Origin of the sequence: Paenibacillus terrigena DSM 21567, from assembly GCF_000374845.1 — a bacterium.
GTDB classification, from domain to species: domain Bacteria; phylum Bacillota; class Bacilli; order Paenibacillales; family Paenibacillaceae; genus Paenibacillus_K; species Paenibacillus_K terrigena.
In genome coordinates this window covers 1-57,671 of sequence record NZ_KB895426.1, presented here as the reverse complement: position 1 = coordinate 57,671, position 57,671 = coordinate 1, and the positions used below count along the sequence as shown (strand labels likewise).

Here is a 57,671-nt window from a genome sequence, read left to right as displayed (position 1 = left end):
AACTCATACACTAACATACAAGCATCAAACGTCTATGTATCCGATAGAACAGGAGGAGAGAAGCTCATGGGGGAAGCCTATGTGGGCATATTACTCAATGCCAGTGCGTATCGCGGCATACCGTTAGGCAGGACGCAGAACGAATCATTATCCGCCTACGAAGAGGCCGGTCAAGAATTCGGAATCATCCCGTGTTATTTTCGCCTCTCGGACATTCAGCCGGGGGAACCGTTCACAACCGCTTATGTCAAATCGAAGTATGGGTATATTCGAAAAAGTGTTCCCACGCCCCGTGTCGTGCACAATCGAGCGATCTATCTCAAATCCGATTGTAATCACCAGATTCGATCACTCGTCGAGAGCGGGATTTATCTCTTTAACGAAGAAAATCGTTATGGGAAGCTATACGTTCATGAATTGCTCCAGCATGATCTGATGCTCAAGACACATTTGCCGGAGACCCTTCCGTTCAGCAAAGTGAACCTAGCGCACATGATGGAAAGACACGCCGGACTGATCTTGAAACCCAATAACAGCAGTCTAGGGCGCGGGGTCATGAAGCTCCGGTGCATCCATGGCACTTGGCATGTAACCTACCCGATCACAGGCAGAAGGACCGTCTGGAGAACGGTCAAATGTCATATGGGTGAGCTGCCTGGCGTCATCCAGCGCAAAATTGGAAGAGAACAATATCTCATTCAACAATATATTCCGCTCGCGAAATACCAAGGTCGTCCCTTCGACCTAAGAGTATCCGTGCAGCGAAGCGTGAACGGCGAATGGCAGATCACCGGCATGATCGCACGTATCGCCGCCCACCATCGGTATGTCACCAATCTCGCTAGAGGCGGCACCAGCTTACCTGCGGATAAAGTAATCGCAAGGGCTCTACCAGCCCTTTCCAAAGCGTACCTCATGAGTCACATTAGCTTCCTCTCTATGTATATTGTCAAACGCCTGGAGATGACACTCCCCCATCTCGCTGACGTAGGGCTCGATATGGGCCTAACCCAAGAAGGCGCTCCCATGTTCATCGAATGCAATGGCCGGGATCAGCGCTACAGCTTCCGCGAAGCGGGACTGACGCAGGTCTGGAAGTCAACCTTCCGCAACCCAATCGCGTATGCGAGTCATGTATTGAAGCAATCTCATTAAGATGAAGAGTCCCGCAGGCCTGGTGAAGACTTGCGGGGCTTTTGGTGTTAACTATCTGTCTATTGAAATTACCGTAAAATATATCCTCAACCGGGAACAACGTTTGAGCCCGGAATCCTATCCGATCCTCGCATACGATTCTACCTATCATGGATTCCATGCAACATAAGGGCACGGTTTGCACCCCATTTACTTCCTATCATGGATTCTAGCAGGATAGAGGCCTCCATTTAACTGTTTTTAGCCCAATCACACCAAAGTTAATGCAAAAATACAGGATAGTCCTTAATCGGATACGAATGAATGGAAAGTTACTGCAAATATCCAGTGTAGGCAGCAGAGAGTGACGCTGCGGCATCATCACGCGGCTTTAATTAATTCTTTTCAAAGCTAATTAATAGATCCCCTTTTGTCGTCGCCCATCCTTCATCACCAATCTTTATTTTCTCGAACAAAGTAGGATCCATGACAGTAACCTTAACGCTTTGAGCGTTATCCTTTAACAGCATAACCGTTCGCGATTGTACTGTATTCGCCGCTCCCATAACCGTAAATTCTTCCTCTTCTTTATTCAGTACCTTTGCAATAAAAATATCATTTGGTCTTCTTAAATAGACAAGATATAACCCAACAAGAAGAACTCCAAAAGCTAATAACCCTAGGATTTCGCTCACCAATGACACACCCTCAACGTTATTCATTTATCGTAAATCATAATCTACAGCACATGACTTGAAAATCGTTAATTTCCTCTACCGCATGGCGACAGTCTGTCTCGGCTTATCTCCCACGAACACTCGCCCCGCGATCTTCCGTATTGATTTACACTGCGTTATATGGCAATATAACGGATGAGAAGGAAGGGTGAAAGAAACATGGCCAAATCATTGCTGCGGTTAATGACCGAGCTCTCCTCACGGAAGTGGATCTCACAGTTGACGGGGAAGTTCGCCCATTCCAGCGCAAGCCGGCATCTCATTCCGAGATTTGCGAAAATTTACGGAATATCAATTGAAGATGCGGAGAAAGAATTACATGAATACCGTACGTTGAATCAATTTTTTACAAGACGGCTCAAGCCGGGACTTCGTCCAATCGATCCGAATCCGGATACCCTCGTCAGCCCTGTCGATGCACTGATCACAGGCATCGGTCCGATTGAAAATGGACTGCTGCTGAACGTGAAGGGGCAAGATTACACGATCGAGGAGCTGCTCAATCAATCCCCTTATACGCAAAAGTATAAGCATGGAACTTATTTCGTCCTCTATTTAAGCCCAACTGACTATCACCGCATTCATACACCTATCGCAGGGAACTTGGTTGAATCCGAGCATGTACCGGGGAAAGTCTATCCGGTCAACGATTTTGGACTCCATCACATGAAGCGGGTGCTTAGCCGGAATGAAAGGCTAATTACATACATACGTCATCACTTTGGTGAAGTGGTTGTTGTGAAGGTCGGCGCGATGAATGTCAGCAGCATTCAATACGTGAACCCGCTGCCTAAATCGTTGGAGAAAGGGCAGGATCTCGCCTATTTTGAATTTGGATCCACCGTCGTCCTGCTCACAGAGAACGGCACCTTCACCCCGCGAAGCGATCTAGCGCTCGGCTCCACAGTCAAGATGGGCGAAGCACTCGGCACAATCCATCCGAAAGCCTAATCTGGACGTGAGTGTGCGATTTGCCCTTTTCAAAATATTGGCAACTATGTTAGAATAACGTTATGTGAAAGGGCAGCACTGCCCGAAGCTATACCAATTATTGCATAATCATGCAAAAAACGCCCTACATCCTTGGCGGGATGGAGAGCGTTCATAAAGGCCGTAAGTGTTGGCGCACCTGCGGCCTTGACAATAGATCGCCTTCACAGGCGGCCGGCTGCATAGCATCGTATCCGAAGACCTCCCTTATCCGCGAAGATAAATCAAGGGAGGTCTACTTCTTTTTCATGTACGAAAGTAAAGTAATGAGAAATAGCCCAAATGAGAGCATTAATGTTAATGCATCCTTTACTTCCATAGTAACACCCCCTCCGTCCTCCGACTTGTTAGGAATGCAACCGATCACCTTAGTCTATTGTGTTATGATTATAACATATTTTTCCAAAATAGGAACATGCATTGTGTGAAATCCTTCTTTATTCCTAAAATTTCTAACGAATCTCCGAAGGACTTTTTCCAGTATACTGCTTAAATTGTCGACTAAAGAAGAAAATGTCCCGATAACCGAGCGCATCCGCGACTTCAGTCACATTCATCCCTGCATGGTGCAGCAAATGCTCCGCCCGTTCGATCCGCGTCCGAATAATGTAAGACTGGACGGAAGCGCCAATCAGCTCCTTGAATTTAATGGAAAAGTATCGCGGCGACAGCTGCGCCCGCTTCGCTAAATCTTCCACGCGATGCTGCACGCTCGGATGCTGACGAATATAGTTCGCGATCTCATGGATCACTTCGGTGATCTGGTTGCTCACTTTCTTCTCCACCGGTACCTCCTGCTCTTCCCGAAGCAAATGAATCATCATCTGCTTGAGCATCAGCTTCGCCTCAACATCGGCAGCGAACGTCTGCACGAGGAACAAGCGAACATAACGAGATAATAAATATTCAAAATCAAGTGTATCCTGGATCACTCGATAACGAGCGGGAATAAGATTTAAGGCTTCTTCAATATCAAAGTGAATGTACGTAAGGACAAGCGGTTTCTGTGGATTATGCGTCGCACTCGTGTGATCCCCAGGACGAAATAAGAAGCAGCTACCCTTGCCCACTTGGTACGGCTCATCGTTCAGAATCAATTCGCCTTCGCCGCTCCATACATAGAACAGATCGAAGTTCTCCAGCGGCTTTTCCCGCTTGGCCCACTTCCAGTTCGGTTCACATACGATTTTGGCAAAAGCTGGTTTTAATACAAATGATGAAGGTGATACATCAATCATCGGATTCCCTCCTACTGATCTACGAAAGCTTTCTTACGACAAGTGAAGTTCAAAAAGTCGGCTTTTCAGCACCGAGAAGGTTGCGAGAAACCGAAGAAAGAGGAACGCAGTTTAGGCAAAACCTAAATGAGTACCGGACTTCGAGGTTGAACGCAAGATTCGATGTCGAATTCGCTACTTGAAATGCATCGTGATCAAAAGTTGACTTTTTGAACATCCTCTACAAATCTTCATTGCTCTGTTTCTTTGTGTGTGTGTGTCTATCTTCCCATGCTGTCTTCATCCGCAGAATGCCCTGAAGAAGCTCTTCCTCTTGTAAATGCGCAAATCCAAAACAAGCAGCATTCCGCGTACTTGGCAAATAGAGATACCTCCCGCCGTCTGTCCAGCCAACACCATGCGCTGCTGCGGAGCATCGGAAGGCCTCATAATCCTTCGCCGTTCCTTTCCACGACGCATAGACATGCATCCCGGCATCACAAGGTAATACATTAAACAAATGACCGACATGTTCCTGCATCATTCGATAAAAAAATGCATATTTCCTGCTATATATTCGACGCATGCGACGCAAATGGCGTTCATAATGCCCATTCTGAATAAAGGCTGCTAGCGCGCGCTGCTCGATCATCGAAATAGGACTTGGCTCGTAGATTTCCTTCGCACGCCGCATCGGTTCAACGAGGCACATCGGCAATACCGCATACCCGATCCGAAGCCCTGTGTACATCGTCTTCGAGAAGGTTCCCACATAGACAACACGGCCTTCAAGATCCAACGACTTGAGGGGCTCAATTGGCCTGCCGCCATACCTGATCTCACTATCATAATCGTCCTCGATAATGACGCCATTCCGCCTTGCTGCCCATGCGAGCAGCTGCTGTCGGCGTTCTAGACTGAGCACAGCACCCGTTGGGAACTGTCTGCTCGGCGTGACGAAGACTAGCTTCTCCTCCCAGTCTTGCACCAAAATCCCTTGTTCATCCACCGCATTCGGTTTCACGATGCCTCCAGCCGCTTCGATCGCCCGCTTCATCCCCATGTAACCCGGATTTTCGACGATCACGCGGTCCCCCGGATCGATGAGCAGCTGCGTAAGCAATGCGATCGCATGCATCGAACCGTTGAAAATGACGACTTGCTTCGCATCGGCTTGAATCCCGCGCATCCGACGTAGATGGAGCGCGATCGCCTCGCGTAACGGGACATGACCTAACGTATCCGGATGTTCCGTATCCATTCGGGCGGACTCAAGCTGCCGAATTTCTTGATAGAGCACATGGTTCCAGGCGTCTGTGGGAAAAGCATCTACCACCATCTTGCCCATCTCTAGGCTAATGTACGGCTGCTTCAGTGACTCCGGCCAATTTTCACGTGGCAACGGCATCCCCTGTGTGGCCCGTCTCCCCCATGCGGAGAGCGCAATGTGCTGACTGCTCTCCGGATCTGTTCCCTGCGGCTCCTGCAGCTCATAGGTTACATAAGTCCCACTGCCAATCGCAGCAGTTACATATCCCTCAGCCAACAGCATGTCATAGACTTGATTAACCGAACCCCGAGACAGCTGATACAGGTCCGACATTTCCCGCGTCGAAGGCAGCTTCGCGCCATGCGGGATTGTACCTGCAAGAATCGCTGCGCGAAGGGCATGAAATAGGGCCAAATATTTATATCGATACTCCTGCAAATAGGATGCAAATGGCACACCAAAATCCATTTCCGTACCCCCTCGCACTATTCCATCCATCTCACGACAAAATGGTCTATTAAAAATACTCTAAATTGGTTCTTTTTTATTGTCAACTTCCCCGTTATTGTTAGTTGAAAAAGATGAACCAGGGGGAAGAACCATGCGTAGAAAAGAATTTTCGATCCAAGAAGAACAAGAAATTGAATCCTTTTTAGCAGAGATGACCTTCGGATTTCTAGGCACGATTAGTGAGGATGGTTGGCCGCATATAACACCGCTGAATTATGTGTACTTCGAAGGCGATATTTATTTTCATGGCAGTAAAATCGGGGATAAGATGCGGCAGATGAAAAAGGATGCGCGCGTCACCTTCTCGGTAGCCAAAGAGTATGCGATTATCCCGTCCTATTTCACCGAGCCGACTTATGCTTGTCCAGCAACGGCCTTTTTCAAATCGGTTCTGCTTAAAGGTACAGCTTCGATTATGGAAGATCTAGAAGAGAAAGCCCGCGTCTTCACGGCCTTCATGCAGAAATTACAGCCTGAGGGCGGTTACACCCCATTCGATATGTCGGATCCGAAGTATGCTAAACAGGTGGCTGGCGTAGCTATGGTCCGCCTCTCCGTCGAATCGATTACGGCCAAGTTCAAATTCGGACAAAATGCTTCCGAAGCGAAATTCGATCAGATCACAACCGGTCTCGCGGAACGCCAATTGGATCTCGATGAAGAGACCATCGCATTGATGAAAAAATATTGCCCACACCACCAGTGAAAATTCCTATCCTGCAAGTGACGGTTGCCTTCCAAAATGCTATAATATGGGGAATGTGTTTAGGCACGAATAATCATGAAACCTCTGAAACTGATTCTGGAAGGATGACAAAACAAATGAATCCATTAGCCCAGCAATTGAACAACACTCTGCAAGAAGAAACTCCACATGTATACGCGATGTTATCAACTTTAGGGAAGCAGATCTACTTTCCAAAGGAAGGCATTCTGAGCCAATCGGCAGAAGCTGGTAGTAAAGCGAAAAAATATAATGCAACGATCGGAATTGCAACCGAAGGCAAAGGACCAATGCACCTGAGCATCATTCAGGACACATTGTCCGCATATCAACCGAAGGATCTCTATCCTTACGCACCTCCGCAAGGCAAACCTGAGCTGCGTACTGCTTGGCGGAACAAAATGCTTCAAGAAAACCCATCGCTCGAAGGCAAATCCTTCGGTAACCCGATGGTAACAAATGCATTGACACACGGCCTAAGTATCGTAGCAGACTTGTTCGCTGATGCAGGCGATGTGGTAATCTACCCGGATAAAAACTGGGAGAACTACGAGCTGACTTTCGGTATTCGCCGCGGTGCAGAAATCGTGAATTTCCCCCTCTATACAGCAGATTATAAATTCAACAGCGAAGGACTTCGGGAATCGATTCTTGCGCAACAGGACAAAGGCAAAGCCATCGTTGTATTGAACTTCCCGAACAACCCAACGGGCTACACGCCAAACATCGAAGACGGTGACGCGATTATCGCAGCGCTTCAAGCGGGTGCGGAAGCGGGCATTAAGCTTGTTGTCGTAACGGACGATGCATACTTCGGACTCTTCTTCGAAGATTCCTTGCAAGAATCGCTATTCGGTAAATTGGCGGGGTTACACCCGAACATCCTGCCGATCAAAGTCGACGGCGCAACCAAAGAAGAATATGTATGGGGCTTCCGCGTTGGATTCATCACATTCGCATCGGAATCGGCTGCCGCACTTACGGCATTGGAGCAAAAAGCACTTGGTATCATTCGTGCGACGATCTCCAGCTGTTCGCATCCTTCACAGACTTTCGTGCTTCATGCGCTGAATTCGCCAGAGTTCGAAAGCCAGAAGCTTGAGAAATTCAACATCATGAAAGGCCGTGCGAATAAGGTCAAATCGATCCTCGACAGCGGCAAATACGGGGATGTATGGGAATATTATCCGTTCAACTCCGGTTACTTCATGTGCTTGAAGCTGAATACCGTGGATGCCGATCAACTGCGTGTACACTTGCTTGATCAATATCAGATCGGAACGATCGCCCTTGGCGAGACAGATCTTCGTGTAGCGTTCTCCTGTATTGAAGAAGAGTATCTGCAAGATCTATTCGATACGATTTACCAGGGCGTATTGGATTTGCAAGGCTAATATAGCTTAATATGTAGGGTTCGTTGGCGGCTTGTGTGGCGGCTAACGAACCCTACATTGCTTATTGGCGCAAAATACCGTGTTTTGAAATTCTAACGAACTCCAGCGGCGCTATTGTCTTCAATTTCGCCCAATTTCACCTGAATTTGATCAAATAGAGATAACTGAGTTCGTTAGCGTGGAAACATGGCCAATATCTTGAGAATAAGCGCTCTACGGTTCGTTAGAACGCAAGGGACATTGTGCGAGAGTTACTGCTACTGCGAGAAAGTTGATTTCGGTAGCCGCATCTGCAGGCACTCCGCAGCCACGACGACGAGAAAAAAAGAAGCTGCACAGGGGGATACCCCCGGGTAGCTTCTTTTGGCATGTTCCATGATTCACGACTCACTGAAGCTCAGCTTCGACGGTGTCTATCAGTCGGATGAAATGATCGAGTGCAGCGGAACGCCACTTCTTCGGGTGCATCACCCATTGCAGGTAGATGCGTAGGTCGGGGTGGTGGAACGGGATGACCGCAAGACTCCCACGTTGAATTTCTCCCTCCGCAACAACGCGCGGCAAGAGCGCAATCCCAAGACCCTTCATCACGCAATGCTTGACCGCCTCCAAATTGCCCAGCTCGAAGACAGTACGATACCTAATCTTCGTATCTTTCAGTAGCAATTCGAACATACTGCGGTACAGGCAGCTTCCTTCCGTCATAATGAATTCACAATCTTCGAGATCCGCAATCTCGACCTGCGCCCGTGTCGAGAGTGCATGTCCAGGCTCAGCAATAAGTACAAGCGGCTCTTCACGCACAACCTGACATTGCAGAGCAGGATCTGCCGGAATCCGGTCGAGCAACAAGCCAATATCGTAATCCCCTTCTTTCACCTTCGCGAGCAAAACATCTTCACGGTCCGGGAATAAATGAACGGATAGTCCTGGGATTTCCACACGCAGCTGCTGCAAATACGTCGGCATTACATAAGCAGCGAGCGAATCGATCGTTCCGATCGTCAGCGTGCCGCCCATTTGCTGCGAGATTTTCTCCATCGACTCCGCATACAAATCCAGCATCGGCAGGACGAACTTCAAGAGTTCTTCCCCTGGCGGCGTCAATCGCATCTGTCTGCCAGCCCTCTCGAATAACGTAACCCCGTACGCCTGCTCTAGCTTCTGAATTTGTGCCGTAATGCTAGATTGCGCGTAACCCAGTGCTTCAGCAGCACGCGTAAAGCTGCCTCGTCTTGCTACCTCGCGGAATGTCTGAAATGTCGTCATATCCATGGCCTGTCCACCTTCTATCTTAATCATCAATATTTTCGATACCTATGATCACTTATTATAGATAACTCCGATGGAATATTCCATGATAAGGTGGAAGAAACGAATCATCGCATCATCCACTTGAAGGAGGACTCTATTTATGCTTAATGAACACCAACTACACGGCGTCTATGTTCCTGTCGTTACCCCGTTTGACGCGCATGAAGAACTAGATCTCGAATCACTGCATCACCTTGTCTCTTCCATAGCGAAGAGCGGCGTGCATGGCATCGTGCTGAACGGTACGACAGGCGAATCGCCATCGACCTCGAAAGAAGAAATCGAACGCATGATGGCAACCGCACAAAGCGCATTAGCTGACTCCCGCATTCCTATTGTCCTTGGGGCAGGCACCAATGATACCCGTTCGACGGTATCCCGCATCGAACAGGCTGGTAAGCTTGGCGCAGAGGCCGTACTAGTCGTCGTCCCTTACTACAATCGTCCCTCGCAGCAAGGGGTCGTTGAGCATTTCCGCAGAGCGGCGCAGGTAGGCGTACCTGTCATTCTCTATGAAATTCCACACCGTACCGGGCTTAAGCTCGAACATGATACGGTTCGCCGAATCCTCGATATCGATGGCGTGATCGGGATGAAAGACAGCACGCCGAACACCGATCTTGTGACAGCACTTGCGCGAGGCTCCGAGACGAAGCCGATCCTATGCGGCGAAGATACGTTGCTCTACGCTTCCTTATCCGCTGGAGCGAAAGGCATGATGTCCGCATCTGCCAATGTGCATACCGATCGATTCGTCACGTTCTATAATACATTCGTAGCAGGCCAGCATGCCGACGCTGAAGCGCAATTCGACGCACTGTTGCCGTTGGTACGTCTCCTTTTTGCCGAGCCAAATCCCGCACCACTCAAATGGCTGCTTCACGAGCAAGGCATCATCAAGCATGAAAGCTTACGACTGCCGATGCTTCCGATCAGTCCTGAGCTGCGTGAACGGCTCGCGACTTATGTTCAGCAGTTACAAACCTAGACTATGGCGATTTCGGATAGCGTACGACAGGCCACTTTTCCTTGCGGAGCGCGTTCAGTAGTTCGTCTCCCACATCCAAATTATCTCGCACGAGATCACGCGGGGTGAGCGCCATCCATTGATTCAAGGAAATATCGGCGAACCGGTCGCTCTTGAACATTTCGAGGAACCACAGCGTATCTGTCCCAGTATTCTGAATATAATGCCCGTACGCAAACGGCACGTACCCGACATCGCCTGCCCGGTAATCGAAGGTGCGTGCCGCTCCATTTCCACCGAATACGGTCATTCGTCCCTGCCCCGTCAAATAATACTGCCACTCATCATTATTCGGGTGCCAATGCAGCTCACGCATGCCGCCAGGCAGAATCTCCACCAATGCAGCTGCGACCGTCTTCGAGATTGGAAAGTTCGTAGAATCCACAATACGTACACTTCCCCCAGGGGTGATGATCGGTTTCTGTGCCAGCAATTGATGCTTGAAGCTAAGTGGTATTGTTCCATAAGGGGACTGAACTTCCTGGCTATCGATCGAACCTGGCACTTGATCTTGAAAAATATAGACTTGCCCTTTAGGAATATCCTCAAATGCCTTCTCAGGCACACCAAAATTCGCTGCGAGCACATCACGCGGCGTATGTGCGAACCAATCGGATATCGATAATGTATTCAGATCAGAGAAGTGCCCGTCATCAAAGACCAATAGAAATTCGCAACCATCCTCAAGCCCTTGAATCGAATGTGGAAGCCCCGGTGGAAAATACCATAGATCTCCATGACCAACATCCGCAATAAAATTTCGTCCCTCGGCATCCACCGATGTAATCCGCGCTTTGCCCATAATCATGAAGGCCCATTCCGCTTGCTGATGCCAATGGAGTTCCCTTACGCCGCCAGGCGTTAACCGCATATTCACACCCGCGAGCGTCGTTGCGATGGGCAGCTCTCTTACCGTAATTTCCCGCGACCATCCGCCTTGATTGAGCTGCATATGCGTATCCGAGAAAGAGAATCTCATATTCGGAATGAGACCGTTGTCCGTTATTGGCGGGACGAGCATATTCGGATTCTCGCAATCCCGCATCACATCGCGAGGTCCAAGATCGGTAGCGCCCGCACCGTCTTCACGCCGTATTGGCTGGGGAATATCTCCGCTCCTAGCTCCATTTCCCGTTGAAGTTCTCTGACGGTGTTCCATCAGTCACACTCCTCTCGCATTTGACTTTTCACAAGCGACATCATACATCACCAAGTAACCTATGCCCAATCCGCCTCGTCCTATGACTTGAATCTACTAGCAAACTCTGATAACATACTGAACAAGCGTTCAGTATGTTTAATTTTGGGATAATGATCCGTCCTACAAGTGAGGGGATTCTGATGAATAAGAAGCAAATCCAGAGTGAGCAGACCAAGAAGCGGATAGCTGATGCATCTAGGGCTCTTTTCACACTGAAGGGGTACAAAGCCACATCGATTGAAGATATTGTCGAAGCGACAGGAAGCAGCAAAGGGAATATTTATTATCATTTCAAAAGTAAAGAAGGCTTGTTCCTCCACTTGATCGATGAATGGGATCAGGAATGGGAAGTGAAGTGGAAGCAGAAGGAATCACAGTACAAGACGACGACCGAGAAGCTATTCCAGATTGCCGAAGATCTGGTGCTCGATGATCTGAATCACCCGCTGACGAAGGCTGCCGATGAATTCTTCTACACCGAGGAAATTACGCCCGAAGCGGAAGAGAGAATTGCAGAGATGGTTGCGCGCCACTTGTTGTTCTATCAAGATTTACTACAGGATGGCATCCAGCAAGGCGAATTCAAGTCGTTGAACGTGGAATATATGGCCATCATTTTGGAAAGTCTAACCTACGGGCTGAATCAAATGTCCCGGAAATCGACGCTTGAGGAGAAGCTTGGGCTCTATCGAATGGCGATCCAAGTCGTCCTGCACGGCATTGCAACCGAATCTTAGCGATGCTCAACATAAATCGGCCCTCTCTAGTAAACGAAAGGGTCGAATATTTTCATAAAATATAGACCGAACATTCAGTATTATTCTATTTTTTCAACAGTTAAGGAGATTATTATGTCATTATTACTACGTAATCGAGGGGCCTTGCTGCTCCTCATGTTAAATCTATTTCTAGTCTTCACCGGAATTGGCCTCGTCATTCCGATTATGCCAACGTATATGAACGAGCTTCATATTTCCGGAAGTGTCGTTGGTCTGCTCGTCGCAGCATTTTCGGTTACCCAGCTCATCTGCTCTCCGATAGCAGGGCGTCTATCCGATACATTGGGTCGTAAAAAGACGATCATCGCCGGTCTGATTGTTTTCGCGATCTCCGAATATTTATTCGGTGCTGCGAATGCACCTACACTCTTATTCCTCTCCCGAATGCTCGGAGGGGTGGGCGCAGCGCTCATTATGCCTTCCGTCATGGCTTACACCGCTGATGTGACGTCGGTTGAAGAGCGTGCCAAAGGGATGGGACTCATCAATGCAGCAATCACAACCGGCTTCATTATCGGTCCAGGAATTGGAGGATATATCGCAGATTTCGGGATTCGCGTTCCCTTCTACTCGGCCGCAGTCGCCGGTGTCATCGCAGCTGTCCTTACCTTCTTGATCCTTCCGGAATCTCGGTCTGTGGAGAAGCGTACCGCAGCCAATAACGAGAAACGCAAGAAACAACCTCTGATCAAGCAGGTTCTGCAATCCTATCGCGAGCCGTACTTCATCAGTCTGATCATTGTATTCGTGTGTTCATTCGGCCTCGCCAATTATGAGACGATCTTCGGCCTGTTCGTGGATCACAAGTTCGGATTCACCGCGAAAGATATTGCCTTCATTATTACATTCGGTTCCATCGCAGGCGCTGTGGTCCAGGTCACGATCTTTGGATGGCTGCTTAACCGATTCGGCGAGAAAAAAGTGATTAGTACGTGTTTGCTCATCGCAAGCATATTCGTTCTCCTAACACTCGCTGTACACACGTATTGGCTGATTATTGTCGTCACATTCATCCTGTTCTTGTCGATTGATATCTTGCGACCGGCGATCGGTACGCAAATGTCCAAGGTAGCCGAAGACCAACAGGGGTATATTGCCGGGTTGAACTCCGCATTCACGAGTCTCGGAAATATCGCTGGTCCTGCCGTAGCAGGCGTCCTGTTCGACATGAACTTGAATTTCCCGTACATCTCAGCGGCGCTCATCCTATTCCTTGGGTTCATTTTGGCCCTCAGATCAAGACTTAGCGCTCCAGATCCGGTTCAGATGAAAGTGAAAAATAACGAATCATAATTTAGTAAAATGACGAAGAGCGCTCCGATGGGGCGCTCTTTTGGCTGCGTTAGAAATATGTTCTCTGACTCGCTTGATCTTTTTTGAGAATAAATTGATCGAACAGCCGCCCCTCATCATCGATCGCTCGAAGCTCTAATCTCGATGGTGTGACAACTACCTGCACGAAATGCGGCACCGCTACCGATTGGGACGTATGCCATTCCCGCTTCGGGAGCAGCCAAGATGGCATTGCTCCTGCACCGCCCGCCACGATATAGGTAATGCCTCGCGCCTCATCGATCTGTCCTTGGTATAGGGGATGACTCCGTTCGTAGACAATCGTATGGGAAGTGATTACGAGATCTACCTCATTTGCCTCGAAAAGAGGACTTAGCTGCCGCAGATCCTCAACTTGATAACCGCCAGACACATACGGTGGATAGTGAAAGAAGACAATCTTCCACTTCGCCGTCGAAGAAGCCAGATCTTGAACCAGAAAATCAAACTGTGCATTGCCCGGTGCAATGCCTCCATTTGCGTACGGGTAGGTATCATCGGGAATAAAGTCGGTGCTGTCCAGACAGGTAAAATGAACATCGCCATAATCGAACGAATAGTAGTTCCGAGGGGCTGGAAAATCGAGAAGCTTATCGTACCACTCACCGTTGCACTCATGATTGCCAAGGCAGCTATAAAAGGGAGTATTCGTAAGGAAGTCTCGGCCCGGGCCAAAAAAATACGTTTCCCAATCTTCATATTCCCGCCCATCATTTACGATATCCCCGATAAACAAAGCCAGATCAGGACGATAGCGCTGCATTTGTTGGAAGATGCGTCGGTTAATCGATCCTCCGGTCGTATCGAATCCGCTATATCCTCCCGTCTCGCTGGTGACCGCGAAGGAGAATGCTCCTCCGGGTGGAACGGCTGTCTTCAATGGAAAGGTGTCTGACATCACTTCGCTATCTGTATCTCTGGATGAAATGCGGTAGAAATACAGCTGTTCCGGTGCCAACCCCTCCACAGTGACGCGATGAATCGTCGTAAAATCTTCATGCTGAATCGTGCTCAATACTTGATCTGGCTTGCGGTAATTGCCCTGATGCCCGCTATGGATGCGTTCAGCTAGCAATACATCAACGCACGACGAAGCAGGCATGGAAGTCTCCCACATGATCGTCATGCCGTCTACTTTGGGAGATTGCAAGTATGGTCCTTTAATGATCTCTAGTATAGTGGACACCTCTCAACCGCGGATTTATGTAAAATTTGCTAAACCCTATCGTATTCGTTACGATGAATCTAATAAATTGCATCTATGAAACAGCAACCCATTTACTGAGGAGGAATTCTATAATGAGTAACGTATCCATCATTCGTGACCACTTGTTACATGAATTAGAACATGGCGTGATCAGCACACAACGATTGGTTAGTCTCATTACACCCGAACAGTGGGATTATCGTCCACAGGAGAACATGCGCTCCTTACGCGAGTTGACACACCATCTCGTCATGATCCCTGCAACCGACCTCGCTATTATCCAGGAACAGGATGGCTCCGAATTCGCGCACATCGAAGGCAGTATTCAGGACGTAACGGATCCACAGCAGTTATGTGATAGCATGCAACAGAGCTACGAATCACTGAAGGACTATATGGTTTCCCTGAATAAAGAAGATTTTCTGAATAAATCTACCAAGGCCTTCTATGCGGAAGAAGGTTCCGTCCAAGTCAAATGGCTTATTGAAGTCGTTACCCACGTGTTCCATCACCGCGCCCAGTTGTTCAATTATTTGAAAGTGTTGGGTCATGACATTAATATGTTCATTTTGTATTAGAAGACTACCGGCTGATTGAAGATTGGTGGAGAAGATCCGCCATCGAGGTGTGATCTTCTCCTCAGCTTATCGATAATGCTTGTCTAACCAGACCGACCGTTTCTACCTCTAATGCCCTAGCCTGCTCCAGAAGCGGTATCATTTGCTGTACCTGCGTCTTCGATACGGGCTTGCCAAGATGTTGATTCCCATTCCAGTCCTGCATGAGCACCTCTTCCGACATCACCCGATAGATCTCCCATATTTCTTCGAATTTCGCTGCAATATCAGCTAACCCGGATATTCCCGTCCACGTCTCCGATAACTTGCGAACATACTCCGCAGCACACATTTTCGATTCCGCATAGACCGATACCAAATATCGCAGTCCGAAATCCTGATAGGATGCCTCTCTTAGCGATTGAATCCAGTTATCATATGCCTTGAATCCACATTGGAAATCCGGTGCAATATGCTCCTCTTTCTCCATTTCGTTCACATAATAATGTAACGAGTCTCGATACACTTGCTCGCAGTCATAAGGCACACGCTCAACTGGAATTTGATAATGAAGAAACGGAGCGGGTGAGAACTTCTTCGCAATATTCGCATACATCATCGGATCACTGCCAAGTGTCCGGTTGAATTTATCCACACCATCTACGAGGAATACGCCATCTTCATCATCGTACCCGTAGATCACCCCGAACTCTCCCGTATCGATAGCCCAAGCTATAACACCGATTCCGCGATCGATCGAAGCTTTAATATGTTCAACAGCGCGTATACGGGCTGCTTCATAGGTTCGTGCTCCCGGCTCATAATGATAGACCTCCGACAACACGCCAATCCGATCCAACGCATTACGATGGCGCCCTACCCAATCGTAGACGGTAACCGATGCCACATCGCAGTGCTTATGTACGATCAATTGAAAAGCCATTCCTGTCATCCCCGCCATCTCGCTAAAAGAGAGATCCGTCATTTGCGCTGCAGATAATACACCATGTACTGCACCGAGATAGGTCGTCCAACATGGACTTAATCTTGCTGTCGTTGTTCCAGCTTGAAAAGATGCTTGAGTCATCAAAAAAACCTCCATCTTCGCTGTTAGCGTTATGATTCGTAAATTCGTGTTCTTGAATTTTTGAACTACCTCAAATATATCATAGGGGTGTGCCATATATTGTCATGTGGTATTGTTAAATGGAGGTGATTTTAAATGGAGCTTAAACACGAACATTCATCCGCTATCCAGAATAATAGAAAAAAAGCGGGTAGCTACATACATTCCCCTGTCGAGCAGCAGAGGCTGTATAAAAGAACACTGCTCATTGTCGTTATTTCTCAGATTTTTGGCGGTGCAGGTCTCGCTGCGGGGGTAACGGTTGGGGCGCTATTAGCCCAAGAGATGCTCGGGACAGATAGCTATGCCGGAATTCCTGCTGCCCTGCTCACATTAGGTTCTGCCTTATCCGCTTTTCTCATCGGTCGATTCTCCCAGCGTTCGGGGCGGCGGCTCGGGCTCGGCCTAGGATTTCTAGTGGGTGGAATAGGCGCGATTGGCGTTGTCATGGCTGCAATCATGAGTAATATCATCTTATTGTTCGCCTCGCTGTGTGTATACGGAGCGGGAACCGCAACCAATCTCCAAGCTCGTTATGCAGGGACGGATCTAGCGGGGCCTACCCAACGAGCAACAGCCATTAGTATCGCCATGGTCTCGACAACCTTTGGCGCCGTAGCAGGTCCGAATTTAGTCGAGCCGATGGGTCGGTTCGCCCTCTCTGTGGGAGTTCCTGCATTAGCAGGCCCATTTATGCTAGGGGCCGCAGCATTTATCCTTGCCGGACTCGTATTACTGGCATTTCTCAGACCAGATCCACTGTTGATCGCAAAGAGCTGGGATGGACAGCAACCGAAGAAATCTGCTGAGGCGAATCCATCTACAGATCAATCTTCTATCGTCAACAATCGTGGGGTCATTGTGGGAACAACCGTTATGGTCTTAACCCAACTTGTAATGGTTGCCATCATGACGATGACGCCAATTCATATGAAGCACCATGGACACGGACTGAGTGAAGTGGGACTCGTTATTGGAATCCACGTCGGTGCCATGTATTTTCCTTCTCTTGTTACAGGTATCCTCGTAGATAAATTGGGACGGACTTTCATGGCTTACACATCTGGAGTCATACTGCTCGCTGCAGGGTTACTCGCTGCTATCGCGCCAGGGGATTCCCTCGTTCTCTTGATTACGGCCCTTGCACTATTGGGGCTAGGGTGGAATTTAGGATTTATTAGCGGTACGGCGCTGATCGTAGATGCGACCACAGCATCGACACGTGCCAAAACGCAAGGAACGCTGGATGTACTTACGGCATTAGCGGGAGCAGCGGGCGGAGCCCTCTCCGGTATGGTCGTGGCGTCAAGCAGTTATGCCGTATTATCTTACGCAGGAGGGTTTCTCTCCCTGTTACTGATCCCGGTTGTGATCTGGACGCGGCGGAAATCTGCGGCGCCGAAATCATCCGCGATGTAACTGGTGCATCCGATCGAGATATTGCATGAGTTTATGCCGTAACCATTTGGGATGCGTAATGACGAATGTCAATCCCGAGGCTAATAGCGCAGGGATAAATTCATAGGAATCATAGAATTCAAATATTATGACCTGTTCTTCATTCCGACCTCGGTAATATGGCTGTAACGAGGTCGGAATGCTGTTCAGTGATTTATCCCGAGATTCTAGTCTTGCCACAGCTTGAAATGGTATGATGCCATCTCGTTGAATCTGATGAATCTTCATCGATAGGTTTAGCGGTCTGCCCGAGAGACGTGATAATAGCGCTGCTAGTTCCGTGAACGTTCCCGTTGTGCGACGATTATGCTGAGCTAGAACCTCGTAATGGGCTGCTAAAGAAGATAGCATTTCTTGTTCGCTCTCAGTAATTTGTGGGCCTGGAATTACAAATGATTCATCCTCATAATAATATCCTCTACGACGAGAACAATAGGCAATTGGCGCTCCGAGTGAATCTCGCATATACTCGAGATCCCGCATCGCTTGTCTTCTTGAAATTTCGAATTGTTCCCTGATCGCGTCAACATTCGGATAATTTCCCCTTCGAATGCATGTATCAATCCACTGTATGCGGTGAAGTGATGCCAAGTAATCACCCCCAACTTTTTACGAGATCTAATGTTTGAACCCCTCGCATCGGACTTATACTAACGTCGTCCCTCGCGGTACAAAATGGCTCGAATCGCAAACTGCGGCAAAATCAACTGTCTACGCCAACGATGAGGCTGTTGAATGAGTCGATACAACCACTCCACATTCCAACGCTTCCATACTTCAGGAGTCTGCTTCACTTTTCCAGCAATGACATCAAGGCTTCCGCCAACCCCAATTGCGACTTTCGCATTCAACTTGGTTCTATGTTGATGAATCCACCGTTCCGCGTAAGGCGCTCCCAGCGCAACGATCAGAAAATCCGGCTTGGCCGCGCTTATCTCTTCAATGATTCTTCCCTCTTCTTCTGGCTTAAAGAATCCGTGTTGATTCCCACAAATCTCAAGATTCGGGTAGGTAGCTCGAATAACCTCACATGCTTTGGGATTGGTTACAGGATCTGCCCCGAGCAAATAAAAGGACCAGTTCTTCTCATTCCCTACTTCAAGCAGCTTCAGCAGCATATCGTATCCCGTAACACGCTCTGGAAGATGGCTGCCTTTAATACGGGAGACCATGACAATGCCGATCCCATCCGCGGTGATCATGCCCGCTTCCTCGACAATGGAACGCAGTTCGGTATTTTTCTGACAAGCCATTGTGATCTCTGGATTTACCGTCACCACATGGAACAACTCAGGTTGTGGCTCTTCGACAACTTGGCGGAGAATATTAACGGATTCGTCTAGTGTTCGTTTAGGGAACTGAATTCCCATGATCTGTGCTGTATCTTTCATGGAGAAACCCTACTTTCATGGTTGTTTGTCTTACCAGTTATTTCAGGCGGGACGCGCTTGAACGGGCCGATTAACTGCTTTTTTGCAGTTATTTCAGGCGGGACGCGATTGAACAGGCCGATTAACTGCTTTTTTGCAGTTATTTCAGGCGGGACGCGCTTGAACGGGCCGATTAACTGCTTTTTTGCAGTTATTTCAGGCGATAAGCGCTTGAACGGGCCGGTTAACTGCTTTTTTGCAGTTATTTCGGACAGGACGCGCTAGAACTGGCCGGTTAACTGCTTTTTTGCAGTTATTTCAGACGGGACGCGCTTGAACGGGCCGATTAACTGCTTTTTTGCAGTTATTTCAGGCGGGACGCGCTTGAACGGGCCGGTTAACTGCTTTTTTGCAGTTATTTCCTGGTCTATCCATATTTCAACACTGATTGGATTAGTATTATAGGTCCCGTACTATGGAACTCGAATGCATTTTAAACTTCGGTGAATCATTCCTATATTGCGATGCAATTGAGGGAAAAAGTTCCTAAACCAAAAAAGAAACCCTATTCTCAGGGTTTCTCAACAGCTGGCAGCCTTTGAAGACTGCATTTTCTTATAATAAAAAACCAGTGTTGCAAATTCATTTAGTCCCTTCGTAGCACCAGTTGTGCAGTACCCCATTTTCTCATAGAGATAACAATTCCTAGTCTCTTCTAAGATCGTGGCTAATTCCCATGTCTCAGCCATTGGGTACATGCTCTCAACTGTATTGATGGTTTGTTGTGCGATGCCTAGTCCTTGATAGGCAGAAATGACGAATATCGGGCTAATCCAATAATGTGATTCTGTCTCATCCCATCGAACACCAATAGCACCAACAGATACTTCGTTATAACGAATCATATAGTAGGCACGTCTCGGATTCATAATACGAGTGACGACCTTTTCTATGGATTCATTCGCAGGATTCGTATCGTAGTCCTTGTACTTTTCCAGTAAAGGCAGAAATGCTTCGCGTTGAAGGTTGAATATAACTTCCGCTTCCGATACCTTCGCTCGACTTAACTTCAGTTCCAACCCATCACCTCAATTGATTAATAAGTTAGCTTGGTTGCGCCAATCATCACACCTGTATCTCCGGGATCCTTCAAGGCAATTCGTGAGATTCCCCAATAATCGAAGGACTCTCGCTTAATTTTGTCAACCGTTAAGACAGCACTTCCTGTGCCGATCACCTTGTCCTGTGCAACGAGCGGATAATGAAAAGAGATTTGTACTTGATCTGGCGAAATCGTCTTCGTCTGGAGTGCATCCACCTTGCCCATATGCGGGCTGGAACCGCCTGTCACCCAGAAGCTCTCCATAAATTCCTTCTTCGTCTGCTCACGAAGCTTCGGTGACAACACCGCATATTGCATTCCACCACTTCTCCGCTGCACGCCCCGAATCCAGGTCTGAACCGCTTCCTCTGGCGAGTAAGCTTGCAGTCCATTTTCGAGACTATTGATCTGCATTTGCATCTCCGATGCTTCAGGCATCGTGACGTAGAAGGCATTGTCTTTGTAAGCTACCTTCCCACGAAGTTCTTCGACGATCGACTTCAAGGATACCATCGCCGTCCCGTTCTCCATTTTCAGGTTAAACACACTGCTCGCAAATTCTGCGCCATTGATGAAAATTCGCGAACTCGTTACCGCTGCGTATATTGAACCGGACAACACCAATAGCCCAGCTATGGATGCTATTAGAACCTTTTGTTTAACTATCATCGTTCACCTAACTCCTCGCAGGAAATATTAGGTATTATTTCTCTAGAGCGGGTGAGGTATTCATAAGTGAAGTGTACGATAATTATTCACGATGTACTTATACCCTGAATAGATGGTTAGGACAACTGCCAAGAGCATCAACATAAAGTCAACCGGTAAAGAGGTGATCCATGCAAATGGATAGTTCTTGAGTAGAATGGCGGCGATTGCAACGACTTGCAGGACCATTTTGAGCTTGCCGTGCTTATCAGCCGCCAGTGCTACGCCTCTTGCAGCAGCAAGGACCCGAATTCCCGTGATCACTGCTTCTCTGCCAATGATGAGAACCGCCATCCACGCCGGAATCATACGCTGTTCCACCATCATTAATAACGCAGCCGAAATGAGCAGCTTATCAGCCAAGGGATCCAACAGTTTGCCGAGAGGCGTCACCTGATTATATTTACGCGCAATATATCCATCGAGTTTGTCGGTCGTTGAGGCCAGGAGGAAGATGGACACCGCTAAACCTGATCCATACAGGTTCACTTGACTTAGAAAAGGCATTAGCTCTACCATCCATACCGGATAATGTTGAAGCGCCAGCATAAATAAAGGAATGAGCCCGATTCTTGCAATCGTGATTTTATTCGCTAAATTCATGAGGGTTCCCTCCGATCATGAGCTTACTATTGCTTTAGAAATTCTACGACTTGAGCAGCTTCAGCCCCACCCGCTTCAGCATGATTAATAAGAGGTATACCATGCGGACCTAGGCAATTCTTCAGCTCTGGATTATCACTAATCAGACTTCGAACAATGTCTATTTTTCCGAGCATAGCTGCCGTAAAAATATCCATGCGGGCGCCCTTCGAAATGAGAAAAACGGCGATATCTCTTCTTCCCATATGCGCGGCAGCTCCTAAAGCCGTCTCCCAATCGCCATTCCCCCAATCCCAGCAAGCATTCAATAAGCCAGGCTCTTGCTCAAGCAGCTCTTTAACACGCTCAAAATCACCGTGCGCACTACCGACATAACTTTGTACAAGTTCTGGTGCAATCGATTTACTTTCCATAAATAATCTCCCTTACTGTTCTATTTATTTGAAGAGTAATGCTAACTCTAGGTGCCCTTGTTTAACACACACATCATAGGGGGTATCACCATGATCATTAACCAGCGTCCGATCCACACCTTTTCGCAAATACGTCGTGCTCTAGATTGTGATCCAGAATCTTTTCAAAACATTGCCGTCTTCCTCTACGAAATTCGTATCTTCAATTCCACCGTTATTACGAATTGTTCGCTCCGACCCAATATTCGTCGCATCACAGACAACAAGAGCTTTCGAGATCCCCAGTTCCTTGGTTTGGTGAAGTGCAAGAGCCAAAAGCTTGGTCGCATAACCCTTCTGTCGTTCGGAAGGACGAATGCCATAACCAATGTGACCGCCGGATTGAAACAGTCTTTCGTTCAGTTCATGTCTAATGTTCACAGCTCCGATGACCTTATTCTGCTCGGAAACGAGCCAATACGTAGAATCCGGCACCCAGTTATCAGGCAAGTTCTCACCCTTCTCACGCTCCGTCTGAAATAGCACCAGCTCTTGGAAATCGGATGGATCCTTGCTAATCACCCATGGGACCATACTCTCTCCACTTACGATCCAATCCTGATAAAAATCTATATAAGCTTCCTCTAACTCTACCGTCGGTTTGATTAAATACACCTGCTCAGACATTGTTCTCCACCATCCTGTCACGTCAATAATTGTCCGATAAAAATAACAAAGCCTTCAAAAATAATCAACCCCGCAGAATGTTCAACCCGTTGTTACTATAGTTGATTTCTGTTTCGTCCCACACGCCATCAGAAACACCATCATGGCATAAGCATCAGTGTTCTGGCTAAAAGCCTCGTATGATTGCTTCAAGTTCTCGAACTCCATGGCATTGAGTATGCCTCGCTTATAAAATCCGGTGAACCGTTCACTATCAAACTGCTGCTTAAATCCATCCAGGCCCTGCAGATCACTATGCTGAATAACGGCATCCATATCAACATCTTGATACCCAGCGCTGGCTAACAATCGCGGCAAGCTTCTTCCTATATGTCGATTTCCTCCGTTAGATGATTGTGACTTCGCTATTTTACTCAGAATCAAAGGTAGAATCTCCATTTCCGGTTCAATAACCCCAAATAGGCCATCATCAATATCGATAATCACCAATGTACCACCAGGCTTCAGAACACGCATTATTTCTTGTGCGGCTTGAAGTGGGTCATGTAAATGAAGGAATAACAACCGCGCTATCGCAAAATCATATTCGTTATCCGGTAGCCCTGTGTGATATGCAGAGGCTTGAACGAATTCAACGTGATCAGCTGAAGCATGCTTCAATAATGCCTTCGCTTGATCTAATAGCCCTTGATCGATATCGAGCGCTGTAATCTGGCTATTCGGTAGATTCTCCATTAACTTCTCTGTCATAAACCCTGGACCACAAGCAACTTCTAACACCTTCATGCCATCTTGAAGCCCATACCATTGTAAGTTCCGAAACTCCTTCTCCCAGCCCATCTGGGCTTGAGCTTTTAACCGATTGACCTCGGCTTCCATACCAATACTCGAATGCTGAATATTATAGGTTGATTTTCGTTCTTCCACCGTTTACAACGCTCCTCTACTTACGTGTCATAAATACCTGCACCGGCCCATGCCATGCTTCCCCATGCAGTTCCTTCTCCGTATAAGCTCCGTTCGTATATTCTTCAATCACCCGATTCCAGAAGCGATTCGCCGGGAGGTTCGCAGCTGTTTGGCGGACTTCCCATGAACCTGGAAATTGATCGAATATGGCAAATGCCGCTTGCTTACCATACCCCTTGCCTCTGAACTTCCGCATGATAAAAAAATCGTTTATCGTGTTCGTCGCATCTGCTTCGCTTAATTTTACGAATTCCTTCGGCACGCCTAGAGCGACCAAAGCGAAACCCGCTAATTCGCCATCTACTCTAAAAATCAGCGGACGGCGATATTCGTCTGTCCATTGATGGTCCAAATATTTATATAGATACAACCCGTGCGACGTCAAGGCATGCCCATCAAACTCACTCGAATCATACCGATATAGCTGAATGAGTTGGTGAAGGAGCGTCTTGTCCTCGTAAGGGATTGCTGATATGCCAAACTGACTCATATCCATTCACCTCTTTGTTACTCGAATGTAAGCCTACTTCTTCACGAACTCTATATCTTTTGTGCCGGGTTCTAGCTGCATTTTAATGGCTACACGAACGATCTGATCATTAACATCCGAATGGAAAGTAGCCGGCGTCTTGAGTTGGAATGACTTATATTCCAGTTCGAACGCATGATTTTTCACGCGGTTAAGCGTCAGTTGGATTGAATTAAATGTGACTTGAAGATTATTCTCGATCATTTCTATAACCAGTTCCCCATATCCCGGATGCTCATAGGTACCTATGTATTCGTGCAGTTGATGCGTCAGGTTCTCTGGTTCATTGGCACTTATTTGTTCCTTCGCTTCTTCTTCAGGCTGATGCGTTTCATCTTGATTCTCTGTTTCATTTTCTTTTCCTGTACCGCGTATTCTACCGCTCCAATCGATCTCATCCAACCCCAGCAGCCGATCAAATAGATTATGACGTAATATCAAAGGAAGTGGGCTACCGTTTTTATTAGCGAATATTACGATACCCATATTCTCATCTGGTGAGAAGGCTACCTCCGCCGTAAAACCATCGATACCACCTCCATGATGAAGCACTTGGTGACCTCGATACGGTTCAATAGACCAACCAAGGCTATAACAAGACATCGGAGTTTCTTTTGTGATCCACGAATCCGTAGGCATATGAGGCTTGAACACTTCTGCTAAGCTACTTTCTGAAATAATCTGTTGTCCTTGATGCACGCCTTTATTGAGTAGAAGCATTACCCATTTCGCCATATCCATAAGATTCGAATTGATCGACCCAGCAGGCCCCATCAGGTCAATGTTCCGGAATGGAATACGTTGAAGCATATCTCCTTGATCCATATAGGGTAAAGCATAATTCGGTTGTTTTTGGGAATATTCCACTGAAAAGTTACTTACATTCATCTGCAATGGATTCAAGATCTTGTCTTGAACAGCTTGCTCCCATGTTGTTCCTAGGCGCTGCCCTACGACATAACCTACGATCATATACATAATATTCTGATACTGCCAACCTGAACGAAAATCTTGATTCGGCTCCAAGTACTGTAAACGTTCAATAACTTCTTCTCGAGTAAAGGAAGAATTATAGTGCATCAGTTCATGCCTTGGCAGCCCTGTACGATGACATAACATATCTCGAAGCGTGACCCGTTCGGTTGCGAGCGAATCATACATTTTAAAGTGTGGCAAATATTGCTTTACTGGTACATCTAAGTCTATCTTTCCTTCATCGACAAGAATGCCGGCAGCCACTGCTGTAAAAGCCTTGGTCGTCGAACCAATCGCGAACAACGTCTCTGGCTTGACCTCTAATCCCGCTTCCACGTCCCGATAACCGAAACCCTCAGTCATGATGATTTCTTGATCTTTGATTACCGCGACCGCAAGACCGGGCACGTTCCACAATTTCATCTGCTGCTCAATAAATGGACGAATTCCTTGTAATGCTTGGTTCATTTCGGTCATGATCATTGCTGCACACTCCTTCTCCTACACCTAGCTCATATTTCAGTTGTACTCTTACTTAATTCCTCATATTCCCTCTAGTTCCTGTATAAGCAAGAAAGAAAGACCGAAAACTCTTTGAACCTTGGGTATGTCGAACCATTACTTTGGAACATAACTGCTTTTAAGCAGTTATTCGAGCGACCTTCCGGCTCAAATAGAGAAATAACTGCTATTTTGCATCTATTTGGGCACCACCCGCGCTATTTGAATCGAATTAACTGCTTTATCGCAGTTATTTACGACAAACCAGCTCGCTCTTCCTAAAATAACTGCTATAAAGCAGTTATTCCCTACGCGCCACCTCCATTCGCTCAAATTAACTGCGAAAACGCAGTTATTCCTGCCGCCACCCTATCTCAGCACACCACACATAAAAAGCCCCTATTCCATCACGGAATAAGGGCCTCTTATACACATCACTTACTTCACTTTCTTATATTTCGCCGTACGCGTATCCTCAATCACACCGCTCCAATTCAATCCAAACGCGAAGTCATAGACACGATTCACCGAGTCCACATGGCAGTCCATATCATGCGCGACATCCTCGAACTGTTCCTCGACGGTCTTCATGTTAGCTGGCATCTGCATTGGGAGTAGCGCGGTAGGTTCGACCGCACCTGACACAATTTCCATAATCGCTTGATCCTGTACACCGAAGTTCGCGATGATCGCATCCACTTCCGACTCGAATTCAGCGACGATCGTCGGATTCGTTAAAGTCATCGACACGATGACCGGCTTGCCCTTCATCTTCGCCTTAGTCTCCAGAACACTATCGAGATCCGTCGTATTATGCGGCGTTACGCTCTTGCCAAGATACGAACGGTTCAGCACATCGCTATCACGCGCATCCCCTGCAAGACTCTGTGCCCGACCGTGTCCGGCCGTGTACGTCCGATATTGCAGACTGATCGGCACATACCCATTTCCGCCTTGATCTGCATCTTCCTGGCTATACCCGGTGCCCGAGTTCGGGCTGCAAATGAACACGATCGCGAAATCCGCTTCATCCGGGTTCTCGGTGACGTGGAAATATTTCTCCACAATCTCCAAATTCACAGGATGTTTGAGCGATTCCGGCGTTGGGAACCCGAACCAATCTTTGCCCACTGGCAAATAACGCTTCGGTATATAGACCTTGCTCTTCGGCTGCACCGGGAGCACTTGATTCTTATTTTTCAGCATAACAATCGATTTCAGCTGCGCTTCATAGCCCGCTTCCATGAATGCCGGATTGCCGACGATATGCGTACTCTCTTCTACGTCCAAGTATGGGTTCTCGAACAGCCCCAATTGGAAAATATTCCGAAGCAGACGAACCGCCGACTTTTCAAACCGCTCACGCATATAATCTTCGCCATGCTCGGCAACGCCCATGTGATAGGCTTCCAGCACGGGTTCAATCTCGTTATTGCCCCCGAATTGATCCACGCCAGCCATGAGCAACTTATAATGACGTTCGGCGACGCTCAATTCTTCAACACCCCATGGCTTACCGCTGAGGAACGAATCCTTACTGCTGGACTCATCTGCTGTAATAAGCCAATCTGTGCAGACAACACCGTCATACCCATATTTCTCACGGAGCAAATCGGTCACGAGATACTTGCTGTACGAGTTCCCTACATTCTCGCCATTCACTGGATCTTGATCCACTGAAACGGTGTAATACGGCATCACGGCAGAAGCCTTATCCGTCTTCCCATCCAGCTTGAAAGCGCCATCCGTAAACGGAATCAAATGCTCATCAAAGTTATTTCCCGGGTACACCGCATACTTACCGCAGCCGTAGTGCGCATCCCGACCACCTTCGCCGGAGCCGCCCCCTGGCCAGTGCTTTACCATCGCGTTTACGCTATTGTAGCCCCAGCCGCCCTCTATCTCTTGATCCCCGGTTGAAGTTTGGAAGCCATCGACATACGCACGTGCCAGATCCGTCGTCAGCTTGGAATCTTCCCCGAATGTGCCTGTGAACCGGAACCAACGCGGATCTGTTGCAATATCGATTTGCGGCGAGAGCGCTGTTGCTAGTCCAAGGGCGCGATACTCCTTCGCTGCGATTTCCCCGAATTGACGCGTAATCTCAGGGGTGAACGTCGCTGCAAGTCCTAGGGTCTCTGGCCACATCGAGATATGACCGCCGGCTCCCGCATTAAATTCGGAGTTCGCATCCGAGCTATGTCTTGGGTCCGAGCTGTTATTCGCCGGAATACCAAAGTCCGTTCCTTCGGCGAATGCTTGCACCTTGTTGCTCCAACGCGCCGCGACTTCCGGACTCTCCACACTCGTGACGAGTACATGACGGAGATGATCCTTTGCCAGGAACCCGATCTGCTCATCCGTCAGCTCCCAAGGCTTCGCACAGCTCTCTTCGTAAGTTTTACCGCCATACGTGCTGGCGAACCACCCCGTGCTTACGGCAGGAATCGATTGGTGTCTACTGTATAGCATGAGTCCCGCGATTTGTTCGATCGCCATTTTGGAAGCAAGGTCCTTTGCCCGCTCATCAGCAGACAACCGCCAATCTTCATATTTATCGAGTGTCCCATCTTTGCTTAAATCCTTGAAAAATAGTCCGTCTTGCTCCAATATGGAGACGCCTGATGCTGTCGAGTAGCCCAGTGTTGGGCCTCCGTTATTTTTGACGTACTGAATCACATCCTGTTGTTCTGTTGTAGGTGTTTGTTTCAGATCGGACATCCCTGATCCCTCCTGCTCTATTTCTAGCGAAGATATCGCTTCCATTTCTCTTCCATTATATAAAAAAACGCCTGTCGTCAGACAGGCGGGAACGATAGACTTTAGTAGCCATTTTTAACTTCTTTTTGGGCGTCTTTCTCTCATCCAACTTATCAAGGGTTAAAAATCACCCTAATTCAGAATAGGATTCCGCTGCTTCGCGACTAACCATGTCTGCTTCAAGTGGATCGCGTGACGCATAACCAATTTGCGCCATTGTGCTCGTTGCGAGGAGACTTCTTCTGTGAAAAACTCATCCTTCGCACTGATCTCCAGTAGAGCTAATTTGACTGCATCTAACGCAAGGTCCTCTTCCTGCAGCATATAATGTGCTACTTGATACCCGTACGTCTCTAACCCTTTTAATATCTCGATCTTATGCCCAAAGCTCATCGTTCGATCCATCGGGCTGTACCTCTTTTCTAAGAAGTGGTCTTGGTTATATTTATATTATAGAGATTTAACAACTTCATTTCTTTTTCACGATCCAATGCAGATCCTTCAAGCGCCGTTTCACCTACATAAAGCACTTTTCCATTAGATACATCCAGCGCAGCAATAAGCGGAGTTACACCCTTTTTCATCAAAACATAGACTCGATCCTCGAATAGATTAGCCGTTAGAATCTCTGCTGCGTCTAGCTCTGTAGCCTTAATTGTGGCATAATCCCGCTCTTCTTGACCTGTAGAGAGATTGTAACGCGAGAGATGAACGGCATTTTTATCGACATTGACATAATTCAGGACTTCACCCGTATGTCCGTAGACGGTTCCGTGAATAAGAATCTGCTTCGGATCTGGCAAGGCCGATAGTTTCCCTGATTGATACGAGTAAACATAGAGATGCACCCCACTTGGTTCAAAAGAATAAGAATTCTCTCCCCTTGATTTGACTTTATTCTCTTGCACCTTAAACACAGCATACCCGCTCGGATCCCCTGCATTGTAGAGGATATCATAATCAAACTCTATATCTTTGTTCGTATTATTCCAATGCGTAATTTGTTCCCCCTGGATGAAGGCACCACTCTCAAAGTTCAGCATATAGTCAAAATATTGAATAGATTTATCCGTATCCTGTGAAGCAAGTACATGAAGCTGATCTTTGATTCGCTGTACATCAACCACATTGGTGAAATTACTAGAATCAGACTTGACAGGGATTTGTGTTGTGTATTGCTGAACCTCATCGGTTTTGAGATTCAATCGCTCCACACTTAATTCAACTTCCTTCTGATTAACACGTCCCAATGGACTCTTCACCTTCACATAAACCAACCATTCATCATCCTTATAGAAACCTTCGGTTTGGTCCTTGCCGCGCATGAACTGCCGGTGGTCGCGTACCCATTGTTCCATCTCCTTATTGTTATATACCCATGAACGCGCACCTAGAATCTGATCACGCAGGGTCTCTCGACTCCGATACTTGCTTCCATTCCCGTTAACGACCAATGATTCCGTATGCATTCTTCCATCATAATTACCGGAAAGTTCTAGGTCTGCTCCCTCTTTCGGATCTCCTTGAACCGTCGTCAGCTTATATTCAGGCAAATGATCCGCTGCGCCATAAGTATAATACGTACACAATATGCCAAGCGTACAGACGCCGAGAACAATCGATAGTAAATAACGTTTCATCGTAATCCCTCCTTTATACCGTAATCTTCTTGCGAAGAAGCCAGAATCCAAGACAAACCGAGATTACAGAGATAAGGAGGCAAGCAGCTAGCTCCATCGTATAGATTTCACTCGGATACCAATAACTGTTCGAACGGTCCAGACCTAGGATGAATGGGGAAAGAATCACACCCACACATGCCGCGGAATAACCAATTGCATACAGAATGCCTAAGCGCCGGTAGCTTCGCTCAAGTAGAACCGCTGTAAATATGACGATGACGCCGATAATCCCTAGTCCATAGGAATAGATGAATTGCTCAAATTGCTTTGGTAACAACGTGTCCAGCACAGGAATTATCGTACTCGCTTCAACGAAAGTCGAATCCGTTCGCATACCAGCCGGCACGATCGTTTTAAAGAGCATATTCTCTCCAACCAACAATACCAATTGGAAAGCAATCATACTAAATACAAAGGTCAAAATAGCTGTCAGCTTAGATACATAGAGTACCCATCTCGCCGATGGCAGCATCAGCAGCCGATAAATGAACGTCGACCGACCGAACCAATCGCGGTACCAGATGATCATTGAATACAAGACCAGCACGGTAATGCTCAGCAAAATCGGCAGGATGAACCACACTTTTGTATTCACGATGGCCCATGGGAACGAAAGGAATTTAGGAATGGCAAATCCGACCTCCGCTTGGGTAAGCCCTTTCTCCTTGGCTGATACGACACGCTGGATCGTCCAAATCAACGATCCGCACTGGGACAGCAGCGTTACCACCATTAAGGAAGCGAGAATATACCGGAAGCGATGAATTTCCATGTTGACCAATTTCAAATACCGATTCATCCCGTATACACCTCCCTCATCACATCAATGACGGACTTCCCTTCCGTCGTACGCATTTCCTCGCAATCAAAGGCAAGCTGAACCGAACCATTCTGAAGCAGTACTGCTTGATCGATCAAATGCTCCATGTCATCAATTTCATGCGTGGTTAGAAGTACCCCACGATCCTCGATAAGATCCGTTGAGAAGACTTCCGCAATAATCTCGCGGCTGAACATATCAATCCCTGAGAACGGCTCATCCATTAAGATGTAGTCCGTGTCCTGCGATAAACCGAGTAATAGGCTGTACTTCGCTGCCATCCCTTTAGACAGGTTACCCACACGCTCCGTCCGATCCAACTTAAAGAACGCCAATAATTCATTTGCACGAACGTCATTCCAATTCCGATAGAAATCCTTCATGAACTGGATGCCCTCCGACAATCTCATCCCGGTTGGTGTCGTTAGGTGATCGGGTACGAAAGCAACCTTCTCATACATCGCCGGCCCAACAGGCGCATCATCAATTCGAATCATACCGCTCTTCAGCGGTGTAAGACCCATAATTGCCTTAAGTATCGTCGATTTGCCCGCTCCATTGATGCCGATCAGGCATGTAATCTGCCCTTTCTCCGCGGTGAAGGAGACACCGTTCAATACTTTGCGTCCACGAAATCGTTTATGAACATCAATAACCTCAATCATGGATGCTGCCCCCCTCCTCCGCTTGATTCGTACGGGCACGTTCCTCCACATATTTCGTCCTGACAAGATCCAGCAGTTCATCGACGGGTACATCAATTCTCCGAACTGACACGACAAAAGATTCCACTGCACTTTCTATGAGTTCCGAACGGATAGCTCGCAATATTGCAGCCTCCTCGGTAATCCGACTCGGTGAATTTCCCTCTGTAATAATCAACCGCTGCTCCTCCATTTCCTTATAAGCTTTCTGCGCTGTATTTGGATTTATTTTGAGCAATGCGCCGAGTTCTCTGCGGGAAGGAATAACCTGCCCTGCCTTCAATCGGCCTGTTGCGATCTGCTCTTTGAAATGCCTAACGACTTGCAGATAGACAGGGTCTCGGTTATTAAAAACAACACTCGTCCACCCTTCATTCATCATTATGTTCACCCCTCGTCTTCATCGCCAAGTGTGTGTACTATGTAGTTCATACACTTCATGTGTGTATTATGCCCGTAATACATCATAGTGTCAATAGCTCGTTTTCATTATTTTTATCTCGTATAACATGATCCCAATGAAATAAAAGAAGCCTACTCCTCGTCGGAATGGCTTCCATATGCCCCTCATAGTAGGCTGTCTATCGCATCCAGCACAGCTTCAGCATTATTCGAACCGATCTGATACTTCGCCGCCCTCTTCACAATGTCACTCGCATGTTCCATCGCATAACTGTAATGTGCATGCCTTAGCATTTCAATATCATTGCCGCTATCGCCAAAAGCTACCGTCTTATCGTCTGCAATCTGCCATTTTTGCTGAAGCATCCGAATGCCATGCGCCTTGTGAATGCCTGTCACAATAATATCCACATCCCCATGGCCACACGCCACAGGGGTAACCTCCTCCCCTAACTCACGTTTTAAGTTCACAAGTCCTTGATCCAGCTCTTCAAGCGGAAACCGAAGGGCAAATTTGAACAATTGATCCTCAATCCGCGTTAAATCTTCTACTCTCTTTAAGCGATGGTAAAATTGAATGGAATAGTCATAATAGTCATCGGATTCATCATGGTGCATGTACGCACTTTGTTTGCCGCATATCGCAATGTTCGAGGAAGGATAGTGCTTCAGAATTTCCAGCGTCTTCGCAATCGTCTCCACGGACATTCGACCTGTGAACACTTCCTCATTCCCGTCAACGATATAAGCGCCATTCTCCGCAACAAAAGCGATTTCATGTTCAATTTCAGGGAAGAAGGATTTCAGCTGATAATATTGATTCCCGCTAGCTACGACAAAGCGAATCCCTTTTCTTTTCATCTCCGCATACTGCTCCCGAAAGCGATCCCGATTGTAGTCCTTACGGTCATTTAGAAACGTGCCGTCCATATCTACAGCGATCATCTGAATACACATTTTCAAGTCCTCCTATTTTTCATTCGTTTAACGCCACGCCCGCTTGATGACGATAAAATCTACCAATGCCCAGCAGCAGGATGAGCAAGTAAATTACTGCAAAGCCAGCAATATACCATAGCGCAGATACCGTGCCAGAATGGTCCATCGCATACCCGATCAAGGCAGGGAAGACCGCTGCTCCGAATCCGGCAAAAGCCGTAACCAGACTGGTCACGAGCCGCGCCATGCCAGGAAACGTATGATTCGCGTACACCATTGTAATCGAATAGACGCCCGACATCGTTAACCCCATCATTATGACCAAGATAAAGCCGACCACGGCCTCCCTACATAACGCAAACAGGATGATCACCGCGAGCGTGCCGAACATACTCCAGCGCAAATATTGCGCATAATTTACTTTGCGGATAATCCAACCCGTAGCTGCTCTGCCGACGACCATCGCCATCCAGAATAGTCCTATACTCAGTGAAGCGTAATAAGGTGTAACTTCTAAATGGTTCAGGAAGATGGAAGACATGAAATGATTCAGACTCCCTTCGATCCCGCTATAGATGAAAATCAAGAAGACGAATGCGAACAGTATGTAGCGCTTCATGTGGTTGTTCTTGAACATCGGCGGCGGTGCGATATTCGCATCCAACGGCTGTGCCTCATCTGACCGCTCCTTCGCAAAGGATATGAAGCACCATACCACGGCCATGATCAATCCAAGACAGGCCGTTACGAAAAAGGAATACTGCCAGGCCTGGTTCGCAATCAATACGCTGGCGATCAGCGGCATACAGAGCGCACCAATACCGAATGATACTTCAAGATAACTCATAACCACCGCACGGCGGCCCACGAACACTTCCATCATGAGCGTTGCTACGACACACTCGATAGCAGCGGCGCCAACACTATTCATGAAATTGAGCGCCACAACCCAGCCGAACGACGGAAGCGACCCTATACTGAGCTGTGCGATCGCAATGATAACCGCAGAGAGCGCGAGGACATACTTTTCTTTCTTCAATCCTCGCATAAGCCATGCGGAAATCGGCACGCCTGCAATAAATCCGACTGCACTCACGAAGACCATTTGCCCCCCGACCGTATAAGATTGTTCATAGTGAGCAAGCAATTGCGGCATCACGGAACCGATCGTTGTTATGACCAGTCCTGCTAGAAAATACAATGAATACGATGCAATCGCAAAGGTTCTCATGCCTTAGCCTCCTTCTAGAATTAGGAATATTCCTGCTGATGTTGTTCATTGTAAAGAATGAAATGCGTTTCAAGTCAAGCATACAAATCCTTATTTCTAAAAAAGAAATCGACATGTTACAATGAGTCCGAATGTGTAGAAAAGGGGGAGAGCCTTTATGGCGAATATTAAAGATGTCGCTAGGATGGCGGGTGTCTCCATTGCAACCGTGTCCCGCGTTCTCAATGATCATCCTTATGTCGCTAAGGACAAGCAAGAAAAGGTTATGGCAGTCATGAAGGAACTGAATTATTCGGTGAATGGCAACGCGGTAAAGCTCAGCCGAGGAAAGACGAATACCATTGGCGTCATTGTGCCGTATAACAATAACTCTTGCTTCGATGAACTCATTAACGGCATACTGAGAAAAGCCCATGAATTACATTACCAAGTTCTCTTGCTGCCTTCGTATTACGAGAATGTCATTGAGAGCAGCTATCTTACACTATTGAAAAAGAAGACGATCGATGGCATTCTGCTCACGTCGCATACCCTACATCATGAACAAATTCAAACCTTGTCCGAATGGGGCAAAATCGTATGCTGCGAGGCTTGTCCTGTCCCGCATATTCCGTCTGTGTACCCAGATCGATATGCCGCGTATATTGAAGTGTTCAACCATTTGAAGAACAAAGGCTATGAGCATATCCATTTCACTTCGGGGAGAGATGTTCAATCGAGTCCAAGCACCCGATTACGCATTCAGGCGTATCAAGAAATCATCTCCGAGGATTATGAAAATCAATTCTTCGACCAATGCTTCGACTATCAAGAAGGGAAACGTGCTGGCGAGGTCATGTTCCAGAAGCCGATCATCCCAGACGCGATCTTCACCAATGGCGACGAGGTCGCCGCTGGCATTATCGCTGCAGCGCAATCACTCGGCTACAGCTATCCGCGAGATTTCGAGATCATTGGCGAAGAGAACACGCCATTAAGTGAAATCCTAGGCTTCCCGAGCGTGAATTATCATATGACGAGCATTGGCGAACAGGCCGTCTCGCTCTTATTGAGTGAAGAGAATGCGCGAATCCCGGTTCGGCATTCTCTCGTCATCAGAGCTAAGGCAGGAGCGAGTGCGCCGTCCTAGCGCAGCTCCATCCACTCTGCCGCCCCTCCACAAAAAGAAGCCAGACCCTTGAGGGACTGACTTCTTTTGTGTTGTTCGAACCCTTCATGAATGTCAAAAGGAGGAGGGGTGTCACGTGGAAGAGCCTGCGTCCGATCTTTGGTAGCCATTTGTATCCTTCCAATCTATTCAAGCAAATGGCGGACAAGAATCGGCTGGAACGAGACACCCCTCCCCTCCCTCTACATTCATCCCCCACAGTCGAACAACAAAAAACCAGACCCTCACAGGTCTGGCATCTTTTATATATTCCCTAGTATAAGTCCCGCCGTCTCCTCAATCGCTTTATCCGTCACATCGATGACCGGACACTGCAGCTGCTCGGCGAGCGCATGCGCATAATCAAGCTCCTCTTGAATGCGTTCCCGTGTCGTATAGCTTGCGCCTGCTGGGAGACCGAGTGTCTTCAATCGTTCGGTCCGAATTTTGAGCATCTGCTCCGGGTCCATCGTGAGCAGGACAACGCGTTGATTCGTGAGCTGGAACAGTTCCTTCGGTGGCTTCATCTCCGGTACGACGAGCACATTCGCTGTCTTGTAGCCTTTATGACCGAGGAAAATGCTGAGCGGTGTCTTGGAGGTACGCGATACGCCGAGCAGCACGATGTCCGCTTCAGGCAGCGTCTTCACATCCTGACTATGATCATATTGCACCGAATATTCAATCGCTTCCATGCGGCGGAAATAATGTTCATCCAGCTGATGCAGCAATCCCGGCTTACGGCTCGGCGCATCATGGAATGTATCAATATAGGCTTGCATCATCGGACCCATAATATCGACGGCACGAATCCCGAGTCGGATGGCTTCGGATCGCATCATTTCCCTCAGTTCAGGCTGAACGAGCGTGTACGCAACAAAACCGCCGATCCGACTGACTTCTTCCATAATGGCGCGTATATCATCTTCATACTTAATTTGCCCGATTCGACGCAACTGTACGTCTTGTCCGGCAAATTGCTTCATTGTCGCTCGAACGACACTCTCCGCCGTCTCACCGACGGAGTCCGAGCATATGGTGATCATCTGCTGTGACTCCTGCCCCATTCATCCTTCTCCCCTTTTTCCAATATGGCTCAAGTCAATACGACTTTCGGTTCGTGATCATAAGGTAACTTGATGAAACCCATTCATTTTGCAAGTTTTAAAATAACTTTATTCACGGTCGTCTTCGAAATGCGTCCGACGACTTCCCATCTCTCTGGCGATTTGCTCTCTCCATACGGGATAACGACAGGTAAGGTGCTGATATGATGATCATCCATTTTCCGGGCAACATCCAGTAAATGATCCTCTGGGGAAGCCGTCACGATATTCGGCATCCGTGTCATGACGACGCCAACCGGCAAAGTAGCTGCACTCGGGTTACCGATCGTTACCTTCAGCAGATCCTTGCTGGAAATGACGCCGAGCAGCACTCCATCTTCGTCCGTCACGATGAGTACACCGGTATTGCCCAGGAACAGCGCAACAGCCGCATCGCTTACCGTGGCGGTCTCGCGCACGATAATCGGCGGCATCTGCACATCTCTCACCAGGACATCTGGCGAGACTAGGTTTTCTTGACGATTCTGCTTGCCGAGGAAATATCCGACCTTCGGCTTCGCATCCAAATGACCGAGCATGACGAGAATCGATAAATCCGAACGAATGGTTGGCCGACTGACGCCAAGCTGTTCAGCAATCTGTTCCCCGGTAATCGGAGCATGATCTTGTACAAGTTGTAGAATTTCATATTGCCGCGACGATAGCTGTATGACCCTTCACTCCTTAATTCTTACTGAATTCGGTTCAGCTTACAATTACCCTCATCATATCGTATCTGCACCTATTCGTCCATGTCCTTAGCCGCTATAAGGATCGGAGGAATCTTCCCTCACGACGCCGGATTCAGCAGAACATTGACCACTTCTACACTGACTATAATAAACGGACGGTTTCTCCGTCTCTACCATGTCAATAATGCTGTTACAACGCGAGCAGAGCACAACGCCCCATCTTAACTCATTCATCGCTTCATTCATGTTGTTTCATCCCCTCTTCATTATGAAATAAGTCCGGTATATATGATGTAACAATCTTAAGGAATCAGAACGTATAGTTCATCTGCTACTGAAAAGTGTATGTGGCTTATATTGTACTTATTACGCTCTTTTTATGTGGATAGATAATAGTTGTTGCAAAAATAAGATATACATCATATGATTTATTGTGTCATAATAAATAGAGAATGTAAAGCCTAATAATACATCATAAATAGAGATGGAGGCCCTATAATGCAAAGACTATTATCACTAGAAATGGTGCGAGTAACGGAAGCGGCAGCCATCGCGGCTGCGCAATGGACCGGTAGAGGCATGAAAAATGAAGCAGACGATGCGGCGACAACAGCCATGCGGAGCATGTTCAAAAATGTGCCGATTCACGGGAAAGTCGTCATCGGCGAAGGCGAGATGGATGAAGCGCCGATGCTATATATTGGAGAAGAGGTCGGTAATGGCGAAGGCGAAGCGATCGACATTGCCGTCGATCCTGTTGAAGGTACGGAGCTCGTCGCGAAAGGCTTGAACGGAGCGCTTGCGGTCATGGCGATCGCCGAACGCGGACAGCTCCTTCATGCGCCGGATATGTATATGGAGAAGCTGGCCTGCGGTCCTGCGCTTGCCGGCTTATTGAGCCTTGACGATCCGCTCGAACTGACGCTGCAGAAAGCCGCTTTTGGGCTTGGCAAGAAACGTTCGGAGCTGACCGTCTCTATTCTGGACCGCGAGCGTCATGCCAAGCAGCTTCGTATTCTACGCGACGCGGGCGTTCGCATTCGATTGCTCAATGCAGGCGATGTCGCGGGTGCCATGGCACCTTCTTTTCCAGAGTCAGGGGTCGATCTCTATATCGGATCTGGCGGTGCGCCGGAAGGGGTATTGGCCGCAGCATCGCTGACATGCCTTCGCGGGGAAATCCAAGGCAGATTGATGCCGATGAACGAAGAAGAACTAAATCGCTGCTACGCGATGAATATTATGAATCCGCACGAAGTGCTAACGATGGAACGAATGGTAGGTAAAGGCGATGTCATCTTCGCGGCAACAGGAATCACGCAAGGTGATTTCGTCGGCGGTGTGAAGTTCCTCGCAGGCGATCAAGCCGAGACACATTCCATTGTGATGCGTGCCGAGACGCGTACGATTCGATACCTACGCTCCATTCACTACATGCCGAGCAAGCCTCAACTAGACGCCTATTTAGGGCAAGTCATTTAAACGTTTTGACTACTTAGCTAAATTCTTAAATTTTGTTATGCATTCTCTTCTATTTTTGATATAATGAGGACGCCTGATGAATTGAATACCCCCAGGGGTGCTGGAATGGCCGGCTGAGATTGTGTCCCATATGACACTGACCCTTATACCTGATCTGGATAATGCCAGCGTAGGAACGAAGCTTATTTTCTGTGATATTCGCTTATGCTAACGCCTCCGGTTGGGGGCGTTTTTTATTTGTCAGTCGAACTACAGAAAATCAAAAAAGGGGAGAACTGTCACCATGAAAAAATCACTATGGCTCATCTGTCTCACACTATTCATCGTCATCGCAGGATGCAGCGGCAAAACAGAAGAACCAACCAAAACTGCAGAACAGAGCGGTGAGGCAGCTCAGCAGCAGGAAGCACCGAAAGAACTAACGAAGGTCAAAGTCGTACTCGACTGGACGCCGAACACGAATCATACCGGGCTATATGTCGCGAGAGATAAAGGATTTTTCAAAGAACAAGGCTTAGATGTCGAAATCGTTCAACCAGGTGAAGGCGGCGCAGATATGATGGTCGCAGCGGGGAACGCCGAATTCGGGGTTAGCTACCAAGAGAATATTACACTCGGACGTACGCAGAACGTGCCCATCGTCTCGCTAGCGGCGATCATTCAGCACAACACTTCAGGATTCGCATCCCCTGTAGACAAGAACATTAAGTCGCCAAAAGATTTTGAAGGCAAAACCTACGGCGGCTGGGGATCTCCGAATGAAGAAGCAATGCTACAGTCCTTGATGGAGACCGAGAAAGCGGATGTGAAGAAGGTCAACAATGTGAGCATCGGCAGCGCGGATTATTTCACAGCGACGAAGAGCAACATCGACTTTGCATGGATCTACTATGCGTGGACGGGTGTGGAAGCCGAACTGCGCAAAGAGCCGATGAACATGATTTATTTGAAGGACTACAGCTCAAAATTGGATTACTATACACCAGTTCTTGCTACAAGCGAGAAGATGATTGCCGAAAAGCCTGACCTCGTACGCGCCTTTGTCAAGGGTGCAGCAGAAGGATATGAATTTGCGATTCAGAAACCGGATGAAGCAGCAGATATTCTCATTAAGGCAGAGCCAGATTTGAACGCCGATCTTGTAAAAGCAAGCCAGAAATGGCTCAGCCCGCGTTATCAAGACGATGCAGCGGCTTGGGGCTTACAGAAGCGTGACGTGTGGGTCAACTATGCGGATTGGATGACAGAACACAAATTGCTGACAGGCACATTTGATCCGGACAAAGCGTTTACGAATGATTTTTTACCGAAACAATAAAAAGAGAGTGAGGAATGGAACATGGCCAACGCACTACTGAGTATTCAAATTATCCCGAAAACATTAAACTACGAGGATGTCATCCCTTATGTGGATCGCGCTATTTCAGTCATCAATAATTCCGGCGTGAAATACCGCGTCGCACCGCTTGAGACGACGATGGAAGGCGAACTCGGCGAGCTGCTCGATATTGTGAAAGTCATGAACGAAGCGATGATCGACGATGGTTGTCCAGCCGTGATCTCGCAGGTCAAAATTTTCTATAATCCAACCCATGGCGCATCCATGGATAAGTTAACGGAAAAATACGATTAAGTGAGAGTTCAAAAAGTCGGCTTTTTGAACATCCTCGATTAAGGATGTTGTAGAAAATGATGAAAAAACGTTGGTTCCAAGTAGGATGGCCGCCTGTGGCCGTCCTCTTCTCTTTTCTTGTGATCTGGCAGCTCGCGGTGACTTGGGGACATATTGAAGAATTCCTACTCCCGAGTCCGCTAAGAATCTTGGAAGTATTCACCCAAGCGGATGTGCGCGCACGGCTATGGATGCATGCGGCATCGACCATACGCATCACCCTGCTCGGATTGGGCAGCGGCATTGGGCTTGGGATCGTTCTGGCTGTGCTGCTGCATGTCATTCCGTTTCTCAGATCAGGGATTTACCCCCTGCTTATTTTGACGCAAAATGTTCCGATCGTCGCAACCGGCCCGCTGCTCATCATCTGGCTGGGCTATGGGATTGCGCCGAAGGTCGTTCTCATTATGCTTGTTTGCTTCTTCCCTGTCGTGGTCTCGACCTTAACCGGACTCTCACAGCCGGATCCGCAATACTTGAATTATATGCAAATGATCGGCGCGACGAAACGGCAATTGCTATGGAAGCTAGAACTGCCAAATGCGCTCCCTTATCTCTTCTCAGGAATGAAGCTCGCAGCTTCGTATAGTGTCATTACCGCTGTCGCGGCGGAATGGCTCGGGTCCAAGGAAGGGCTCGGCACGTATATCAAATTATCGGCGAATGGCTTCATGACGGCGCAAGTATTCGCAACGATCGTCGTCATCGTTGCCGTGAGCTTAGGATTATTCGGCATTTTCGCATTGCTCGCGAAGTGGGCGGTTCGCTGGAATATCAAGAATGGAGGTCGGTGATGGTGATCAACACGACAGCATTGGATAGAACGCAAGAAATCCCTAAGCTTGAAGTGTCTCAAATCAATAAATCGTTCGAGCGAGATCGGCAGCGGCATACCGTGTTGAAGAACTTGTCCCTCGCCGTGCATCCGGGCGAATTCGTCTCGATTATTGGCCCTTCTGGCAGCGGCAAGAGCACCCTGCTCCAGCTCATTGGCGGACTGCTTGAGCCGGACAGCGGCGAGATTCGGATGGACGGCAGCAATGTTACCGGCAGCAAAGGCCTCATCAGCTATATGCCGCAGCAGCCTGCGCTGTTCCCATGGTACACGCTGGAACAGAATGTGCTCATGGCGCTCGATATCGCAGAATCGAACGCCAAGAAGCGCGGCAGCGGTATGGGGGGCACCCCTACTACCGCTTCGCGTGAAGAGCGGCGCGAGCTCGCCCGGACGTGGCTCGCGCGCGCAGGGCTTGGAGGATACGAGGACCAGTATCCTCAGGTGCTCTCCGGCGGCATGCAGCAGCGCGCCTCCTTCGTGCGCGCCATGCTGAGCCCGCAGGAGCTGATCTGCCTCGATGAGCCGTTCGGCGCACTCGACGCGCTCACCCGCCTGCAGATGCAGCAATGGCTGCTCAGCATCTGGGAGGAGCATCGCCGCTCCGTGCTGCTCGTCACGCACAGCATTGAAGAAGCGATCTTCTTATCCGATCGCATCTATGTATTGTCCGCTGCGCCGGCGCAGACGATCGCGGAGTTCCAAGTGCCCTTCGAACGCCCGCGAGACGAAGCGATCATCAATTGCGAACCCTTCATCCGCATGAAGCGGGATATCTATCAATTATTGCAGACGGGAAGTGGTCAGCATGCACGATAATTCGATTCGAGCGATCGATGCGCATATTCATCTCGATCAATATACACCGGAGGATCAACAGAAGCTGTTGTCCGAAGCGGCTGCAGCAGATGTGGTGCAAGTTGTGGCTGTATCCATGCGGTATGACTCCTGCCAGGCAACGCATGCACTAGCGAAGGCATACCCGGATCAAGTCATTCCAGCTTATGGGTTCCACCCCGAGCAGCCGCTCCCTTCGGCAGAAGATGAGGCGCTGCTCTTCCAATGGATTCGGGCGCATACGGATGAGCGATTCGCCATTGGTGAAGTCGGCCTGCCTTACTACAACCGTCAAGAAGCGGAAGCAACGGGACAACCATTTGCGCTGGAAGGTTATATCGAACTTCTTGATCGATTCGTGGAATTGGCGCGCGAACTAGATCGTCCGATCGTGCTGCATGCCGTCTATGAAGATGCGGACATCGCCTGCGATCTACTAGAGAAGCATCGCGTGACACGTGCGCATTTCCATTGGTTCAAGGGAACGCCGCATACGGTTGAGCGAATGATTCGAAATGGTTACTTCATCTCAATTACACCGGATGTGCTCTACGAATCCGAAATTCAAGATTTAGTGCGCACCTATCCCATCGAACAATTGATGGTTGAGACCGATGGTCCTTGGCCGTTCGAAGGTCCCTTCGAGGGGCAGCAGACACACCCGAAGATGGTGCTTGATGTAATCCGGGCGATTGCGGACTTGAAGTCGATATCTACCGCAGAAGCCGCATCGATTTTGTATAATAACACCGTGACGTTGTATACTTAGAGGATTACATACCGAGGTGATCCTACATGAGCATAAACCCTAAACAAATTGCAGCAGAAAAAGCTGTCGAGTCCATTGAGGACGGCATGATTGTTGGTCTAGGTACTGGCTCCACAGCGTACTGGGCCATTCAGAAAATCGGCGAGCGTGTGCGCGATGGACTGAACATTCAAGCTGTCGCCAGCTCAACGATTTCCGAAGATTTAGCGAACGAGCTGGGCATCCCTGTTATCCCTTTTGCCGATGTGGAGACGATCGACCTTACTATTGATGGGGCCGATGAGGTGGATGCGAACCTGCAGCTGACCAAAGGCGGCGGCGGCGCGCTGCTCCGTGAGAAGCTGCTCGCCGCGAACAGCCGACGCTTCATCGTCATCGTGGATGAGTCCAAGGTTGTCGACACGCTCGGCGTCTTCCCGCTTCCTGTCGAGATCGTCCCCTTCGCGCATGAATTAACCGTTCGCAAGCTGCAATCCCTAGGCTGCGAGCTTACGATCCGCCAGAAGGACGGAGTGAATTTCATCACGGACAACGGTAACCTCATTGCAGATTGCCGATTCGGTTCCATCACGGATCCTGTAACACTCCACACGCAATTAAATCTCATTCCAGGTGTCGTCGAGAACGGATTGTTCGTCGGCTTGACGAGCCAGTTGATCGTGGGACATTCGGATGGCCGTCTAACCATTCGCTAGAAAACAAATAAGAAGGGCGTCTTTGATTACCAAAGGCGCCCTTCTTATGTCTTCAGGCATGCAGGAAATCAATCCCCTTGATTGGGCATTTGATCCGTTGACCGAGGCTATCGTGGAAATTAGCAGCATAAAGCCCCATCGCTGTTTCGATATCTATGGTGGATTTTCGCAGCAACTTTAGGACGGATGAGTGGCTTGAAGTTCAATTTGGCCTACTATCCTGCATGAATCCAACATAGAGCCAAAATGAGGGCGAAAGGAGAATTATCCCTGCAATAATCCAACATAGCTTCAGTGGCGTAGAGAAATAGAAAAAAACATGGCACCACGCATAGGTGATACCATGTTACACCAACCAATTTGAGATGCTGATTCATCTGACTCTCAGGGATCTCCATCGGATAAGAGCCAGTGAGACGCCTCGTCGTTACCAGTACCCTTTAATCCCTTTCTCCATCCGCACGAGCGCCTCGAGATAATAATAGTCGCCCCAGATCATATAATCATCCGGGCCGCGATTGCCCCGAACATGATAAGAACCATGCTGAATTAATCCTTCCGCTTCAGGCAGATCCTTGGTTGAATAATTCGCCACAAGCGATCGCATCATGTTATCGAGCGCCGTCTGGAACAATTCACGGTCTGGATCATTCGGCTCCATCCATTCGAGCAGCTCCAGAATGCCGCACGCCGTTATCGACGATGCTGAGCTGTCACGCGGGGTACCTGCTTCCACCTGTACATCGAAATCCCAATACGCCACATGATCTTCTGGCAGATGCGCGATGAAGTATTTTGCCAGTCGTTTAGAAGCATCGAGATACACCGGATCTTTCGTATACCGATAGCTGAGTGCGAACCCGTACACGCCCCATGATTGCCCGCGCGTCCATGTCGATCCGTCCTGATACCCTTGATGCGTACCGCCGCGAAGCGCATTACCGTTCTCTTGGTCGAAATAGAACGTATGATACGACGAGCCATCCCCCCGCACGAGGAATCGCAGACTCTTATTCGCATGCTTCACAGCAATCTCGTAATAGCGACGATCCTCCGTCTGTTCATACGCCCAATAGAGCAGCGGTAGGTTCAGCAAGCAATCAATAATAATACGTCCACCGTTCTCCGGATCGCCTTCGAGTCCCCAAGCTTGAATTGCACCGAAATTCGGACGATAACGCGCTAGCAGCTTATCCGCCGCTTGCAGTGCTAGCTCCTTCGCCTGTGGGTTCCCGGTAATCTGCCACTCTGCCACGGCTGACAACGAATACAAGAATCCGATATCATGATGATCCAGCCCATGATGACGAACGAGTCGATCCTCGAAATTGCTTAACAAATCCGATGCCGATTTCTTGAAAACCGCATCCCCGCTATATTCATAAGCAAGCCACATCAGGCCTGTATAGAATCCTTCGATCCAATCGCCATTTCCGCCCCAATCGTACCGCTGATTCTCTGTAATATGGGGAAATAATCCCGGATGCTGCTCAATATTTTGCCGAATTGTCTTCATCGCTGCTTCAATCGCCGTTTGCCACATTTTCTCATCACCCCGTCGCGTTGGTATGTACCTTTTATTTGATAACAATGACTTCTTCTTGCCCCTGTTTCCGTCTGAGCAACACCACTTCGCCGAACACTTGCGTCCCTTCAACCACGTACGAATCGATATGATAGCCCGGCACCTTATGGCAGATTAGGAGAATATGCTCCTCGCCCGCGAACACCGAATGTTCTCCAAACGTCAGTCGAACCGCTTCGGCTTCTCGCTCTGCGACAATATGACCTAAATAGTTGTAGACTTTGACCGCTTCAACCTCAGGCGCATCTAGTGAGCCAGCCGGCTGCGGGAACAGGACGTGAATCATCGAAGTGAACCCTGTCGCGCGGCTCTGATACGTAACGGCTAGATTGTCCTCGACGACGTTGTATTCTCTTGAAATTATACTATCCCGCACACTGCCTGTGAGACGCCCCGGATGAACGGGAATAATGCGAAGATTCGCCTCATCAGGCGATACCGTGCAGCAGACCTTATTCGAATCATCAAAGACCACTTCGCCCGGCATGAAATGAAAATGCTGTTCGAACGTATGCTCTTCCTTGCAATCGAAGCTATCTGCGAGCACCCAGTACCCCGGCTTCACGAACACAATTCGGCGCAATGGGTAGACTGGGTCTGCCAGATAGCGATAGCCTGTATGACTGCCTTCCACATAATCGAATGTCGGCTCCGTGATCCATTGTACGCCCACAGGCTCCGCGATTCGTCCATACGACCAGGAACTGTGGTATTCCGAGAAATCAATGCCGTCCACCGTCGTCGTGTTATGCGAATCGCATTGCTTCAATATTCGCCGCAACATCGTATGATCCCCGTAATTATAACGCCCTGCATCGGTCAATAGATCTCTGCCGTAGGCGTGAATATCAAAATGGAGCATATCCGCATGGCCGTGACCGCCGCCCATAAATCCGCAGTGGAAATAACCATAGGCATCCTGCTCGTCCCAACCCGAACGCATCACGTAGTTCCCGGTATTTCGGAAAGCAACCGAGGTCACATCAGGAGCAGCCGTTCCTAATTGATCATATTTCAGAACGCCCTCCCAGCCGAAAGTCCATGCATTCTCGAAATCAAGCCGCGCGAACCCGCCATATTTTAACGTCTCGTCTTCAAAATACAACGCCCCTGCCGAGATAAAATCCCGTAGATCATTATCGTCGCTATCCCCTTGGAGCGGCTGATGATGATTCGGCTTCGCGATATAGAGATCCGCATAAGCCATCTTCCTTACTGTCGCTTCGATCTCCGAATCCGGCGTCAAACCGTTATTCCGAGAGAGCAGGCAGTAATCAAGGTAACAATGCAGCACTTCATTATGATACATCGGCGATTGTTCCCAATGCAGACCATCCTTCAGCACTTGCAGCCTCGTAGTCTCCTTCAGACGTTTCTCGCTGATCTCCTGCCAGAACCCAGCTGATTTCCACTCCCTCATAAAAAGCGACACTTCGAACAACCCGTGGTTCTCGAGCACACTCCAATTACTAATCCGTTTCGCCCCTTCGCAAGGCGTGGCTACGATGTACTCCGCATGTTCGTACAGAGAAGTTAACATCTTGGCGAGCAATGCTGGTGTAAAATGCGGACTCCGCTTCACATAAGCGAACGCCTTGGTCCAATTCTCGCAGCGCAGGCCGGCCTCTATCGACCGCCAAGTGAGACCCGGCGGCGCTCCCTTCACAGGGACGGGGTTACGATCAATCCAATCCTCTAATTGCTGGCAGAACGTCTTCGCATAGGTCTCATCCCCCGTCAAGACATACGCTTGGCCAAGTGCAATCCAATACCGATGCCGGTTCAGCATATAGGTCCATTCCGGATCCTCCGCCGGGATATGATTCCAATCGATCGCCCCATCGAAGGTAACCGGGATGTTCGTCCGCTCCATATCCCACGGGAATTGAAAGACGAACGTATTCGCAGCCACCTCGTCGGCTGTCTTCTTAATAAGCTGCAGCTCGTGTGGACACTGCTCTAGCACGTATTGCTTCAGCTGGTCCAGATCGGATTCTTCCCAATACAGCTTCGGCTCGATGCGGTCGAGATATTGGCGATGCAGTGCCGCATAGGCGGCTGCTTCGTCTCCCGCTGCCAAGGATGCTCGAACCATCTCAAGCCCTTCGACTTCCACTTGCATTCGATTCAGATGAACCGTTTCCCCTGCACTCATCTTGTCGCCTCTTTCCTGAACTGTTCGGCGCTATAGGCCGCTGCTCATTTTAGATTTGTACTCCCCTGGTGTCATCTCAATATATTTCTTGAACACTTTGGTAAAATAAGTTCGGTCCGAATACCCCAGCTTGAGCGAGATCATTTCGATCGTCTCATTCGGATATTCCAGCATTCGCATGGCTGCTTTCATCTTAAAACGATGGACATAATCCGTGAAATTCTCATCGGTCAGACGTTTGAAATATCTGGAGAAATAGCTCGGATTCAAATATAAATACTGTGCTACATCCACGGAGGTCACGTTCTCGGATAGATGGGCCAGCAAATATTGATCAATCTCTTGCAGCTTCATATCTTTGGCTTTGGAGCTGGTCTGTGCTCTCGTATTCCCGAGCAGCGTATACAGCTTCATAGCCATTAGCATCTTCGTATCCTCGACATGCATGGTGGCATCCAGACAGACATAATAGCGTTCATCAATGGTCGACTTCGACGATTGCATCTCGATCAATCGCATGGTGCGAGAGCAATCTTGAATCAATTCAATCGGATCAAGCTGCTCTGCTCTTGCCTTCAAGAACAGCTTATCCATGGAGGCAATCGTCTGCTCCGTCTGCTGTGCTTGAACCGTGTGGATCAATTCATTCCGCTCTTGCTGCAGCAGAATCTTCGAATCGCCGTACTTCGGCTTCAGCTTCGCGGCTTCCCGCGTCATGATTGGCTCATCCGCATAATACGCATAATACTTCTCTTTCTGCATCTGACGAAGCGTCCCGCCTAGTTGCTCGATCTCCAGCTTGTTCGTGAACAGCACAAAGCGCAGCTTTACCTTCAAATATTGCTCGCAATTCTCCTCCAGCATCTGCAAATAGCGATGTAGGTATTGCTGTGCATTAAACGCCAGACTTTGCCGATAATTGAGGACAATCGCCCATTCGCCTTGATCAGCAAAAACCGTGATGCCATCATAGGTCCTGGATAACTCCTGCGCGATATTATAGATCCCGTAGCGAAGCGTCGAGATGTCATGATACGAATATTTCTGCAATGTCCCCGCCAAGGAAACCGTACCTGATGCGATCATGAACATCGGATATTCCCAGCGAATCTCTAGTTGCTTCGCATATTGCAGGAGCAAATGTGCTGGGTTCCCTGCAAGCAGCCGCTGATAGAACGATTGCTTGAACAAGTCAATATTGCGTTCGAACTGCTCCCGATAGGAGATTTGCTCCGACATCGTAACGGTTGACTGGATGGATTGAATCGAATTCATGAGGCTCTTCTCGAGCTGCATCGCCGTGAGCTCATCTTTGATCAAATAGTCGTCCGCATTCATCGCAAGCGCCTTCTTCGCATAATGGAAGTCTTCATGGCAAGTCAGGAAAATAATGCGGACACTTGGCTTGATTTTCTTAAATTCGGCGCTTAATTGTAGACCGTCCATTTGAGGCATACCGATATCCGTTATGACGATATCCGGCAGCAGTTCCTTGAACATCTGCAGCGCCTTCACACTCGAGTAAGCGCTTCCGATTATGGAGAGCGACAGCTGCTCCCAATCCATCATCTGCTGAAGAACCTTTAACATCGGTACATCATCGTCAATGAGCATGATTTTGAACATATAGCCATTCCCCCCGAACGATTTATGATGGATCTATCGTGCTTATAGGCAATTGCATAATGACAATGACCCCGCTAGGTGTGTTCGGGATCAATCGGATCGAAGCATTCGGCCCATAGGTTAATCGTATACGTTCTCTTACGTTCACTAGTCCTACACCGCTGCTCGATATGGGCTGCGCCAGACTTCCTTCTTCCAGCATGTGGTGTATGGCATCAAATCGATCCTGTCCCATGCCGTTCCCATTATCCCGGATCTGGATCTCTACCATCCCGTCCTGCTGTCGTGCGTTGACTTCAATTTGTGCTTGCACATCACTGTCCCACGAACCGTGTAGAATGGCATTCTCTACAAGCGGCTGCAGCAGCAATTTGGGCATTTCAAAAGAACTGAGCGCCATTGGAATATCCACGGATATGGATAAAGGAATTTCACGTCGCATCGTCATAATATCGACATAGGCCGATAACAAATCACCTTCGCTTTGCAAGGTTGAAGGCTGATCAATCTTCATATATGCCCGGAGTAACCGCATTAATGAACTGATCTTCTGACTATGGAATGGGTCATCAATCAGCATGAGATTACATTTAATGGAATTTAGGGTATTAAGCAGAAAATGCGGACGAATCTGAGCGAATAGCGCTTGCAGCTCGAGTCTCCGCTTCTGTTCTTGTTCTTGTTCAATATCTGCGATGAGCTGCTTGATCTGCTCCAGCATCTGATTCAGCGTAAGACCGAGTAGTGCGATCTCATCTTTGCCTTCCGCCGGAAATTGTATCGCATGATTGCCTTCACCAAATTGCCGCGCAACCCGCTGCAGCTTGCGAATCGGCAGATACAGCTTCTTCGCGACGATCACCGAGACGATAAGAAACACTACCGAGAATGCGAGAATTGCCATAATCATCGTATAGAAGGTTCCAGTGATCTGTCCGACTAGCTCCTCTTTGGGCATATCGTAAACCAGCTTCCAACCGACCTTTTCAATGATGACTTCACTGCGAATTTCAGAGCTTCTCGGCTTCAGGGTATAAGGGATATCGGCCTTGCCCGCAATTAATTTCCCTTCGGTATCATACAGCGATATGCCGCCAATGCGAGCGCTTTCGAACAATTTATTGAAGTAACGTTCTGAAATTCCAATATACAAGGTTCCTAGCTGTGCTCCATCCCGAATATCGTACAGCGCACGTGCCATGTAATAATAGTTGTCCCCTACTGTACCTGTAGGCGGCGTTGCGAGACCGATCCATTGCACTTTATTAATAAGCGATTTATTGACGCGGGTCCGTAGCTGATCACTCCACTGCGCTTGTAATTCGCCCAGTCCCGTACCAAGATCTAATAGATTCGTCGATGGGATAATGAACCCGACATTATTCACATAGAACATGCGAAAGCTCGTATTGAACGACTTATTCTTGTTCGTTAAGACCTCGAATAAATCGCTGATTTCCGTGTAATTCTGATATTCTTGATAATTGCTGATTCGCTTGGTCGATCCGAAGCCTCGCATATCTTTTCTAGCATTCGAATCTTGGAGGAAAAAGTCCGTCGTGAACGTCAAGTCCTCGACCATCTTCGATATATCCTTGGCAATAATATTCGTGACTGCTTGGTTCGATAATTGAATCTTCTCCGTCATCGTCTTCTCAATCACGGTATACGTTAGATAAGATACGACGATAATCGGCAGGAGAATAAAGATAACAAAGGAAACTTGAATGCGTTGGTAGTAAGTTAGTCGGAACATCGCAGTCCCCCTTCTCGGGGATATTATGGCATATTTTTTCTATTATTTCCACGAAAAATATAATCATAGAAAGGGCAAATCATGTGGAAAAAGGGCGGCTCGATGCGCCCCTTCTCCCTTGTACTAGAGCTATACAGTACGATCTATTACTTCGTGTTATCTTTAATAATTTTATTAGCTTGCTCCATCATCGTCTTCATCGCATCTTCAGCCGTAGTGTTGTCTAGGATGAATTGACTGAAGCCGTCTTCGAGGACCTTCTTAAGCTGAGAACCGTAGGCTACGGCCACTTCGGAAGCGCCTGGCGATTTGATTTTCGGATCGAACAAGGCATTGAATAAGGATTCTTTATCGAACAGTTCTGGATGTGCTGCAATCGTACCTTCAATAATTTTCTTATCATCGGCCTTCTTCCATCCGGACAATTCCTTCTTCGCATCCGATGTATTCGTCGTTACGAAACGAATGAATTTGTAAGCTGCATCTTTATATTTCGAGTTCTCACTAATCGAGATGTACTGACCACCGATGCTTGTGAGTCCTTCTTCGGCATCCTTAGACGAACGCGGAACCGGCGCAAATGCCGTCTTGAACTTGTGTGGATATTGTTCAATGTTCGCCGTATCTGCTACCATCCATGTACCCGTTGTCAGCATCGCCGCTTTCTCATTGAAGAATTCCGTGCGGTAAGCTAGCTTCGCACCGATGACGTCTGCATAAGGCTTCACGGATTTGTCATCCTTCTCCATCGTACGGCGAAGTTCGAAGAAGTATTTCATGGACGGATCATCGAATTGCGGTGTTAGATCTTCCTTTTGGAATGGATTTTTGCGTTCATTGAACAAGATCGGATTCGCATAATCACCCCAGCCATGGAAGTACGTACCGTACACCTTGTCATTGCCTTCGCCCTTCGTCAACTTCTTCGCATATTCCCGAAAGTCATCCCATGTCCAACCCATTGTCGGAACGGGTAACCCGGCAGCGTCGAGCATGTCTTTGTTCAGCATAATGAACCACAAACCACGTTGATTCATCGCTGCATAGCTCTTGCCTTGGTATTTCGGATTGACATAATACTCTTCTTCCGGGTTTATGTTATCTTTCGCATAGAAATCATCCAGCGATGCAAGAACCCCTTGCGATGCACGAGCCATCGTCTCTTCAAGGTTCGGGAATAACATCAAGTCCACTTGATCGCCGGAAGAGATCATAATGTCGAGCTTCTTCATCGTCTCGGTCGAGTTCCCCGGTACAAGCGGGATCGATTCCACCTTAATGTTCGGGTTCTCCGCTTCGAACTGCTGAATCAAGGAAGATGTCGTAGCACCCATCGTCTCGTTATCCCAGTTATAATACTTCAATGTCACTTGCTCATCGGATTTTGCCGGTTCTGTCTGTGTCTCTGTCTTCGGTGTATCGGTTTGAGGTGCAGATTCATTCGATGCTGTACTGCCGCAACCCGTGAACATCGCTACGGCCAATAATAGACTTCCAAGTTTGAGCCAAGATCTCTTCTTCAAGGAAATACCCCCTCTATTCGAATGCATATCTCATTTATAAATCCGATTATACGCAGGATACTGCTGCATCGTTGTGTACAATTTTGCTTAATCTGTGCAGATTTTTTACTATACGCTATCCTTTTACTCCGCCTAGCGCAATGCCTTTGATGACTTGCTTCTGAAGGATAATGAACACAATCAGCAGCGGTAAAATCGCCGACAGCGACGCCATCATAATGACTGCGAAATTGTCTGCATAATCATCTTTGAACATCTGCATCCCGAGTGTAATCGGGAATAAATTCTTGTTCACGAGGAAAATGAGCGGGTTCTGGTAATCGTTCCAGGACCAGATGAATTTAATAATCCCGACCGTTGCGAGAATCGGTTTACAGAGTGGCAGCATAATTCGCCAGTAAGTCATGAAATACCCTGCACCGTCTATCTTCGCAGCTTCCAAATAATCATTATGAACCCCTAGCATGAACTGTCGCAATAGGAATGTGAAATAGATGGAGAACATCCCCATAATTATAAGCCCGGCGTGGGTGTTGAACAGATGGAACCAACGCATAAGCAGAAATCTCGGCACGAGCGTCGCTTGCTCCGGGATGATCATGAACATCATCAGCATGCCGAATGCTAAGTTCCGACCACGGAACCGCAGCTTCGTGAAAGCATACGCCGCCATCGATGAGAAAAAGATCGTCACGATCGTCATGATACTTGCCAGCTTGATCGAGTTCAGGTAGAACATATAGAATGGAACGCGGCCGGACCACACTTCCTTGAAATTCCCTTCGTAGTTCCACACCTTCGGAATCCAGCGAATCGGGAACTCCATCACATCCTTCTCCAGCTTCCCGGCCGATGAGGTCATCCACACGAGGGGGATTAAGAAAATGATTGAGAAGATTGCCAGAACAATAGTGATCGTCCATTTGGACCAGTCGATTTTACGGAGTCGCATCGTTTCCCTCCTCTACGGTGGTTAGATTTCTTTTTTATTTTGGAATTTCCATGTAATCAAGGTCACGAGACCGACAATCGCGAACAACAGCCACGATAGAGCAGATGCGTAACCCATTTTGTAATTTCGGAAGCCTTCCTCGAAAATACGGTATACGAGCACCGTGGAAGAGTCGTTGGGTCCACCTGCCGTCAAGAACGCGACCAAGTCGAACACTTTGAAGGAACCGATCAACAAGGTAATGAATAGGAACGAAGTCGTCGGTGTCAGAAGCGGCATCGTAATCTTGAAGAACTGCTGCGTCGATGAAGCGCCATCGATACTCGCCGCCTCGTACACATCATCCGGAATGTTCGTAAGTCCTGCCAAGTAGATAATGATCTGGTACCCAATGCCCGCCCAAATCGCAATAATGATGATCGACGGGAGCGAATACGTGGTGTCTGCCAGCCATTTCGGTGGATCGCTAATTCCTAGACGCATCAAGAACTGATTGATCGGCCCTTGTGATGGATGATAGAGTGCGCTCCAGACTGCCCCAACGGCAATAATGGAAGAAATATAGGGAATGAAGAAAGCGACTTTGAAGTAGCTCTGAAAAAATACGCGCGTATGAATTACAACGGCCAGCAGAAGCGATAATGCCATCCCGATCGGAACGGTAAATACGGTGTATATCAAGTTGTTCTTCAGCGACAGGAGGACCTTCTTGTCCTCAAACATGGCGACGAAATTATCGAGTCCAATGAATTTGATCGATGCCAGTCCCCCGACAAGATTCCAATCACAGAAGCTTAAGTAGAGCGAGAAACCAACCGGGAACACGTATAGAAACAACATGCCGAGGAACTCCGGTGCGAGAAACAACCAGCCCGCCAGCGCTTCTTTGCGTTCATTATTCCAGAATGATCGCTCGCCAGCCCGCGTCAGACGTGCTGCCCCTTTACTACTCTCATTCATTTCTTCACCTCATTTAGAATTCAATTATCCGATACTCCTACTGTAGTGAAATCTGGCCTGCGCCGTAGTAGATGATTCTGACAAGGTTGTGCAATATTTTGACTTTTTGGGGTGGTGGGCAAATTCGGGTAAAAAGAAACACATTCAGCTATTTCGAATGTGGAACAATGACATACAGTTGTCAGTATTAGAAATTTATAATAGCTATAGGAAAGTTATCTGAAACGTCAAGTCTATTAGGAAAGGGAAGAAACTATGAAAAACGCATATGTCTATGTGCTAGATACACTAGCAGACTGGGAACTCGGCTATGTCATTGCAGAGCTGAACTCAGGCCAATATTTTAAACAACAGGGAGAGCGAATTCCGGTCAAGACCGTTGGAGCAACAAAAGATCCGGTGACTACCAAGGGCGGGATGACCATTATCCCCGATATGACGGTCGACAGTATCATGCCGGAGACCTCAGCAATTTTGTTGCTGCCCGGAGCTGATTCATGGAAAGATCCGAAGAACCTACTGGTCATCGAAAAGACCAAGCAGTTGCTGGACAGTGGTTGTCTCGTCGCTGCAATCTGCGGGGCGACCGCCGCGCTTGCAGAAGCTGGAATTCTGGATCAGCGCCCACACACGAGTAACAGCCCTGAATATTTATCCATGTTCTGTCCGAATTACAAAGGGGCCTTCTATTATAAAGAGGAGAAAATCGTGGATGACGGCCAACTCATCACGACCGGATCAGCAGGCGGACTGCATTTGGCACGTCAGGTCATGGAGCGTTTAGACGTCATGTCCAAGGAGGCGTTGAGCGCATGGTACGAATACTACCGTACAGGCGATGCCAATCACTTTTACGCGTTAATGGATGCTCTTTCTCCTCAACATTAAATCCCTGAAATTGACAAGAACTACTTATTCCCCATGAAGGAGCATGATAAATAGCAAAACAGATTAAACCGCCACTACGCTAACGGGACATGATAGCTCAATTGAAACACGAACGCAGTTGGTCAGTACGATCAGCTGTCTTTTCAAATCTAACGGTTAGATTTGTTGGATGGGAGATGTTAGTATAAATCTAGAGGTCCAAATCTATAACTCTTTATTTAAATTTTTGGCGCCGCATACGGTTACAGTATAAACAAACCCCTTGTTTACATGAGATAAGCTATCCAATATCTGAATAATGAACAGCGAATAAGAAAAACCCTCGACTTCTTACAGTCGGGGGCTGGCATGCTAACAGAGGATATGTAATCTAGTCTTTCCTAGCATCGATTCTTTTTTCTTCGTTGATTGGGACAATTACTTTGCCTTTATTGTTTTCCTTCGATCGGTCGAATTGCCCTAGTTCGGTTTCCTTTCCCAATTTATCAATCGTCCCATAGTACGTGTAATCGGACATTACGCTGTCCATGAAATAGACGGCTTCTCCTAATTTGGCTGGTTTGTTCCCTTTCTCGCGGTGCTCTATACCCGATTGAGATTCATCCCCTTGCCATTTTACTTCAGCTAGTCCATCCGCATTAATTTCTACATAATTAACTAGCCCTTTATATTGTTCGTAATAACGAAGAGTTTCTCCCTTAGGAAACGTATACTTGATTGAAAATCCTTCTCCTTGTGGTTGAAGAGCATCCTTCCCGTATATGACAGGAAGGCGAATGGCAATCTTGCGTGCCTCCGTCAAGTCTCCGCTCATCAATGTTTTGAATCGTTCTTGCTCCGTTGGGGTACGAACGACGACTTTATTGCCCACTTTGTCATAACGAACGCTCCCTCCCAAGTTTTCAGACAAGAAACGCAACGGCACAAAGGTATGACCATCCTTAAAGGTTACTTGCGCATCAAGCTTTACTTTTTTCCCGTTCATAATCGCTTCCTGCGCTCCGCTAACTAATCGAATGCTCACGTTGTTGATCTTGTTCGTTATGTTGACCGTCTTCGAATTGGCGTCATAGGAATAACTAAGCTGAGCCGGATCATCGAAGGCACGCAATGGCACAAGTGTGCGCCCCTGCAACAATAGTACGTCTTCCTGTTGCTTCCCATTCATATAAACGTTTAGTGATATTGCCGGGGCTGCAGCGAATATCGTTGTGGGCGCAACTACAAGAACTGAAAGTAGAAATGCGGAAATAAGAAACGGATAACATTTTCTCAACATAGTTCCTCCATTCGTATCTAATCTAATACATCCGTAATAAACGAATCAAATTTTGAAATGTTGCACATTACAGAAAAACAGTTATATTCTATTTTTAACCTATGGACATTTTTTGTCATAGAGAAGAATCAATTAGGATATTCATCAATACAGACAACAATGATCTATACACAAACAGATGAAGAAATGCGAAATGCTGTAATTTATATGGATATAATTAACCTTAAATCACTTATATCGTCGACACAAAGTTCCCATCTTGTTTGGAGGATTTGATACAAAAAATACCCTTTTGCTAGATTCCTTAGTAACACTATGACAAGAACTTGATATCATTCCTGATATGATCTCATCGGCAGCAGGCAAGTTAAAAAGATGCTGTTAAGCTAACGGGCAGGATAACGGAATAAGCCAATCAAGCGTAGATGTATTAGAGCCCGGTTTTATTAACTGGGGCTTGATCATTTAAGATGATATCTGAATTCGTGGTTTCAAAAAAAGCAACAAAACACTGGTGAACTTTCTAATCCTGACAGACTATTGTCTACAATGAAAGTTTATTATACAAGTAAGAGCCTAATTACCCGCAGGAGTTAAAGCATCGTATTCGTGGAACTGAAACATTTTATTAACCAGTTACCTTATTGAATTGGGGGGACAACAGTGAAACTTGAGCGACTTATGGCCATTACGATCCTTCTATTAAACCGCAAACGCGTACAGGCCCAAGAATTGGCTGATCGTCTGGAGGTTTCATTGCGTACGATTTATCGCGATTTGGAATCATTGAATCTAGCAGGAATTCCCATTATTTCGTACACGGGAGCAGAAGGCGGATTCGAAATCATGGAAAACTTTCGATTGGATCGGCAAATGCTTTCATTCAATGAACTTATTTCCCTCTCTACAGCTTTGCGAGGCCTTCAATCTACACAGGCATTTAGCAACCAAAATTTAGACGGGCTGCTCGACAAGGTTGGCGCATTGGTCTCGAAGGCAGAACAAGGTCGTATGGCTGGTGCTGATCAGGTCATCATAGACTTAAATCCGTGGAAAAGCAGCTCTTCAGAACGAAACAAGTATGACACGCTGCATAAAGCCGTAAGTGATAAAAGGCTGATCCGTTTTACATATACCAACGGACAAGGGGGAGAAACAGAACGTTGTATTGAATCTATGGGGCTGGTGCTCAAAGGCTACACGTGGTATCTTCACGGTTATTGCTTAAACCGAGATGATTACCGCATGTTCAGGCTTTCTCGGATCCGGAATCTACTCATTCTTGAGGATACGTTCCAGCGTCGAATGGTGACGCTGTCTGAGTTGAATGAAAATTGGGGTCCGCAGCGCGATTCCAAGAT

The 57,671-nt window shown here is 47.8% G+C and carries 56 protein-coding genes and 1 riboswitch; of the genes, 19 read left to right on the top strand and 37 right to left on the bottom strand.

All coding sequences use genetic code 11. The annotated features are described in order from the left end of the window. The first annotated feature begins 66 nt into the window (after positions 1-66). Positions 67-1,155, top strand: a complete 1,089-nt coding sequence (locus C558_RS0126280; protein WP_018759284.1) for a YheC/YheD family endospore coat-associated protein — start codon at positions 67-69, stop codon at positions 1,153-1,155. Between the two features lie 374 nt (positions 1,156-1,529). Here C558_RS0126280 and C558_RS0126275 read toward each other — a convergent pair whose 3' ends face one another. Continuing rightward, positions 1,530-1,856: a hypothetical protein gene (locus tag C558_RS0126275; protein WP_156826273.1), complete on the bottom strand. Its 327-nt coding sequence runs from the start codon at positions 1,854-1,856 to the stop codon at positions 1,530-1,532. Positions 1,857-2,030: 174 nt separating this feature from the next. Here C558_RS0126275 and asd point away from each other — a divergent pair, with 174 nt between their 5' ends. Further along, positions 2,031-2,822 carry an archaetidylserine decarboxylase gene (gene asd, locus C558_RS0126270; RefSeq protein WP_018759282.1) on the top strand — a complete coding sequence of 264 codons (792 nt, stop codon included), beginning with the start codon at positions 2,031-2,033 and terminating at the stop codon, positions 2,820-2,822. Between the two features lie 274 nt (positions 2,823-3,096). On the opposite strand, the gene C558_RS34835 is transcribed toward asd, so the two are convergent. The 3 genes from C558_RS34835 to pdxR all read right to left on the bottom strand — a co-directional run bounded on the left by C558_RS34835 (position 3,097) and on the right by pdxR (position 5,816). Beyond that, entirely contained in the window at positions 3,097-3,180 is an 84-nt protein-coding gene (locus C558_RS34835) for a putative holin-like toxin (protein ID WP_018759281.1), read from the bottom strand. A 133-nt stretch (positions 3,181-3,313) separates the two neighbouring features. Next, positions 3,314-4,099 carry a helix-turn-helix domain-containing protein gene (locus C558_RS0126260; protein ID WP_018759280.1) on the bottom strand — a complete coding sequence of 262 codons (786 nt, stop codon included), beginning with the start codon at positions 4,097-4,099 and terminating at the stop codon, positions 3,314-3,316. Between the two features lie 220 nt (positions 4,100-4,319). Next, a complete protein-coding gene (pdxR, locus tag C558_RS0126255; RefSeq protein ID WP_018759279.1) occupies positions 4,320-5,816 on the bottom strand; it encodes a MocR-like pyridoxine biosynthesis transcription factor PdxR in 1,497 nt (498 codons plus the stop codon). A gap of 133 nt (positions 5,817-5,949) precedes the next feature. Here pdxR and C558_RS0126250 point away from each other — a divergent pair, with 133 nt between their 5' ends. Together C558_RS0126250 and C558_RS0126245 are read left to right on the top strand one after the other, a co-directional pair. Further along, positions 5,950-6,564: a pyridoxamine 5'-phosphate oxidase family protein gene (locus C558_RS0126250; protein ID WP_018759278.1), complete on the top strand. Its 615-nt coding sequence runs from the start codon at positions 5,950-5,952 to the stop codon at positions 6,562-6,564. A gap of 116 nt (positions 6,565-6,680) precedes the next feature. After that, positions 6,681-7,976, top strand: coding sequence for an aminotransferase class I/II-fold pyridoxal phosphate-dependent enzyme (locus C558_RS0126245; RefSeq protein ID WP_018759277.1), 1,296 nt, complete (start codon positions 6,681-6,683; stop codon positions 7,974-7,976). Between the two features lie 387 nt (positions 7,977-8,363). On the opposite strand, the gene C558_RS0126240 is transcribed toward C558_RS0126245, so the two are convergent. After that, positions 8,364-9,251 carry a LysR family transcriptional regulator gene (locus tag C558_RS0126240; protein ID WP_018759276.1) on the bottom strand — a complete coding sequence of 296 codons (888 nt, stop codon included), beginning with the start codon at positions 9,249-9,251 and terminating at the stop codon, positions 8,364-8,366. 139 nt (positions 9,252-9,390) lie between these two features. Between C558_RS0126240 and dapA the strand changes: the two genes are divergently transcribed. Further along, positions 9,391-10,278: a 4-hydroxy-tetrahydrodipicolinate synthase gene (gene dapA, locus C558_RS0126235; protein ID WP_018759275.1), complete on the top strand. Its 888-nt coding sequence runs from the start codon at positions 9,391-9,393 to the stop codon at positions 10,276-10,278. Position 10,279: 1 nt separating this feature from the next. Here the strand turns inward: dapA and C558_RS0126230 are convergent, their stop codons facing one another. Beyond that, entirely contained in the window at positions 10,280-11,476 is a 1,197-nt protein-coding gene (locus C558_RS0126230) for an oxalate decarboxylase family bicupin (protein ID WP_018759274.1), read from the bottom strand. 182 nt (positions 11,477-11,658) lie between these two features. On the opposite strand from C558_RS0126230, the gene C558_RS0126225 reads away from it, so the two are divergent. After that, positions 11,659-12,255, top strand: a complete 597-nt coding sequence (locus C558_RS0126225) for a TetR/AcrR family transcriptional regulator (protein WP_018759273.1) — start codon at positions 11,659-11,661, stop codon at positions 12,253-12,255. Positions 12,256-12,369: 114 nt separating this feature from the next. Continuing rightward, entirely contained in the window at positions 12,370-13,590 is a 1,221-nt protein-coding gene (locus tag C558_RS0126220) for an MFS transporter (protein ID WP_018759272.1), read from the top strand. Positions 13,591-13,639: 49 nt separating this feature from the next. Here the strand turns inward: C558_RS0126220 and C558_RS0126215 are convergent, their stop codons facing one another. Beyond that, the gene (locus tag C558_RS0126215; RefSeq protein ID WP_245583880.1) at positions 13,640-14,815 is read right to left on the bottom strand and encodes a purple acid phosphatase family protein; all 1,176 of its coding nucleotides are present in this window, start codon (positions 14,813-14,815) and stop codon (positions 13,640-13,642) included. A 113-nt stretch (positions 14,816-14,928) separates the two neighbouring features. Here C558_RS0126215 and C558_RS0126210 point away from each other — a divergent pair, with 113 nt between their 5' ends. Next, positions 14,929-15,414, top strand: coding sequence for a DinB family protein (locus tag C558_RS0126210; protein WP_018759270.1), 486 nt, complete (start codon positions 14,929-14,931; stop codon positions 15,412-15,414). A gap of 61 nt (positions 15,415-15,475) precedes the next feature. Here the strand turns inward: C558_RS0126210 and C558_RS0126205 are convergent, their stop codons facing one another. After that, positions 15,476-16,480, bottom strand: a complete 1,005-nt coding sequence (locus tag C558_RS0126205; RefSeq protein ID WP_018759269.1) for a hypothetical protein — start codon at positions 16,478-16,480, stop codon at positions 15,476-15,478. A 135-nt stretch (positions 16,481-16,615) separates the two neighbouring features. On the opposite strand from C558_RS0126205, the gene C558_RS0126200 reads away from it, so the two are divergent. Beyond that, positions 16,616-17,938 carry an MFS transporter gene (locus tag C558_RS0126200; RefSeq protein ID WP_018759268.1) on the top strand — a complete coding sequence of 441 codons (1,323 nt, stop codon included), beginning with the start codon at positions 16,616-16,618 and terminating at the stop codon, positions 17,936-17,938. On the opposite strand, the gene C558_RS32880 is transcribed toward C558_RS0126200, so the two are convergent. The 18 genes from C558_RS32880 to C558_RS0126110 all read right to left on the bottom strand — a co-directional run bounded on the left by C558_RS32880 (position 17,924) and on the right by C558_RS0126110 (position 34,351). Further along, positions 17,924-18,568: a hypothetical protein gene (locus C558_RS32880; RefSeq protein WP_018759267.1), complete on the bottom strand. Its 645-nt coding sequence runs from the start codon at positions 18,566-18,568 to the stop codon at positions 17,924-17,926. The genes C558_RS0126200 and C558_RS32880 overlap by 15 nt on opposite strands. 59 nt (positions 18,569-18,627) lie before the next feature. Then, on the bottom strand, positions 18,628-19,368 hold the full coding sequence (locus C558_RS0126190; protein WP_018759266.1) for a WecB/TagA/CpsF family glycosyltransferase: 741 nt from the start codon (positions 19,366-19,368) through the stop codon (positions 18,628-18,630). 560 nt (positions 19,369-19,928) lie between these two features. Continuing rightward, a complete protein-coding gene (locus C558_RS0126185) occupies positions 19,929-20,426 on the bottom strand; it encodes a GNAT family N-acetyltransferase (protein WP_018759265.1) in 498 nt (165 codons plus the stop codon). 17 nt (positions 20,427-20,443) lie between these two features. Beyond that, positions 20,444-21,118, bottom strand: a complete 675-nt coding sequence (locus C558_RS32875; RefSeq protein ID WP_018759264.1) for a hypothetical protein — start codon at positions 21,116-21,118, stop codon at positions 20,444-20,446. A gap of 60 nt (positions 21,119-21,178) precedes the next feature. Then, a complete protein-coding gene (pgsA, locus tag C558_RS0126175; RefSeq protein ID WP_018759263.1) occupies positions 21,179-21,760 on the bottom strand; it encodes a CDP-diacylglycerol--glycerol-3-phosphate 3-phosphatidyltransferase in 582 nt (193 codons plus the stop codon). Positions 21,761-21,786: 26 nt separating this feature from the next. Then, positions 21,787-22,173, bottom strand: coding sequence for an ankyrin repeat domain-containing protein (locus C558_RS0126170; protein ID WP_018759262.1), 387 nt, complete (start codon positions 22,171-22,173; stop codon positions 21,787-21,789). Between the two features lie 141 nt (positions 22,174-22,314). Next, a complete protein-coding gene (locus C558_RS0126165) occupies positions 22,315-22,839 on the bottom strand; it encodes a GNAT family N-acetyltransferase (protein WP_018759261.1) in 525 nt (174 codons plus the stop codon). Positions 22,840-22,920: 81 nt separating this feature from the next. After that, positions 22,921-23,766 carry a class I SAM-dependent methyltransferase gene (locus C558_RS0126160; protein WP_018759260.1) on the bottom strand — a complete coding sequence of 282 codons (846 nt, stop codon included), beginning with the start codon at positions 23,764-23,766 and terminating at the stop codon, positions 22,921-22,923. 16 nt (positions 23,767-23,782) lie between these two features. Continuing rightward, positions 23,783-24,298, bottom strand: a complete 516-nt coding sequence (locus tag C558_RS0126155; RefSeq protein ID WP_018759259.1) for a GNAT family N-acetyltransferase — start codon at positions 24,296-24,298, stop codon at positions 23,783-23,785. A 33-nt stretch (positions 24,299-24,331) separates the two neighbouring features. After that, entirely contained in the window at positions 24,332-25,795 is a 1,464-nt protein-coding gene (locus tag C558_RS0126150; protein WP_018759258.1) for a serine hydrolase, read from the bottom strand. Between the two features lie 456 nt (positions 25,796-26,251). Continuing rightward, positions 26,252-28,534 (bottom strand): glycoside hydrolase family 3 protein, encoded by a 2,283-nt coding sequence (locus C558_RS0126145; RefSeq protein ID WP_018759257.1) that lies wholly within the window; start codon positions 28,532-28,534, stop codon positions 26,252-26,254. 171 nt (positions 28,535-28,705) lie between these two features. After that, positions 28,706-28,978, bottom strand: a complete 273-nt coding sequence (locus C558_RS31950; protein ID WP_018759256.1) for a hypothetical protein — start codon at positions 28,976-28,978, stop codon at positions 28,706-28,708. A gap of 17 nt (positions 28,979-28,995) precedes the next feature. Next, on the bottom strand, positions 28,996-30,213 hold the full coding sequence (locus C558_RS0126135; protein WP_018759255.1) for a hypothetical protein: 1,218 nt from the start codon (positions 30,211-30,213) through the stop codon (positions 28,996-28,998). Positions 30,214-30,226: 13 nt separating this feature from the next. Next, the gene (locus C558_RS0126130; protein ID WP_018759254.1) at positions 30,227-31,054 is read right to left on the bottom strand and encodes a hypothetical protein; all 828 of its coding nucleotides are present in this window, start codon (positions 31,052-31,054) and stop codon (positions 30,227-30,229) included. After that, positions 31,051-31,740 carry an ATP-binding cassette domain-containing protein gene (locus C558_RS0126125; protein ID WP_018759253.1) on the bottom strand — a complete coding sequence of 230 codons (690 nt, stop codon included), beginning with the start codon at positions 31,738-31,740 and terminating at the stop codon, positions 31,051-31,053. Before C558_RS0126125 ends, C558_RS0126130 begins: the two co-directional genes overlap by 4 nt. Further along, positions 31,733-32,161, bottom strand: a complete 429-nt coding sequence (locus C558_RS0126120; protein ID WP_018759252.1) for a GntR family transcriptional regulator — start codon at positions 32,159-32,161, stop codon at positions 31,733-31,735. Before C558_RS0126120 ends, C558_RS0126125 begins: the two co-directional genes overlap by 8 nt. Positions 32,162-32,346: 185 nt before the next feature. Beyond that, positions 32,347-33,138, bottom strand: a complete 792-nt coding sequence (locus C558_RS0126115; RefSeq protein ID WP_018759251.1) for a Cof-type HAD-IIB family hydrolase — start codon at positions 33,136-33,138, stop codon at positions 32,347-32,349. A 19-nt stretch (positions 33,139-33,157) separates the two neighbouring features. After that, positions 33,158-34,351, bottom strand: coding sequence for an MFS transporter (locus C558_RS0126110; RefSeq protein WP_018759250.1), 1,194 nt, complete (start codon positions 34,349-34,351; stop codon positions 33,158-33,160). Positions 34,352-34,508: 157 nt separating this feature from the next. Between C558_RS0126110 and C558_RS0126105 the strand changes: the two genes are divergently transcribed. Continuing rightward, positions 34,509-35,480 (top strand): LacI family DNA-binding transcriptional regulator, encoded by a 972-nt coding sequence (locus tag C558_RS0126105; RefSeq protein WP_018759249.1) that lies wholly within the window; start codon positions 34,509-34,511, stop codon positions 35,478-35,480. A 281-nt stretch (positions 35,481-35,761) separates the two neighbouring features. Here the strand turns inward: C558_RS0126105 and C558_RS0126095 are convergent, their stop codons facing one another. The 3 genes from C558_RS0126095 to C558_RS0126085 all read right to left on the bottom strand — a co-directional run bounded on the left by C558_RS0126095 (position 35,762) and on the right by C558_RS0126085 (position 37,542). Further along, on the bottom strand, positions 35,762-36,565 hold the full coding sequence (locus C558_RS0126095; protein WP_018759247.1) for a pyruvate, water dikinase regulatory protein: 804 nt from the start codon (positions 36,563-36,565) through the stop codon (positions 35,762-35,764). 83 nt (positions 36,566-36,648) lie between these two features. Continuing rightward, positions 36,649-37,248 carry a CBS domain-containing protein gene (locus tag C558_RS0126090; protein ID WP_342662357.1) on the bottom strand — a complete coding sequence of 200 codons (600 nt, stop codon included), beginning with the start codon at positions 37,246-37,248 and terminating at the stop codon, positions 36,649-36,651. Positions 37,249-37,362: 114 nt separating this feature from the next. Next, positions 37,363-37,542, bottom strand: coding sequence for a GapA-binding peptide SR1P (locus C558_RS0126085; protein ID WP_018759245.1), 180 nt, complete (start codon positions 37,540-37,542; stop codon positions 37,363-37,365). A gap of 252 nt (positions 37,543-37,794) precedes the next feature. On the opposite strand from C558_RS0126085, the gene glpX reads away from it, so the two are divergent. From glpX to rpiA, 7 genes are all read left to right on the top strand, one after another. Continuing rightward, positions 37,795-38,778, top strand: coding sequence for a class II fructose-bisphosphatase (gene glpX / locus C558_RS0126080; protein ID WP_018759244.1), 984 nt, complete (start codon positions 37,795-37,797; stop codon positions 38,776-38,778). Between the two features lie 83 nt (positions 38,779-38,861). Next, positions 38,862-38,971, top strand: a riboswitch (TPP riboswitch). A 90-nt stretch (positions 38,972-39,061) separates the two neighbouring features. After that, positions 39,062-40,096 (top strand): ABC transporter substrate-binding protein, encoded by a 1,035-nt coding sequence (locus tag C558_RS0126075; protein WP_018759243.1) that lies wholly within the window; start codon positions 39,062-39,064, stop codon positions 40,094-40,096. A gap of 21 nt (positions 40,097-40,117) precedes the next feature. Then, positions 40,118-40,411: a thiamine-binding protein gene (locus C558_RS0126070; RefSeq protein ID WP_018759242.1), complete on the top strand. Its 294-nt coding sequence runs from the start codon at positions 40,118-40,120 to the stop codon at positions 40,409-40,411. Positions 40,412-40,467: 56 nt separating this feature from the next. Beyond that, positions 40,468-41,244, top strand: a complete 777-nt coding sequence (locus tag C558_RS0126065) for an ABC transporter permease (RefSeq protein ID WP_018759241.1) — start codon at positions 40,468-40,470, stop codon at positions 41,242-41,244. Next, positions 41,244-42,104 (top strand): ABC transporter ATP-binding protein, encoded by an 861-nt coding sequence (locus C558_RS0126060; protein WP_018759240.1) that lies wholly within the window; start codon positions 41,244-41,246, stop codon positions 42,102-42,104. The genes C558_RS0126065 and C558_RS0126060 overlap by 1 nt, the downstream gene beginning before the upstream one ends. Continuing rightward, complete coding sequence (locus C558_RS0126055; RefSeq protein WP_018759239.1) at positions 42,094-42,891, top strand: TatD family hydrolase; 798 nt, start codon at positions 42,094-42,096, stop codon at positions 42,889-42,891. The genes C558_RS0126060 and C558_RS0126055 overlap by 11 nt, the downstream gene beginning before the upstream one ends. Positions 42,892-42,923: 32 nt before the next feature. Then, positions 42,924-43,586 (top strand): ribose-5-phosphate isomerase RpiA, encoded by a 663-nt coding sequence (rpiA, locus tag C558_RS0126050; RefSeq protein ID WP_026264148.1) that lies wholly within the window; start codon positions 42,924-42,926, stop codon positions 43,584-43,586. Positions 43,587-44,013: 427 nt separating this feature from the next. Here rpiA and C558_RS0126040 read toward each other — a convergent pair whose 3' ends face one another. The 7 genes from C558_RS0126040 to C558_RS0126010 form a co-directional block, all read right to left on the bottom strand. Further along, positions 44,014-45,129, bottom strand: coding sequence for a glycoside hydrolase family 88 protein (locus tag C558_RS0126040; protein WP_018759236.1), 1,116 nt, complete (start codon positions 45,127-45,129; stop codon positions 44,014-44,016). Between the two features lie 34 nt (positions 45,130-45,163). Continuing rightward, positions 45,164-47,326 (bottom strand): alginate lyase family protein, encoded by a 2,163-nt coding sequence (locus C558_RS31945; protein ID WP_018759235.1) that lies wholly within the window; start codon positions 47,324-47,326, stop codon positions 45,164-45,166. A gap of 30 nt (positions 47,327-47,356) precedes the next feature. Continuing rightward, positions 47,357-48,952 (bottom strand): response regulator transcription factor, encoded by a 1,596-nt coding sequence (locus C558_RS0126030; protein ID WP_018759234.1) that lies wholly within the window; start codon positions 48,950-48,952, stop codon positions 47,357-47,359. Between the two features lie 22 nt (positions 48,953-48,974). After that, positions 48,975-50,708: a sensor histidine kinase gene (locus C558_RS0126025; RefSeq protein WP_018759233.1), complete on the bottom strand. Its 1,734-nt coding sequence runs from the start codon at positions 50,706-50,708 to the stop codon at positions 48,975-48,977. Between the two features lie 146 nt (positions 50,709-50,854). After that, complete coding sequence (locus C558_RS0126020) at positions 50,855-52,231, bottom strand: ABC transporter substrate-binding protein (protein ID WP_018759232.1); 1,377 nt, start codon at positions 52,229-52,231, stop codon at positions 50,855-50,857. Between the two features lie 115 nt (positions 52,232-52,346). Further along, a complete protein-coding gene (locus tag C558_RS0126015) occupies positions 52,347-53,183 on the bottom strand; it encodes a carbohydrate ABC transporter permease (protein WP_018759231.1) in 837 nt (278 codons plus the stop codon). A gap of 21 nt (positions 53,184-53,204) precedes the next feature. Beyond that, a complete protein-coding gene (locus C558_RS0126010; RefSeq protein ID WP_018759230.1) occupies positions 53,205-54,143 on the bottom strand; it encodes a carbohydrate ABC transporter permease in 939 nt (312 codons plus the stop codon). A 255-nt stretch (positions 54,144-54,398) separates the two neighbouring features. On the opposite strand from C558_RS0126010, the gene C558_RS0126005 reads away from it, so the two are divergent. Continuing rightward, positions 54,399-55,031, top strand: coding sequence for a DJ-1/PfpI family protein (locus C558_RS0126005; protein ID WP_018759229.1), 633 nt, complete (start codon positions 54,399-54,401; stop codon positions 55,029-55,031). Positions 55,032-55,401: 370 nt separating this feature from the next. Here C558_RS0126005 and C558_RS0126000 read toward each other — a convergent pair whose 3' ends face one another. Then, entirely contained in the window at positions 55,402-56,199 is a 798-nt protein-coding gene (locus C558_RS0126000) for a copper amine oxidase N-terminal domain-containing protein (RefSeq protein ID WP_169445428.1), read from the bottom strand. Between the two features lie 774 nt (positions 56,200-56,973). Here C558_RS0126000 and C558_RS0125995 point away from each other — a divergent pair. Further along, positions 56,974-57,671, top strand: a 698-nt coding sequence (locus C558_RS0125995; protein ID WP_018756430.1) for a helix-turn-helix transcriptional regulator, incomplete at its 3' end; no start/stop codon positions are given.

Coding starts and splice junctions, on each gene's coding strand:
- C558_RS0126280 (WP_018759284.1), top strand. CDS start 67: ATGGGGGAAGCCTATGTGGGCATATTACTCAATGCCAGTGCGTATCGC.
- C558_RS0126275 (WP_156826273.1), bottom strand. CDS start 1,856: ATGAATAACGTTGAGGGTGTGTCATTGGTGAGCGAAATCCTAGGGTTA.
- asd (WP_018759282.1), top strand. CDS start 2,031: ATGGCCAAATCATTGCTGCGGTTAATGACCGAGCTCTCCTCACGGAAG.
- C558_RS34835 (WP_018759281.1), bottom strand. CDS start 3,180: ATGGAAGTAAAGGATGCATTAACATTAATGCTCTCATTTGGGCTATTT.
- C558_RS0126260 (WP_018759280.1), bottom strand. CDS start 4,099: ATGATTGATGTATCACCTTCATCATTTGTATTAAAACCAGCTTTTGCC.
- pdxR (WP_018759279.1), bottom strand. CDS start 5,816: ATGGATTTTGGTGTGCCATTTGCATCCTATTTGCAGGAGTATCGATAT.
- C558_RS0126250 (WP_018759278.1), top strand. CDS start 5,950: ATGCGTAGAAAAGAATTTTCGATCCAAGAAGAACAAGAAATTGAATCC.
- C558_RS0126245 (WP_018759277.1), top strand. CDS start 6,681: ATGAATCCATTAGCCCAGCAATTGAACAACACTCTGCAAGAAGAAACT.
- C558_RS0126240 (WP_018759276.1), bottom strand. CDS start 9,251: ATGGATATGACGACATTTCAGACATTCCGCGAGGTAGCAAGACGAGGC.
- dapA (WP_018759275.1), top strand. CDS start 9,391: ATGCTTAATGAACACCAACTACACGGCGTCTATGTTCCTGTCGTTACC.
- C558_RS0126230 (WP_018759274.1), bottom strand. CDS start 11,476: ATGGAACACCGTCAGAGAACTTCAACGGGAAATGGAGCTAGGAGCGGA.
- C558_RS0126225 (WP_018759273.1), top strand. CDS start 11,659: ATGAATAAGAAGCAAATCCAGAGTGAGCAGACCAAGAAGCGGATAGCT.
- C558_RS0126220 (WP_018759272.1), top strand. CDS start 12,370: ATGTCATTATTACTACGTAATCGAGGGGCCTTGCTGCTCCTCATGTTA.
- C558_RS0126210 (WP_018759270.1), top strand. CDS start 14,929: ATGAGTAACGTATCCATCATTCGTGACCACTTGTTACATGAATTAGAA.
- C558_RS0126205 (WP_018759269.1), bottom strand. CDS start 16,480: ATGACTCAAGCATCTTTTCAAGCTGGAACAACGACAGCAAGATTAAGT.
- C558_RS0126200 (WP_018759268.1), top strand. CDS start 16,616: ATGGAGCTTAAACACGAACATTCATCCGCTATCCAGAATAATAGAAAA.
- C558_RS0126190 (WP_018759266.1), bottom strand. CDS start 19,368: ATGAAAGATACAGCACAGATCATGGGAATTCAGTTCCCTAAACGAACA.
- C558_RS32875 (WP_018759264.1), bottom strand. CDS start 21,118: ATGATAGTTAAACAAAAGGTTCTAATAGCATCCATAGCTGGGCTATTG.
- pgsA (WP_018759263.1), bottom strand. CDS start 21,760: ATGAATTTAGCGAATAAAATCACGATTGCAAGAATCGGGCTCATTCCT.
- C558_RS0126170 (WP_018759262.1), bottom strand. CDS start 22,173: ATGGAAAGTAAATCGATTGCACCAGAACTTGTACAAAGTTATGTCGGT.
- C558_RS0126165 (WP_018759261.1), bottom strand. CDS start 22,839: ATGTCTGAGCAGGTGTATTTAATCAAACCGACGGTAGAGTTAGAGGAA.
- C558_RS0126155 (WP_018759259.1), bottom strand. CDS start 24,298: ATGAGTCAGTTTGGCATATCAGCAATCCCTTACGAGGACAAGACGCTC.
- C558_RS0126150 (WP_018759258.1), bottom strand. CDS start 25,795: ATGATCATGACCGAAATGAACCAAGCATTACAAGGAATTCGTCCATTT.
- C558_RS0126145 (WP_018759257.1), bottom strand. CDS start 28,534: ATGTCCGATCTGAAACAAACACCTACAACAGAACAACAGGATGTGATT.
- C558_RS31950 (WP_018759256.1), bottom strand. CDS start 28,978: ATGGATCGAACGATGAGCTTTGGGCATAAGATCGAGATATTAAAAGGG.
- C558_RS0126135 (WP_018759255.1), bottom strand. CDS start 30,213: ATGAAACGTTATTTACTATCGATTGTTCTCGGCGTCTGTACGCTTGGC.
- C558_RS0126130 (WP_018759254.1), bottom strand. CDS start 31,054: ATGAATCGGTATTTGAAATTGGTCAACATGGAAATTCATCGCTTCCGG.
- C558_RS0126125 (WP_018759253.1), bottom strand. CDS start 31,740: ATGATTGAGGTTATTGATGTTCATAAACGATTTCGTGGACGCAAAGTA.
- C558_RS0126120 (WP_018759252.1), bottom strand. CDS start 32,161: ATGATGAATGAAGGGTGGACGAGTGTTGTTTTTAATAACCGAGACCCT.
- C558_RS0126115 (WP_018759251.1), bottom strand. CDS start 33,138: ATGTGTATTCAGATGATCGCTGTAGATATGGACGGCACGTTTCTAAAT.
- C558_RS0126110 (WP_018759250.1), bottom strand. CDS start 34,351: ATGAGAACCTTTGCGATTGCATCGTATTCATTGTATTTTCTAGCAGGA.
- C558_RS0126105 (WP_018759249.1), top strand. CDS start 34,509: ATGGCGAATATTAAAGATGTCGCTAGGATGGCGGGTGTCTCCATTGCA.
- C558_RS0126095 (WP_018759247.1), bottom strand. CDS start 36,565: ATGGGGCAGGAGTCACAGCAGATGATCACCATATGCTCGGACTCCGTC.
- C558_RS0126085 (WP_018759245.1), bottom strand. CDS start 37,542: ATGAATGAAGCGATGAATGAGTTAAGATGGGGCGTTGTGCTCTGCTCG.
- glpX (WP_018759244.1), top strand. CDS start 37,795: ATGCAAAGACTATTATCACTAGAAATGGTGCGAGTAACGGAAGCGGCA.
- C558_RS0126075 (WP_018759243.1), top strand. CDS start 39,062: ATGAAAAAATCACTATGGCTCATCTGTCTCACACTATTCATCGTCATC.
- C558_RS0126070 (WP_018759242.1), top strand. CDS start 40,118: ATGGCCAACGCACTACTGAGTATTCAAATTATCCCGAAAACATTAAAC.
- C558_RS0126065 (WP_018759241.1), top strand. CDS start 40,468: ATGATGAAAAAACGTTGGTTCCAAGTAGGATGGCCGCCTGTGGCCGTC.
- C558_RS0126060 (WP_018759240.1), top strand. CDS start 41,244: ATGGTGATCAACACGACAGCATTGGATAGAACGCAAGAAATCCCTAAG.
- C558_RS0126055 (WP_018759239.1), top strand. CDS start 42,094: ATGCACGATAATTCGATTCGAGCGATCGATGCGCATATTCATCTCGAT.
- C558_RS0126040 (WP_018759236.1), bottom strand. CDS start 45,129: ATGTGGCAAACGGCGATTGAAGCAGCGATGAAGACAATTCGGCAAAAT.
- C558_RS31945 (WP_018759235.1), bottom strand. CDS start 47,326: ATGAGTGCAGGGGAAACGGTTCATCTGAATCGAATGCAAGTGGAAGTC.
- C558_RS0126030 (WP_018759234.1), bottom strand. CDS start 48,952: ATGTTCAAAATCATGCTCATTGACGATGATGTACCGATGTTAAAGGTT.
- C558_RS0126025 (WP_018759233.1), bottom strand. CDS start 50,708: ATGTTCCGACTAACTTACTACCAACGCATTCAAGTTTCCTTTGTTATC.
- C558_RS0126015 (WP_018759231.1), bottom strand. CDS start 53,183: ATGCGACTCCGTAAAATCGACTGGTCCAAATGGACGATCACTATTGTT.
- C558_RS0126010 (WP_018759230.1), bottom strand. CDS start 54,143: ATGAATGAGAGTAGTAAAGGGGCAGCACGTCTGACGCGGGCTGGCGAG.
- C558_RS0126005 (WP_018759229.1), top strand. CDS start 54,399: ATGAAAAACGCATATGTCTATGTGCTAGATACACTAGCAGACTGGGAA.
- C558_RS0126000 (WP_169445428.1), bottom strand. CDS start 56,199: ATGAATGGGAAGCAACAGGAAGACGTACTATTGTTGCAGGGGCGCACA.